This window comes from Dyella agri, from assembly GCF_044904705.1.
Taxonomy (GTDB): Bacteria; Pseudomonadota; Gammaproteobacteria; order Xanthomonadales; family Rhodanobacteraceae; genus Rhodanobacter_A; species Rhodanobacter_A agri.
In genome coordinates this window covers 1-54,758 of the sequence record NZ_JADIKL010000014.1, presented here as the reverse complement: position 1 = coordinate 54,758, position 54,758 = coordinate 1, and the positions used below count along the sequence as shown (strand labels likewise).

Annotated in this window: 54 protein-coding genes, 1 tRNA gene and 1 pseudogene (1 of these 56 running past the window's edge); 33 read left to right on the top strand and 23 right to left on the bottom strand. The window is 68.0% G+C overall.

Annotated elements, in window-relative coordinates:
• Positions 1-2,070: the 5' portion of a S9 family peptidase gene (locus tag ISP14_RS17575; protein WP_404542400.1), read on the bottom strand. It extends 378 nt beyond the left edge of the window; only the first 2,070 of its 2,448 coding nucleotides appear in the window; the start codon lies at positions 2,068-2,070; its stop codon lies off the left edge, out of view.
• 134 nt (positions 2,071-2,204) lie between these two features.
• On the opposite strand from ISP14_RS17575, the pseudogene ISP14_RS17570 reads away from it, so the two are divergent.
• Positions 2,205-4,064: pseudogene (locus ISP14_RS17570) on the top strand (prolyl oligopeptidase family serine peptidase); the annotation flags it as partial.
• Positions 4,065-4,360: 296 nt separating this feature from the next.
• Here the strand turns inward: ISP14_RS17570 and ISP14_RS17560 are convergent.
• Entirely contained in the window at positions 4,361-5,314 is a 954-nt protein-coding gene (locus ISP14_RS17560) for a GlxA family transcriptional regulator (protein WP_404542399.1), read from the bottom strand.
• A 132-nt stretch (positions 5,315-5,446) separates the two neighbouring features.
• Between ISP14_RS17560 and ISP14_RS17555 the strand changes: the two genes are divergently transcribed.
• The 5 genes from ISP14_RS17555 to hemC all read left to right on the top strand — a co-directional run bounded on the left by ISP14_RS17555 (position 5,447) and on the right by hemC (position 9,754).
• Complete coding sequence (locus ISP14_RS17555; protein ID WP_404542398.1) at positions 5,447-6,091, top strand: cysteine hydrolase family protein; 645 nt, start codon at positions 5,447-5,449, stop codon at positions 6,089-6,091.
• A 60-nt stretch (positions 6,092-6,151) separates the two neighbouring features.
• Positions 6,152-6,820 carry an alpha/beta hydrolase gene (locus tag ISP14_RS17550; RefSeq protein ID WP_404542397.1) on the top strand — a complete coding sequence of 223 codons (669 nt, stop codon included), beginning with the start codon at positions 6,152-6,154 and terminating at the stop codon, positions 6,818-6,820.
• A gap of 193 nt (positions 6,821-7,013) precedes the next feature.
• Entirely contained in the window at positions 7,014-8,084 is a 1,071-nt protein-coding gene (locus tag ISP14_RS17545) for a sensor histidine kinase (protein ID WP_404542394.1), read from the top strand.
• The gene (locus tag ISP14_RS17540; RefSeq protein ID WP_404542391.1) at positions 8,062-8,766 is read left to right on the top strand and encodes a LytR/AlgR family response regulator transcription factor; all 705 of its coding nucleotides are present in this window, start codon (positions 8,062-8,064) and stop codon (positions 8,764-8,766) included. The genes ISP14_RS17545 and ISP14_RS17540 overlap by 23 nt, the downstream gene beginning before the upstream one ends.
• Before the next feature lie 70 nt (positions 8,767-8,836).
• Complete coding sequence (gene hemC / locus ISP14_RS17535; protein ID WP_404542388.1) at positions 8,837-9,754, top strand: hydroxymethylbilane synthase; 918 nt, start codon at positions 8,837-8,839, stop codon at positions 9,752-9,754.
• Positions 9,755-9,864: 110 nt separating this feature from the next.
• Here hemC and ISP14_RS17530 read toward each other — a convergent pair whose 3' ends face one another.
• A complete protein-coding gene (locus ISP14_RS17530; RefSeq protein ID WP_404542385.1) occupies positions 9,865-10,677 on the bottom strand; it encodes a DUF481 domain-containing protein in 813 nt (270 codons plus the stop codon).
• An 81-nt stretch (positions 10,678-10,758) separates the two neighbouring features.
• Positions 10,759-11,667 (bottom strand): hypothetical protein, encoded by a 909-nt coding sequence (locus ISP14_RS17525; RefSeq protein WP_404542383.1) that lies wholly within the window; start codon positions 11,665-11,667, stop codon positions 10,759-10,761.
• A 153-nt stretch (positions 11,668-11,820) separates the two neighbouring features.
• Here ISP14_RS17525 and ISP14_RS17520 point away from each other — a divergent pair, with 153 nt between their 5' ends.
• Positions 11,821-12,804, top strand: coding sequence for a helix-turn-helix transcriptional regulator (locus tag ISP14_RS17520; protein WP_404542450.1), 984 nt, complete (start codon positions 11,821-11,823; stop codon positions 12,802-12,804).
• A gap of 4 nt (positions 12,805-12,808) precedes the next feature.
• Here the strand turns inward: ISP14_RS17520 and ISP14_RS17515 are convergent, their stop codons facing one another.
• Both ISP14_RS17515 and ISP14_RS17510 read right to left on the bottom strand, forming a co-directional pair.
• Entirely contained in the window at positions 12,809-13,357 is a 549-nt protein-coding gene (locus tag ISP14_RS17515) for a DUF488 domain-containing protein (RefSeq protein ID WP_404542381.1), read from the bottom strand.
• Complete coding sequence (locus ISP14_RS17510; RefSeq protein ID WP_404542378.1) at positions 13,354-13,566, bottom strand: hypervirulence associated TUDOR domain-containing protein; 213 nt, start codon at positions 13,564-13,566, stop codon at positions 13,354-13,356. The genes ISP14_RS17515 and ISP14_RS17510 overlap by 4 nt, the downstream gene beginning before the upstream one ends.
• A gap of 123 nt (positions 13,567-13,689) precedes the next feature.
• Between ISP14_RS17510 and ISP14_RS17505 the strand changes: the two genes are divergently transcribed.
• Together ISP14_RS17505 and ISP14_RS17500 are read left to right on the top strand one after the other, a co-directional pair.
• Positions 13,690-14,445 (top strand): Bax inhibitor-1/YccA family protein, encoded by a 756-nt coding sequence (locus ISP14_RS17505; protein ID WP_404542376.1) that lies wholly within the window; start codon positions 13,690-13,692, stop codon positions 14,443-14,445.
• 158 nt (positions 14,446-14,603) lie between these two features.
• Positions 14,604-16,472 (top strand): MFS transporter, encoded by a 1,869-nt coding sequence (locus tag ISP14_RS17500; RefSeq protein ID WP_404542374.1) that lies wholly within the window; start codon positions 14,604-14,606, stop codon positions 16,470-16,472.
• A 43-nt stretch (positions 16,473-16,515) separates the two neighbouring features.
• Here the strand turns inward: ISP14_RS17500 and ISP14_RS17495 are convergent, their stop codons facing one another.
• The 6 genes from ISP14_RS17495 to ISP14_RS17470 all read right to left on the bottom strand — a co-directional run bounded on the left by ISP14_RS17495 (position 16,516) and on the right by ISP14_RS17470 (position 20,302).
• Entirely contained in the window at positions 16,516-17,385 is an 870-nt protein-coding gene (locus ISP14_RS17495) for a beta-lactamase induction protein (RefSeq protein WP_404542372.1), read from the bottom strand.
• Positions 17,386-17,460: 75 nt separating this feature from the next.
• Positions 17,461-18,432 carry an NAD(+) diphosphatase gene (nudC, locus tag ISP14_RS17490; RefSeq protein WP_404542370.1) on the bottom strand — a complete coding sequence of 324 codons (972 nt, stop codon included), beginning with the start codon at positions 18,430-18,432 and terminating at the stop codon, positions 17,461-17,463.
• Between the two features lie 2 nt (positions 18,433-18,434).
• Positions 18,435-18,812: an iron-sulfur cluster insertion protein ErpA gene (gene erpA, locus ISP14_RS17485; protein ID WP_404542367.1), complete on the bottom strand. Its 378-nt coding sequence runs from the start codon at positions 18,810-18,812 to the stop codon at positions 18,435-18,437.
• An 88-nt stretch (positions 18,813-18,900) separates the two neighbouring features.
• Positions 18,901-19,371, bottom strand: a complete 471-nt coding sequence (gene bfr / locus ISP14_RS17480) for a bacterioferritin (protein WP_404542365.1) — start codon at positions 19,369-19,371, stop codon at positions 18,901-18,903.
• Positions 19,372-19,474: 103 nt separating this feature from the next.
• A complete protein-coding gene (locus ISP14_RS17475; protein ID WP_404542363.1) occupies positions 19,475-19,693 on the bottom strand; it encodes a (2Fe-2S)-binding protein in 219 nt (72 codons plus the stop codon).
• A 48-nt stretch (positions 19,694-19,741) separates the two neighbouring features.
• Positions 19,742-20,302 (bottom strand): RNA pyrophosphohydrolase, encoded by a 561-nt coding sequence (locus ISP14_RS17470; protein WP_404542360.1) that lies wholly within the window; start codon positions 20,300-20,302, stop codon positions 19,742-19,744.
• A gap of 182 nt (positions 20,303-20,484) precedes the next feature.
• Here ISP14_RS17470 and ISP14_RS17465 point away from each other — a divergent pair.
• The 15 genes from ISP14_RS17465 to ISP14_RS17395 all read left to right on the top strand — a co-directional run bounded on the left by ISP14_RS17465 (position 20,485) and on the right by ISP14_RS17395 (position 31,715).
• Positions 20,485-20,561, top strand: a tRNA-Met gene (locus ISP14_RS17465).
• A gap of 56 nt (positions 20,562-20,617) precedes the next feature.
• Complete coding sequence (gene queD, locus ISP14_RS17460) at positions 20,618-20,980, top strand: 6-carboxytetrahydropterin synthase QueD (RefSeq protein WP_404542357.1); 363 nt, start codon at positions 20,618-20,620, stop codon at positions 20,978-20,980.
• Positions 20,981-21,134: 154 nt separating this feature from the next.
• Positions 21,135-21,515 carry a phasin family protein gene (locus ISP14_RS17455; RefSeq protein WP_404542355.1) on the top strand — a complete coding sequence of 127 codons (381 nt, stop codon included), beginning with the start codon at positions 21,135-21,137 and terminating at the stop codon, positions 21,513-21,515.
• A 272-nt stretch (positions 21,516-21,787) separates the two neighbouring features.
• A complete protein-coding gene (locus ISP14_RS17450) occupies positions 21,788-22,153 on the top strand; it encodes a hypothetical protein (RefSeq protein ID WP_404542352.1) in 366 nt (121 codons plus the stop codon).
• 3 nt (positions 22,154-22,156) lie between these two features.
• Entirely contained in the window at positions 22,157-22,972 is an 816-nt protein-coding gene (gene atpB, locus ISP14_RS17445; RefSeq protein WP_404542348.1) for a F0F1 ATP synthase subunit A, read from the top strand.
• Between the two features lie 48 nt (positions 22,973-23,020).
• Positions 23,021-23,305, top strand: coding sequence for a F0F1 ATP synthase subunit C (gene atpE / locus ISP14_RS17440; RefSeq protein ID WP_449757836.1), 285 nt, complete (start codon positions 23,021-23,023; stop codon positions 23,303-23,305).
• 92 nt (positions 23,306-23,397) lie between these two features.
• A complete protein-coding gene (locus ISP14_RS17435; protein WP_404542345.1) occupies positions 23,398-23,868 on the top strand; it encodes a F0F1 ATP synthase subunit B in 471 nt (156 codons plus the stop codon).
• Between the two features lie 3 nt (positions 23,869-23,871).
• A complete protein-coding gene (locus ISP14_RS17430) occupies positions 23,872-24,405 on the top strand; it encodes a F0F1 ATP synthase subunit delta (protein ID WP_404542343.1) in 534 nt (177 codons plus the stop codon).
• Positions 24,406-24,481: 76 nt separating this feature from the next.
• Positions 24,482-26,032, top strand: a complete 1,551-nt coding sequence (gene atpA / locus ISP14_RS17425) for a F0F1 ATP synthase subunit alpha (RefSeq protein ID WP_404542341.1) — start codon at positions 24,482-24,484, stop codon at positions 26,030-26,032.
• A 62-nt stretch (positions 26,033-26,094) separates the two neighbouring features.
• Positions 26,095-27,012 (top strand): F0F1 ATP synthase subunit gamma, encoded by a 918-nt coding sequence (gene atpG, locus ISP14_RS17420; protein ID WP_404542339.1) that lies wholly within the window; start codon positions 26,095-26,097, stop codon positions 27,010-27,012.
• A gap of 81 nt (positions 27,013-27,093) precedes the next feature.
• Complete coding sequence (atpD, locus tag ISP14_RS17415) at positions 27,094-28,527, top strand: F0F1 ATP synthase subunit beta (protein WP_404542338.1); 1,434 nt, start codon at positions 27,094-27,096, stop codon at positions 28,525-28,527.
• 79 nt (positions 28,528-28,606) lie between these two features.
• Positions 28,607-29,032, top strand: a complete 426-nt coding sequence (locus tag ISP14_RS17410) for a F0F1 ATP synthase subunit epsilon (RefSeq protein WP_404542336.1) — start codon at positions 28,607-28,609, stop codon at positions 29,030-29,032.
• Positions 29,033-29,190: 158 nt separating this feature from the next.
• Positions 29,191-29,715 (top strand): energy transducer TonB, encoded by a 525-nt coding sequence (locus ISP14_RS17405; protein ID WP_404542333.1) that lies wholly within the window; start codon positions 29,191-29,193, stop codon positions 29,713-29,715.
• A gap of 94 nt (positions 29,716-29,809) precedes the next feature.
• Positions 29,810-31,186 (top strand): bifunctional UDP-N-acetylglucosamine diphosphorylase/glucosamine-1-phosphate N-acetyltransferase GlmU, encoded by a 1,377-nt coding sequence (glmU, locus tag ISP14_RS17400; RefSeq protein WP_404542331.1) that lies wholly within the window; start codon positions 29,810-29,812, stop codon positions 31,184-31,186.
• A gap of 67 nt (positions 31,187-31,253) precedes the next feature.
• Complete coding sequence (locus ISP14_RS17395) at positions 31,254-31,715, top strand: GNAT family N-acetyltransferase (protein ID WP_404542329.1); 462 nt, start codon at positions 31,254-31,256, stop codon at positions 31,713-31,715.
• Here ISP14_RS17395 and ISP14_RS17390 read toward each other — a convergent pair.
• Positions 31,706-32,629, bottom strand: a complete 924-nt coding sequence (locus ISP14_RS17390; protein WP_449757835.1) for a chorismate transformation enzyme, FkbO/Hyg5 family — start codon at positions 32,627-32,629, stop codon at positions 31,706-31,708. The genes ISP14_RS17395 and ISP14_RS17390 overlap by 10 nt on opposite strands.
• 157 nt (positions 32,630-32,786) lie before the next feature.
• Here ISP14_RS17390 and ISP14_RS17385 point away from each other — a divergent pair, with 157 nt between their 5' ends.
• Both ISP14_RS17385 and ISP14_RS17380 read left to right on the top strand, forming a co-directional pair.
• On the top strand, positions 32,787-33,059 hold the full coding sequence (locus tag ISP14_RS17385) for a phosphopantetheine-binding protein (RefSeq protein ID WP_404542324.1): 273 nt from the start codon (positions 32,787-32,789) through the stop codon (positions 33,057-33,059).
• A gap of 13 nt (positions 33,060-33,072) precedes the next feature.
• The gene (locus ISP14_RS17380) at positions 33,073-34,002 is read left to right on the top strand and encodes an LpxL/LpxP family acyltransferase (RefSeq protein WP_404542322.1); all 930 of its coding nucleotides are present in this window, start codon (positions 33,073-33,075) and stop codon (positions 34,000-34,002) included.
• Positions 34,003-34,011: 9 nt separating this feature from the next.
• Here the strand turns inward: ISP14_RS17380 and ISP14_RS17375 are convergent, their stop codons facing one another.
• The 3 genes from ISP14_RS17375 to ISP14_RS17365 are packed head-to-tail and all read right to left on the bottom strand — an operon-like array spanning position 34,012 to position 36,757.
• On the bottom strand, positions 34,012-34,782 hold the full coding sequence (locus ISP14_RS17375) for a glycosyltransferase family 2 protein (protein WP_404542319.1): 771 nt from the start codon (positions 34,780-34,782) through the stop codon (positions 34,012-34,014).
• Positions 34,779-35,576 carry a beta-ketoacyl synthase chain length factor gene (locus tag ISP14_RS17370; RefSeq protein ID WP_404542316.1) on the bottom strand — a complete coding sequence of 266 codons (798 nt, stop codon included), beginning with the start codon at positions 35,574-35,576 and terminating at the stop codon, positions 34,779-34,781. The genes ISP14_RS17375 and ISP14_RS17370 overlap by 4 nt, the downstream gene beginning before the upstream one ends.
• Positions 35,573-36,757, bottom strand: coding sequence for a beta-ketoacyl-ACP synthase (locus ISP14_RS17365; RefSeq protein ID WP_404542444.1), 1,185 nt, complete (start codon positions 36,755-36,757; stop codon positions 35,573-35,575). Before ISP14_RS17365 ends, ISP14_RS17370 begins: the two co-directional genes overlap by 4 nt.
• Positions 36,758-36,943: 186 nt before the next feature.
• On the opposite strand from ISP14_RS17365, the gene hemF reads away from it, so the two are divergent.
• On the top strand, positions 36,944-37,846 hold the full coding sequence (hemF, locus tag ISP14_RS17360) for an oxygen-dependent coproporphyrinogen oxidase (RefSeq protein ID WP_404542314.1): 903 nt from the start codon (positions 36,944-36,946) through the stop codon (positions 37,844-37,846).
• Here hemF and ISP14_RS17355 read toward each other — a convergent pair.
• On the bottom strand, positions 37,824-38,066 hold the full coding sequence (locus tag ISP14_RS17355; RefSeq protein WP_404542312.1) for a hypothetical protein: 243 nt from the start codon (positions 38,064-38,066) through the stop codon (positions 37,824-37,826). The two genes, hemF and ISP14_RS17355, sit on opposite strands and share 23 nt — an antisense overlap.
• Positions 38,067-38,151: 85 nt before the next feature.
• Positions 38,152-38,805 carry a DUF4097 family beta strand repeat-containing protein gene (locus ISP14_RS17350; RefSeq protein ID WP_404542310.1) on the bottom strand — a complete coding sequence of 218 codons (654 nt, stop codon included), beginning with the start codon at positions 38,803-38,805 and terminating at the stop codon, positions 38,152-38,154.
• A gap of 126 nt (positions 38,806-38,931) precedes the next feature.
• Between ISP14_RS17350 and gpmA the strand changes: the two genes are divergently transcribed.
• Positions 38,932-39,675: a 2,3-diphosphoglycerate-dependent phosphoglycerate mutase gene (gene gpmA / locus ISP14_RS17345; RefSeq protein WP_404542308.1), complete on the top strand. Its 744-nt coding sequence runs from the start codon at positions 38,932-38,934 to the stop codon at positions 39,673-39,675.
• Between the two features lie 112 nt (positions 39,676-39,787).
• Positions 39,788-40,342, top strand: a complete 555-nt coding sequence (locus tag ISP14_RS17340) for a DUF1453 domain-containing protein (RefSeq protein WP_404542307.1) — start codon at positions 39,788-39,790, stop codon at positions 40,340-40,342.
• A gap of 6 nt (positions 40,343-40,348) precedes the next feature.
• Here ISP14_RS17340 and ISP14_RS17335 read toward each other — a convergent pair whose 3' ends face one another.
• The 4 genes from ISP14_RS17335 to ISP14_RS17320 form a co-directional block, all read right to left on the bottom strand.
• On the bottom strand, positions 40,349-40,732 hold the full coding sequence (locus tag ISP14_RS17335) for a peptidase C13 (RefSeq protein ID WP_404542306.1): 384 nt from the start codon (positions 40,730-40,732) through the stop codon (positions 40,349-40,351).
• Positions 40,733-40,764: 32 nt separating this feature from the next.
• On the bottom strand, positions 40,765-42,573 hold the full coding sequence (locus ISP14_RS17330; protein WP_404542303.1) for a putative bifunctional diguanylate cyclase/phosphodiesterase: 1,809 nt from the start codon (positions 42,571-42,573) through the stop codon (positions 40,765-40,767).
• Positions 42,574-42,645: 72 nt separating this feature from the next.
• Positions 42,646-43,764 (bottom strand): cell division protein ZapE, encoded by a 1,119-nt coding sequence (zapE, locus tag ISP14_RS17325; protein ID WP_404542301.1) that lies wholly within the window; start codon positions 43,762-43,764, stop codon positions 42,646-42,648.
• Between the two features lie 7 nt (positions 43,765-43,771).
• Positions 43,772-44,458, bottom strand: a complete 687-nt coding sequence (locus ISP14_RS17320) for an alpha/beta hydrolase (RefSeq protein ID WP_404542299.1) — start codon at positions 44,456-44,458, stop codon at positions 43,772-43,774.
• A 60-nt stretch (positions 44,459-44,518) separates the two neighbouring features.
• On the opposite strand from ISP14_RS17320, the gene ISP14_RS17315 reads away from it, so the two are divergent.
• A complete protein-coding gene (locus ISP14_RS17315) occupies positions 44,519-45,115 on the top strand; it encodes an acyl carrier protein phosphodiesterase (protein ID WP_404542297.1) in 597 nt (198 codons plus the stop codon).
• Between the two features lie 205 nt (positions 45,116-45,320).
• On the opposite strand, the gene ISP14_RS17310 is transcribed toward ISP14_RS17315, so the two are convergent.
• Positions 45,321-45,842, bottom strand: coding sequence for a c-type cytochrome (locus ISP14_RS17310; protein ID WP_404542294.1), 522 nt, complete (start codon positions 45,840-45,842; stop codon positions 45,321-45,323).
• Between the two features lie 403 nt (positions 45,843-46,245).
• Here ISP14_RS17310 and ISP14_RS17305 point away from each other — a divergent pair, with 403 nt between their 5' ends.
• From ISP14_RS17305 to ISP14_RS17295, 3 genes are all read left to right on the top strand, one after another.
• Positions 46,246-47,460, top strand: a complete 1,215-nt coding sequence (locus ISP14_RS17305; protein WP_404542292.1) for an efflux RND transporter periplasmic adaptor subunit — start codon at positions 46,246-46,248, stop codon at positions 47,458-47,460.
• A 136-nt stretch (positions 47,461-47,596) separates the two neighbouring features.
• Positions 47,597-50,839, top strand: a complete 3,243-nt coding sequence (locus tag ISP14_RS17300; protein ID WP_404542440.1) for an efflux RND transporter permease subunit — start codon at positions 47,597-47,599, stop codon at positions 50,837-50,839.
• 147 nt (positions 50,840-50,986) lie between these two features.
• A complete protein-coding gene (locus ISP14_RS17295; RefSeq protein ID WP_404542290.1) occupies positions 50,987-54,118 on the top strand; it encodes an efflux RND transporter permease subunit in 3,132 nt (1,043 codons plus the stop codon).
• The last annotated feature ends 640 nt before the right edge of the window (positions 54,119-54,758 follow it).

The following is a 54,758-nucleotide window of genomic DNA, read 5'->3' as shown; positions in this document are numbered from 1 at the left end:
GGGCGCGCGCAGCAGCGCCATCTCGGTCATGAAGCCGCCGTAGCTGCCGCCGTAGATGCCCACGCGTTTCGGATCGACGCCGTGGTGCTTCACCAGCCAGGCCTTGCCGTCGAGCAGGTCCTCCAGTTCGGGATGGCCCATCTTGCGGTAGATCGCATCGCGCCAGTCGCGGCCGTAGCCGGCGGAGCCGCGGTAGTCCAGGTCCAGCACCACGTAGCCTTGCTGCACCAGCAGGTTCTGGAACATCTGCTCGCGGAGGTAATACGTCTCCTGCTTCGACACGTCCTGCAGGTAGCCGGCGCCGTGCACGAAGATTACCGCGGGGCGCGAGGCGGGTGCAGCGGCGTCGTTGCCTGGGCCGTAGTACTTGGCGTAGACCACGCCGGCGCCATGCGAGGACGGCACTTCGACAAACTGCGGCTGGGTCCACGGCCGCGCGGTGTACGCACGCTTCATGGTGTCGGTGAGTTCGCGCGGCGTGCCGCCGGCCGCCGGTTGCACGGCAAGCTGGCTGAGCAGGTACGGCGCCGAGTGCAGCACGGCGAGCTGGCTGCCGTCGGGCGACAAGCTGAAACCGTCGACGCCTTCATACCGGGTCACACGGGTGAGTTCGCCGCCATCCGCAGGCACGCGATACACGTCGTAGCTGTATGGCGCGACCTTGTTCGCCAGCACGTAGAACCAGCGGCCGTCGGGGCTGGGCGTGGGCTGGCTCACTTCGAAGCGTGCGTCGCCGGTGAGCGCCTTCGCCTTGCCGTCCAGCGGCTTCACGTAGAGGCGCGACCAGCCGCTGGCCTCGCTGAGATACCACAGCGTGCGGCCGTCCTTCAGCCAGCCGAAATCGTTGAAGCTCCAGTTGATCCAGGCGCCGTCGTGCAGGCGGTCCTGCGATACCAGCGCATGGCCGGCGAAGTCCACGCTGGCGATCCAGCGATCCTTGTTGTCGATCGCGCGCAGCTGCACGGCGGCCTGGCTGCCATCGTCGCTCCAGGCGATGCCGCCGCCGCCTTCGCTGGCGATGGTCACCGGGCGCACGCCCGGCGCCTTGAGCGCCTTGGCTTCGTCATCGTGGCCGGCCTTTTCCAGGGCGGCGATGGTCTGGTCGCGGATCGCTTTCAGCGGGTCATCCTTGATGCCGGGCAGCTTGTCGGTCGCCAGCGGCCAGATCTTGTGCGCAGAAAGATCGAGCAGCAGCAGCGACTGCGGCGCGGGGTCGTTGCGGCCCACGTTGGTGCGCGCTTTCTGCACCTCGGTGTAGCCCGACTCGGTGACGTAGTGGATCACCCCCGGCGCTTCGCCCTCGCCATGGTGTGCGGGCTCGGTGACCACCAGCATCCAGCGACCGCCGGGCGAGAGTTCGGTGTCCACCGCCTTGACCTTGTCGCTCAGCCAGAACGGCTGCGGCGCGCGGCCGGGATCGGCGGCGTCCAGCGCCTGCTGCTGCGCGCGGTGGGCGTCGCGGTCGGCCTTGATCTCGCGCAGCGTGCCGAAGGTTTCGAGCTGCTGGCGTTCCAGCGCGTCGGGCTGCTTTGCCTGCGGGTCGTCGGCAAATTTCAGGATCGCGGCAGGCGCAGTGACGCCGCTGGCGAGGTCGTAGCCGTACCAGTCGTTACCGTCGCGGAACTGCAGCGTGCGGCCGTCGGCGGAGAATTGCGGCGAGGATTCCGCTTGCGGCGAGCGGGTCACCTGCACGCGGCGGCCGCTGGCCAACTCCACCAGGAACACGTCGCCGTGCAGGATGAAGGCGGCATGCGCGTGGTTGCGGTCGTACACCGCCGGGCCTTCGGCCTGCGCCATCGCAGCGGGATCGAGCTTGCTGCTGGCGCCGCCTGCGGCGTCCACGCGATAGAGGTCGCGCACGCTGTCGCCGTCGCGCTTCAACGCGTAGTACAGGTTGCGGCCGTCCACGCCCCAGTACGGGCTCTCCACCGCATGGCCGATCCAGTCGGGGCTGGCCATGATGGTTTCCAGGTCCAGCGGAGCGTCGCCGGCCGGCGTTGCGGTGGCGCTGAATGCTGCGGCAGGCAGCACGGTGAAGGCCACGAGGCCGGCAAGCAGCAGTCGGCGCATGGAAGTTCCCTGGGGCAAAAAAACCAGCATAACCGAGCGTGCCCATGCGCAACGGCCACCGTGCTGAAAGTCAGGTGCGCCCCGGGAGGCTGGGCGCTACGCTTGGGGACCGCTTCAGGTGAGGGAGGCTCTCCATGCGCGTCATGCTCGCTTTTTCCTTGATGGCGTTCGCGGCCGCGGCAACCGCCACGGCCGCCCAGCAGACGCCGCCAGCGCCTCGCGGCGACGTATCGCTGATCGACGACCGCGCGCTTCCCCCGCCCGCCTCGCCGCGGCACGAGGACGCCACCACGCTGCACGGGGTGCGCGTGCCCGATCCTTACCGCTGGCTGGAGAATCCCGCCGATCCCGCGGTCCAGGCCTGGATCAAGGCGCAGAACGCGCACACCGAGCAGGTGCTGGGCGCGATGCCCGACGGCAAGGCGATGAACGCGCGGGTGCGTGAGCTGGCGATCACCTCCACCACCCGCTCCGGTCCGTTGCTGGCCGGCGGCACGCTGTTCTACATGCAGGAGACGCCGCCGCAGCCGCAGCCGCAACTGATGGCGCAGTCGTGGCCGGCCGGCACGCCGCGCGTGCTGGTGGATCTCAACGCGAACGGCGGCAATACCGCGATCACCGCCTACTGGCCCTCCCCCAGCGGCCGTTATCTAGCTTATGGCACCGCCGAGGGCGGCAGCGAGCTGACCACCATCCACGTGCTCGACGTGAAGAGCGGCAAGACGCTGGCCGACGCCCTGCCCTGGGCCGGTGGCGGCACCACCCCGCAAGGCCTGGCCTGGGACGCCGACGAGCGGGGCTTCACCTACGTGCGTTTCCCGCCGCCGTCCGCCGGGCAGGAGGTGGTGCAATTCCACGCCGCGCTGGTGCATCACGCGCTCGGCGAGCCTGCCGCCAGGGATGCCGTGATGTTCGGCAAGGACTATTCCAAGGTGGCCGAATACCGCTTGCTGAGTTCGCCCGGCGCGAAGCAGCTTGCCGTGCTGGCCAACATGGGCGACGGCGGCCCGGCCGAAGTCTGGCTGCGCGAAGGCAGTCAATGGAAGAAGGCGCTGGGCAACGAAGCCGACGTGCGCTTCGCGGACTGGGTGGGCCAGCGCCTGTTCGTCGCCAGCTTCGCCGGCGCCCCGCGCGGCAAGCTGCTTGCGGTCGACGCGAACGGCAAAGCCGGCGAAGTGCTGGACCAGCGCGATGGCGCGCTGCAAGGCGTGGCGCCGATCGCCGACGGCTTCCTGGTGGTACGCAGCTGGGGGTCCGACTGGCAGGTGGAGCAATACGACCATGCCGCGAAGTTCGTGCGCCGCCTGCCGCTGCCTGCGCACGGCGTCGGCATCGGCGGCATCGCCGCCGAGCAGGGCCAGGATCGCGCACTGATCGACTACAGCGGCTGGACCCTGCCTTCGCGCTGGGCCGAATACGACGCCAAGGCCGGCACGCTGAAGACGGTGTTCGAGGTGAAGCCCGCCGCCGACTACTCGAAGGTGGAGCTGTACCGCATCGACGGCACTTCGAAAGACGGCACAAAGATCCCGGTCACCGTGCTGGCGATGAAAGGGGTGACGCCGAACGGCGCACGGCCGGCCATCCTCTACAGCTACGGCGGTTTCGACATCCCCGTGTCACCGCACTTCGTCGGCCCCGAGCTGGCGTGGCTGGAACGCGGCGGCGTGCTGGCCTTCGCCAATATCCGCGGCGGCAACGAGAACGGCGAGCTATGGCACCGGCAGGGCCAGAAGCTGCACAAGCAGAACGTGTTCGACGATTTCCACGCCGCCGCGCTGGCGCTCGTCGATACGCATTGGACCGACCGCCGGCACCTGGGCATCCTCGGCGGCAGCAACGGCGGCCTGCTGATGGGCGCCTCGCTGGTGCAGCATCCCGGCGACTACCGCGCCGTGGTGAGCATGGTGGGCATCTACGACATGCTGCGCCACGAGACGGACTTCGCCAACGGCGCCTACAACGTGCCCGAGTACGGCACCGTGGCCGACCCCGCGCAGTTCAAGGCCACGCTGGCGTATTCGCCGTTGCAGAACGTGCAGCCGGATACCGCCTACCCCAGCCGTGCTGCTTACCACCGGCGCGAACGACCCGCGCGTGGCGCCGTGGCAGTCGCGCAAGTTCGCCGCGGCCCTGCAGAACGCCACCGGCTCGCAGCCGCCGATCCTGCTGCTCACCCGCATGAATGCCGGCCATGGCATCGGCGCACCCTTCAGCCAGCGCGTAGGGAACACCGCGTTGATGCTGACGTTCTTTGCGCAGGAGCTGGGTTTGCCGGCGAAGTGAGCGATCAGCCGCCGCGGAACTCGCGGCGGTACAGCGAGGGCGTGGTGTGCAACGCCGTGCCGAAATGCTGGCGCATGGACAGCGCGGTGCCGAAGCCGGCGCGCTCGGCGATGCGTTCGATCGGCTGCGCGGTGGTTTCCAGCAGCCGTTGCGCCAGCGCCAGTCGCTGCGCCAGCAGCCACTGGCCCACGGTGGTGCCGGTGTGCTGGCGGAAGTGGCGGGTGAAGCTGCGCCGGCTCATCGCGGCGCGTGCGGCCAGCGAGTCGAGGCTGTGCGTCGCGTCGAGGTGGCGCGTGGCCCAGTCCAGCGTCTTCGTCAGCGGCGTATCGCGCGCGGCCGCCAGTACGGGTTGCTCGATGTATTGCGCCTGGCTGCCCTGGCGGTGCGGCGGCACCACCAGGGTGCGCGCTACGCGGTTTGCCGCCTCCGCGCCGAGGCGGTGGCGCAGCACATGCAGGCAGCAGTCGATGCCGGCGGCGGTGCCGGCCGAGGTGAGCACGTCGCCTTCGTCCACGTACAACACGCCGGGATCGACCCGTACCCGCGGATAGCGTTCGGCGAAGCGCGCTGCCCAGCGCCAGTGGGTGGTGGCGCGGCGGCCGTCGAGCAGGCCGGCCTCGGCCAGCACGAAGGCACCCAGACACAGGCCGACCACCAGGGCGCCGCGCGCATGCGCCCGCCGGAGTGCGGCCAGCAGCGGCTCGGGCGGCGGCTCGCGTGGATCGCGCCATGAGGGAACCACCACGATATCGGCCCAGGCCAGTGTGCGCAGGCCGTGCTGCGCGACGATGCCGAAGCCCGCCTGGGTGCGCAGGCCGCCGGGTTCGGCCGCGCAGACGCGCAGCTCGAACGGCGGCGCTTCGTCGCCGGCGGCCTCGCCGAACACTGCGCACGGCACCGACAGATGGAACGGACGGATGCCGTCGAACGCCACCACCGCGACGCGCGTCCTGGGCATGCCGAAATCCTCTGCGCTGGATTGGCCCGATTCTAACCAAAAATGGCAATCAGGCCACTGCTGCGGAAGCATCCAGGCGCGGATCATGGCGCCACCGGGACGAGCCGTCCCATGCCTGTGAGGAATGCCGCCATGACCGAAGTCAGCCATCCACGCCGCGCGCTCGTCGTGATTGACGTGCAGAACGAATACGAGAGCGGCGGCTTGCGCATCCAGTACCCGCCCGTGGCCGATTCGCTGCGCAACATCGGTCGTGCGATCGACGCCGCGCATACCGCCGGCATCCCGGTGATCGTGGTGCAACAGTCCTCGCCCACCGATGCGCCGCTGTTCGCCACCGGTTCGCACGGCTGGGAGCTGCATGCGGTCGTCGCCAGTCGCCCGCGCGAGCACTACCTGCGCAAGGCCCTGCCCAGCGCGTTCGCCGGCACCGGCCTGGGCGAGTGGCTGCAGTCGCATGCCATCGACACCCTGGCCGTGGTGGGCTACATGACCCACAACTGCAACGACACCACGATCAAGCATGCCTTCGACGCCGGCCTGCAGGTGGAATTCCTGATGGACGCCTCCGGCAGCGTGCCCTACGCCAACCGTGCGGGCGCCGCCACCGCGGAGGAGATCCATCGCGTATTCGCGGTGGTGGAACAGTCGCGCTATGCGGCGGTGATGACGACCGATGAATGGGTCGCCCATCTCGCCCACGGCACCACGCCGGAGCGGGACACCATCCACGCTTCGCACCAGCGGGCGTTGGCGCGGCTGGTCGTGGCGGCCTGAGCTGCGGCCCGGGATCGCGGCAGGCGCTAAGCTGTGTGTCTTTCCGCCGCGATCCCTGCCATGCCCGCCCTGCTTCCCGCCGTCGAACACGAAACCGCCGCCAGTCCTCGCTACAGCATCATCTGGTTGCACGGGCTGGGCGCGGACGGCCACGACTTCGCGCCGATCGTGCCGGAGCTGGTGGCGGCGGACTGGCCGGCGCTGCGCTTCGTGTTTCCGCACGCACCGGTGCGACCGGTGACGGTCAACGGCGGCATGCCGATGCGCGCCTGGTACGACATTCACGGTTTCGACCTGGTGGCGCGCCAGGACGAGACGGGCATCCGCGCCTCCATCGCGGCCACCGAGGCGCTGATAGCGCGCGAGCGCGAGCGCGGCGTGCCCGACGAACGCATCTTCCTCGCCGGTTTCTCGCAAGGCGGCGCGATCGCGCTGGCTGCCGGCCTGCGCCACACCGAGCGGTTGGCCGGCATCGTGGCGCTGTCCACCTACCTGCCGATTGCTGACACGCTGGCGGCCGAACGCAGCGCGGCGAACGCGGACGTGCCGATCTTCCAGGCGCATGGCAGCTTCGATCCGGTGGTGATCCCGCCGCGCGGCAGCGACAGCCGCGACCTGCTGCAGCGCCTGGGCTATCGCGTGGACTGGCATAGCTACCCGATGGCACACGCGGTCTGTGCCGAGGAAATCGCCGACCTGCGCAGCTGGCTGGGCGCGCGGCTGGGCTGACCCGGCCTGGCGGCCTGAAGGGTAGAAACACTCGAGGTGAAGTGCTTGTCGCGCGGCGCAGATCTTCGGCGATTCGCGGGCCCACGGTGGTTCCATGGGCCAAGCGGCGGCGGTGATGCGCACTGTGCGGCCAGTGTCGCAACCCGGACGGCTTCTACCGTGCAGGCTCCCGATGCTGCGGCATACTGCGCGCATGCGCGAACCCTTCTTTCGCCACCACGACGAACCTAGCCCGCTGCCGGACTTCTGCAGCCTGCCGGTGCTGTTCACCTTGTTGGTGACCGGCGCCCTCGCGGCCACTGTGGTGTGGCTGGCTGAGGGTGACCATCGCGATCTTTCCGGTTACAGCGTGGGCATCCTGTTCGTGACCTGGCTGACGCTGGTGATCGGGGTGACGCTGTGCCTGCTGCGGGCCTGGCTGCAGCGCCTGCCCGGACACCTGCCCTACCTCGCCGCGTGGCTGTTGATCATGCCGATCGTCGGCGCAGCGAGCTGGGTGGCGCATGGCCTGGACGAAGCCTTGCGGATGGGACTGCTCAGCGACGGCATGGCGACCTTCGTGCTCGACAATGTGCTGATCGCGGCCCTGCTCGGTGCGGCGATCCTGCGCTACTTCTACATCGCCGCGCAGTGGCGGCTGCGCCTCGCCGCGGTGACGCGGGCGCAGGTGGAAGCGTTGCAGGCGCGTATCCGCCCGCATTTCCTGTTCAACAGCATGAACACGGTGGCGGCGCTGATTCCGCTCGATCCGGCGGCGGCCGAGCGCACGGTGGAGGACCTGGCCGAACTGTTCCGCGCCGCGCTGGGTCAGCATGAACAAGGCGACGGCACGCTGGGCGAGGAGCTGGCCTTGCTGGAGCGTTACCTGGCGATCGAGCAGCTGCGTCTTGGCGAGCGCCTGCACGTTGAGCGCCAGTTGGACGACTTGCCGCCCGACTTTCCGTTGCCGCGCCTGCTGTTGCAGCCGCTGCTGGAGAACGCGGTGCGCCACGGCGTCCAGCCGCTGCGCGAAGGCGGGGTGGTGACACTGCGCGGCGTACGCGACGGCAACGCCATCGTGATCGAGATCGCCAATCCGCTGCCGCTCTCGCCTGCGCGTGGCGGCAACGGTCATGGCCTGGACAGCGTGCGCCGACGGGTGGCGTTCCGCTACGGCCCGCGGGCGGCAGTGCAGGCCGGGCCGCAGGGCGAACGTTATGTGGTCAGCCTGCGGCTGCCACTGGAAAACAAAGGAAGTGACGATGCGCGTGCTGATCGTCGATGACGAACCGCTGGCGCGCATGCGTCTGGCCGCGCTGCTGGGCGAGTGCGAGGGCGCGGAACTCGCCGGCAGCGTGGGCGACGGCGAGGCCGCGCTTGCCGCGCTCGGCGAGCTGCAACCCGATTTGCTGTTGCTCGACATCAACATGCCGGGCCTCGACGGCATGACGCTGGCCGCGCGGCTGGCCGGGCGCGTACGGCCGCAGGTGGTGTTCTGCACGGCGTACGAGAATCACGCGCTGCATGCTTTCGAGCTGGAGGCGGTGGACTACCTGCTGAAGCCGGTGCGGCTGGAACGTCTGCGTGAAGCGTTGCAGCGGGCGCGCAAGCGCCTCGCCGAGGCGCCGCGCGCCGCCACGGTCTGGCTGCATGCGCGGGTGCGCGACGAGCAGGTACGTGTAGCGCTGGACGAGGTGGTCTGCCTGCTCGCCGAGGAGAAATACGTGTGCGTGCGGCATGCCGGCGGCGAGCTGCTGATCGACGAGTCGCTGCGCCAGCTGGAAGAGGCCTATCCCGAGCAGCTGATCCGCCTGCACCGCAACTGCCTGGTGCCGCCTGCCCGCCTGATCGGCCTGAAGAACCTGTCCGACGGCCGCGTGCTGGCCCGCCTCGCCGGCACCGACTTCAGCCCCGAAGTGAGCCGGCGCAACCTGCCGGCGTTGCGCAAGCTGCTGCGGATGGGTTGAGGCGCGCCGCTGCCTGCGCTTCGCCGCGGCATCGGCGACAATGGCGCACGAGCCAGACCGTGGAGCCCGCATGACCCCGAACACCTTGCGCATCGCCACCCGCAAGAGCGCGCTCGCGCTGTGGCAGGCCGAGCATGTGGCGGCGCTGCTGCGCGCGGTCCATCCGGAGCTGACGGTGGACCTGGTGCCGCTGTCCACCCGCGGCGACGAGATCCTCGACCAGCCGCTGGCGACGATCGGGGGCAAGGGGCTGTTCCTCAAGGAGTTGGAAGTGGCGATGCTGGAAGGCCGCGCCGACCTCGCCGTGCACTCGCTGAAGGATGTGCCGGCGGAACTGGAGCCGGGCTTCGCCCTGCCGGCGATCCTGCCGCGCGCGGATGCGGCGGACGCCTTCGTCAGCAACGATTATGCGGACCTCGCCTCCTTGCCGCTGGGCGCGAAAGTGGGGACCTCGTCGCTGCGGCGGCAGGCGCAGTTGCGTGCGCTGCGGCCGGATCTCGAACTGCTGGACCTGCGCGGCAACGTGGGTACGCGGCTGGCGAAACTGGATGCCGGCCATTACGACGCGATCGTGCTGGCCTGCGCGGGGCTGGAGCGGCTGGCCCTGGCTGCGCGCATCCGCTGCCGGCTCGCCGCGCCGGACTGGCTGCCGGCGCCGGGACAGGCGGCGATCGCGATCGAGGCGCGCGCCGACCAGCCAGCTACGCTGGCCTTGCTCGCGGTGCTGGACGACGCCGATACGCGGCTGGAGGTGAGCGCCGAGCGTGCGATGAACCGGGCGCTGGGCGGCAGCTGCACGGTGCCGGTGGGGGCGTGGTGCACGGTCACCGAGCGCGGCCTGCACCTGCGCGGCCTGGTCGGCGATGCGGCCAGCGGCCGCCTGCTGCATGCGCAGGCGGACGGCGAGGATGCCGAGGCTCTCGGGCTGTCGGTGGCGCAGGCGCTGTTCGCGCAGGGCGCCGGCGAATTCCTCGGAACCGACGGCTAGTCGCCCGGACGCGGTTTGGAAACGAAAACGGCCACTGCAATGCAGTGGCCGTTTTCGCAGAGGGTCCGGATTGAGCCTCGCGATCACAGACGATCGCAGGAATCAAAACCTCAGAAGTTGTAGACCAAGTTGGTGGTGGTCAGCGTATCGGTCTTCTTGATGCCCGGCAGCACGGTGCTGTTGTGGCGCACCTGGAAGCCCACCTTCAGCGCCAGCTTCTTGGTCATGCTGACGGCGAGACCGGCGTCGTTCTGGATGTAGGTGTTCTTGGAGCCCGCTTCGGTGAGGAACGTGTCCTCGAACGAAGTGTTGTCGGTGAGGCGGAATTTGTAGTTGACCAGGCCGCGGGCCACCATCTCGTGCTCCACCGGCTGCGTCTGGCTGATGGTGCTGCCGTTGACGAGCACCGGAAGCGCCGCCGGCCGGTATTCCTTGTAACCGGGGCCGATTTCGAACGACAGCTCGTTGCGGGCGTCCTTCAGCGCGATGTAGCCGTAGCCCAGCGAGACCACGCCCTGCCACAGGTTGGCGCCGAAGTCGTCGTGGTCGTAGCGCGCTGCGCCCACGATGTAGCTGCGCGGGTCGAGCTTGTAGCCCACCGAGGCGCCGCCGTCGTAGCGGTTGGCAGTGGTCTGGAATTCACTGATGGTAGTGCCACCCGGGGTGACCACTTTCTCCTGCACCTTGGTGCGCAGCACGTCGAGGAAGAAGTTGTTCTTCCACTGCTCGTTTTCCTGATTCAGGCCGAGCTTGGCGTTGACGTTCTGCGATCGGGTGTTGCCGGTGGCCGAGGCATAGCCGAACTCGCCCGAGCCGGTCCAGCCGCCGTTGTTGGCGCTGTTGCTGTTGTCGGCGTCCTGCGCCTGCACGGCGAAGCTGGCGCAGGCCGACAGCAGCAGGGCCGCGATCAGAGTCTTGGTCATCGTGAGGGTTCCGTCTCGTTAAACAATTGTGAGTCGACCACCTTAACGGAACGGCTTGAATTTTCAATGAACATGGCCCGATCAGGCCTGCTTCGTGTCTGCCGCCTCGGCCAGCGCGGCCTCGTACAGATAGCGATCCAGCAACTGGCCCACCACACAGCCGGGCGCGGCGAGCGCGGCGGCCGTCAGGCTGCCGGCGGTGCCGCCCAGCAGCAGCGCCGCGCAAGGCAGCGCATAAGTCAGCAGCGCGGCGACCAGACGGGCGGGAAACCGGCCGCGGTTGCCCGCGCTCCCTCCGGCGGATGCCTCGAGCTCACGCAGGGATTGCCACAGCCCGCTTTCGATCAGGCCCAGTCCCAGCGCCAGTGCCAGCAGCAACAAGACCCACAGATAGGCGTCGTGGCCGCCGTCGAACCCGCCCTGCGCCAGCAAGGTCAGCCACAACCAAAGGCCGCCGGTGTAGGCCGCAGCGGTGATGCGGCACGTCGGCAGCAAGGCGGTTGCGCGTTGCAGCGACGACGGCAGACAGGCGCGGTCGCCGTGGGTGGCCTGCAACAGGCTGACGAGGCTGCACAGCATCAGCAACGCGCCGGCCAGCCGGGTGATCCAGAAACCGTTGTCGCCGTGCGCCAGTCCCGCCACCGCTAGCACCGGCAACCAGGTGGCCAGGGCCATCAATGCGGAGCGTGTGGGGCGATGCCTCGGGCGTGGCTGCCAGCCGTGCCATACGGCGAGCCCCGGTATCCGCAGACAGGCCAGCACCAGACCGGCAGCTACCAGCACGGCGCCCAGTCCCAGCGGGATCAAGGTGCCGCTGCGTCCCAGCCGGCTCAGTCCCAAGAGCAGGGACAGGCCCAGCCACAACCATACGCCGTAGCCGCCGATCGCCAGCACTTGCAGCAGTGCCGCGGCGCGGGTCGGGCGGGCGATCAGCGTCGTTGTGGCCGTGCCGGCGGCGATCGTGCCTGGCCACGCGCGGGTGGATTGCATGGGGATACCGTCTGGGGAAGGCGGGGTTGCCAAGCTTAAGCCAGCCGCCATGCGTGTGGGTTAGGCATACGTTCGGCAGGCTTGCGGGCGCCGGCAGCCGTACCCATGCTAAGCATCCCGTTCTGCGCCACTGCCGCGACCGACGAGCCCACCATGGACCGCTACGAACGCATCCTCACCTTGCATCGCCTGCTGAAGTCGGCGCATTACCCAGTGCCGCTGCCGAAGCTGATGGACGAGCTCGAATGCTCGCGCGCCACGTTGTACCGCGACATCGGCTTCCTGCGCGATGCGCTGGGCGCACCGATCGAAAGCGCCGGCGGCGAGCATGCCGCGTTCCGCTACGAGCTGAGCGAAGGCGAGCGGTTCGAATTGCCGGGCCTGTGGCTCACCTCCGACGAACTGGCCGCGTTGCTGGCTTTGAACGAACTGATCGGCCGCAGCGGTCCCGGCGTGCTGGCCGGTGCGCTGGCGCCGTTCAAGTCGCGCATCGAGCACCTGCTGTCCGACCGCGGCAGCGGCAAGGCGCTGCCGGTCGAGCGCATCCGGGTGATCCCGTGGGGCGCGCGCAAGCTCGACCAGCAGGCATTCCGCATCGTGGCCGGTGCGGTGCTGGAGCGGAAGCAGCTGCGCTTCCGCTACCGCGCGCGCACCACTGGCGCCGACAGCCGCCGCACCGTGTCGCCGCAACGCCTCACCCATTACCGCGACAACTGGTATCTCGACGTGTGGGACCACGACCGCGAGGCGCTGCGCAGCTTTGCGGTGGACCGCATCGCCGAGGCGCAGGCGATGGATGCCCCCGCGCGCGACGTGCCCGAGGTGGAGCTCGATCAGGCGCTGGCTTCCAGCTACGGCATCTTCGCCGGCCAGCCCAAGGCCTGGGCCACGATCCGCTTCTCCTCGCATGCCGCACGCTGGGTGGCCGACGAGCACTGGCATTCGCAGCAGAAGGGCGAGTGGCTGTCAGACGGCCGCTACGAATTGCAGCTGCCGTATTCCAACTCGAAGGAATTGCTGATGGACGTACTCAAGTACGGCCCGGACGCGGAGGTGATCGCGCCGCTGCCGCTGCGCGAGGAAATGAAGATCCTGTTGCAACTGGCCCAGGGCGCGTACCAGGGTTCGCCGCGCTGAGGCGCTACAGCAAGGTCGATTGCGGCGCCGTGTAACTCAGCGCGCCGTTTTCGACATGCGCCGCCGAGGTCCATGGATGTACCACGCTGTGGTGCAGGTCGAGGATATGGATCACCTCGATGCCGCGCTGCTTCAGCACGTCGGCGATGATCGAGCGATGGCAGCGCCACCACACGGCCTCGGCGCACATCACCGCGGTGCGCTGGCATGCCGCGAACGCCAGCAGCGCCGCCAGGCCTTCGGCGAATTCCGTGCTGGCGAGGTGGTCGGCGTAGCCGCGGAACGCGGCATTGCGCCAGGCGGTGTTCGGCGAATCCGTGCGTGGCCGCCGTCGCCCGCCCAGCTGTGGAAACCACTGGTAGCCGATGCCATGGGCGGGCAGGCTTTGCGCCAGCGCGTCGCGCGTGAACTGCGGCTGGCGTCGCGAGCCGGGGAAGCGGCGCACATCGGCGATGGCCTCGATGCGGAAAGCCGCAAGCAGGGCCAGGAAATCCTCCAGCGTGCGGGTGGAGTGGCCGATCGTCCAGATCGTGGCGGGAGAGGCGGCGCTCACGCGATCTTCTGCAGTGCCGCGCCTTTGTGCATGGCGACGTGGTCGGTCTTGTCGCTCTTGATCTCGTACTGCGGATCGTCGGGGCTGCAGTGGCGCGGGTAGCCCTTGTACAAGGTGTCAGCGGTATGCACCTTCAGGATGTGGCCGGTGACGTAGCCGGCCTCGGAATTCCAGCGCACGTGATCGCCGACGTGGAACTGCTGGCTCATGGCGGCGGTCTCAGCCTGTTGACGATGCCGGTCATTTTCGCACTGGCGGCGTGCACGCAAGGTCGCCGCCTGCAAGGTGCGCGACGGCAGGCTAGGATGGCGGCAACCCGATAGGAGTACGACATGCAAAGCGGCAATCCCGCACTCAACAAGAACACCTTCCTCGACGCAGCCAGCGGCGCGGTGTTCAGCCGCGACGACGGCGCCATGACGCTCAACGGCACGGTGAACAAGACCGGCCTGATGCTGCTGCTGGTGGTGGTGGGCGCGATGTTCAGCTGGAGCCGTTTCGCCGGCCCGGCCAGCCTGCCGGCCCTGGGGCCGCTGGTGCTGGCGGGTGCACTGGTGGGCTTCGTGCTGGCCATGGTCACCACGTTCAAGAAGACCTGGGCGCCGGTCACCGCGCCGTTGTACGCGCTGGCCGAGGGCGTGTTCGTGGGTGCGCTGTCGGCGATCTTCGAAATGCGCTATCCCGGCATCGTGATGCAGGCGGTGGCGCTGACCTTTGGCACCATGGCGGTATTGCTGATGGGCTATCGCAGCGGGCTGATCCGCGTCACCGACAAGTTCCGCGCGGGCGTGGTGGCCGCCACCGGCGGCGTGCTGCTGGTGTACCTCGCCAGCTTCGTGATGGGCTTCTTCGGTCATTCCTTCGGCTTCATCGCCGGCAGCAGCGGCATCGGTATCCTGTTCAGCCTGGTCGTGGTGGTGATCGCCGCGCTGAACCTGGTGCTGGATTTCGACATGATCGAACAAGGCGTCAACGCCGGTGCGCCGAAATACATGGAGTGGTACGGCGCCTTCGCGCTGGTGGTTACCCTAGTGTGGCTGTACCTTGAGATGCTGCGCCTGCTGTCGAAGTTGCAGTCGCGGAATTAAGCGATAGCGGGACAGGGCAGCCCTGCCCTTTCCCCACACGTCGAATCGGTCACCTCGTGCCTGATCGCGGGCCATCCGTCCTTGGGTGGCCGCGGCGGACCGAGGCGGCGGGGCGGCATCAGCTAAGCTGATCGCCGACTCCGCTGCCATGGACTTGCATGAGCCAGTTCGCCCTGTTCGGCCAGCGCCGCTTCGCGCCATTCTTCTGGACGCAGGCGCTGGCGGCGTTCAACGACAACGCCTTCCGCAACGCGCTGCTGGTGCTGGTGGCCTTCCAGCTGGGGCTGGATGACCGTGCGGCCTCGATCTACACGAACTTCGCGCCGGCGCTGTTCATCCTGCCGTTCTTCCTGTTCTCGGCCAGCGCGGGCCAGCTGGCGGAGCGGTTCGAGAAGACCCGCATCATCCGCTGGGTGAAGCTGTTCGAGATCCTGGCGATGGTGGTGGCCGCTGCGGGCTTCATCACCCACCACGTGTCGTTGCTGCTGGTGGTGTTGTTCATGATGGGGCTGCACTCCACCGTGTTCGGGCCGATCAAGTACGCGATCCTGCCGCAGGCGCTCAAGCCCGGCGAGCTGGTGGGTGGCAACGGCCTGGTGGAAATGGGCACGCAGTTGGCGATCCTGCTAGGCATGGTCGCGGGCACCACCGCGATGGGCGAGGCCGGCCCGTGGCTGGCGGCGGCTATCACCATCGGCGTGGCGGTGGTCGGTTATTTCGTCAGCCGGGCGATTCCACCGGCGCCGGCCACGGCGCCGGAGCTGAAGATCAACTGGAACCCGTTCGGCGAGACTGCGCGAGTATTGCGCATCACTCATGCCGATCGCGCGGTGTGGAATGCGGTGCTGGGCATCTCCTGGTTCTGGTTCTTCGGCACCGTACTCGTCGCGCAGCTGCCGATCTACACGCGCGAGACGCTGGGCGGCGACAACTCGGTCTATACCCTGGTGCTCACGCTGTTCTCGATCGGCAGCGGCCTCGGCGCGCTGGCCTGCGAAAAGCTCTCCGGCCGGCGCGTGGAGATCGGCCTGGTGCCGCTGGGCGCGTTCGGGCTCACGGCATTTGGCGTGGATCTGTACTTTGCGCGACACGGCCTCGCGCCCGTACGCGGGCTGAGCTGGCTGGGCTTCCTGCACACGCCGGGCAGCTGGCGCGTGGTGCTCGATCTCACCCTGATCGGCGCCTTCGCGGGCCTGTACGTGGTGCCGTTGTTCGCCTTCGTGCAGGCGCGTGCGCCGCGCGAAAAGCTCTCGCGCATCATCGCCGGCAACAACATCATGAATGCCGTGCTGATCGTGGCTGCGGCCGGCTTCGGCCTGGGCTTGGGTGCGCTGGGGCTGGATGCGGTGCAGATCTTCCTAGCCGCGGCGCTTCTCAACGTGTTGGTGGCGGCCTACATCTTCACCTTGGTGCCGGAGTTCATCCTGCGCTTCGTCACCTGGCTGCTCACCAGCACGCTGTACCGCGTGCGGGCGGACGGGCTCCAGCACATTCCCGAGGAAGGGCCGGCCCTGCTGGTATGCAACCACGTCAGCTTCGTGGACCCCTTGCTGTTGATGGCGAACCTGCGCCGGCCCACGCGCTTCGTGATGTATTACAAGATCTTCAACATCCCGCTGCTGAAGTTTCTGTTCACGACGGCGAAAGCCATCCCGATCGCCGGGCAGAAGGAAGACCCCGTAGTGCTGCAACAAGCCTATGACGCGGTGGATGCGGCGCTGGCCGACGGCGAGCTGGTGTGCATCTTCCCCGAGGGCGCGTTGACCCGCGACGGTGCGATCGCGCCGTTCCGCCCCGGCGTGGAGAAAATCCTCGCGCGCCGCCCGGTGCCGGTGCTGCCGATGGCGTTGCGCGGGCTGTGGGGCAGCATGTGGAGCCGGCGCGATTCCGCGCTGCACCGCGCACGCCTGCCGCGGCGCTTCCGCGCACGGGTGGAGCTGGTGGTGGATGCCCCGCTGCCGCCGGAGCGCGCCAGCGCGGCGGCGCTGGCGGCGCGTGTGCGCGAGCTGCGCGGCGAGATGGCCTGACCGCGGTCCCCTTTTCCTGCCGGTATCCGGCCGGAATTGGAGTTCAGCGTACCCAGCCGCCGATTACGATCAGCGCCACCATGCTCAGCCAGGCCAGCAGGGCACGCAGCAGGGCGCCGCGCAGTCGGCGCAGCTCCAGCAGCGGATCGCTGCGTTCCTCGGCGTAGCCTTCGCCGCCTTCGATGTCGACCTGGATGTCCGCACGCGCCGCGGCGCCGAGGAAGCCCGGCCCTTCGCGATACCAGCCGTTCGGCAACGCCTGCTGGTGCCAGCGTCGCCACGCGCCGATCACCGCGTCCCAGTGGCCGACCAGGGCGAGGGTGAGCACCATCAGCTGCGCCGGCAGCCAGTCCAGCGCGTTGGCAACATGGCGCGCGGTAGTGCGCGCCTCAGTGTCGAGGCGCAGCGTGTCGTCATGGCCCAGCGCCCGCGCCAGCCGGTACAGCAGCGCACCCAGCGGCCCGAACAGGAAGAACCAGAACAGCACGCCGAAGCGCCGCCGCAGCGCGGCATAGACGGTGGCCTCGCCCAGTTCGGCCGCGCGCCACGGCACCTGTTCGCCGTCTTCGCCCAGCGCCTGCGCGGCGGCTTCGCGGCTGGCGCCGTCCGGTGCGGCGAGGATCGCTTCGAGATCGGCTTCGAACGCATGCGGGCCGAAGCAGAACAGCAGCACCGCCAGCGCGAACAGCAGGTGCAGCAAATCGGCCAGCGGCGGCAGGCGCAGCAGCCAGATCGCCAGCGCGCACAGCACCAGCGGCAGCAGCAGGGCCAGCACCACGCGACCGGTGCCGGTGGTGTCGTTCAGCTGTGCGACCCAGCGACGGAAGCCGGCATCGTTGCGCCAGTGCGCGAGGCGCGGCTGCCAGTGCAGCAGGCCGAGGGCGATCAGGGCGACGAGCAGACGGATAGCCATGCGCGGGGACTCCGTGAAACGGTCTCGCATTGTATGCGAGGCGCCTTGCCGTCACATGGCACGCAGCGGTGCGGCTCAGGCGTGCTCGGTGCGTGCCGCGAACAGCGTGTCGAGCTCCATCCCGGCGCGTTCGCGCAGCCAGTGCTGCAGCAGCCGGTAGGACACCGACAGCGGCGTGGACGGCAGGAAGCTGCCGTCGGCGATGCCGTCGGCGATCTGCCGCGGCGTGAACCAGCGCGCGTCTTCCAGTTCGCGGTCGCGCAGGCGGATGGTGGGGTCGCGCGCGATGGCGGTGAAGCCCACCATCAGCGAGGCCGGCATCGGCCAGGGTTGCGAGGAGTGGTAGTCCACCTCGCCGACGATCACGCCGGATTCCTCGGCCACCTCGCGGCGTACCGCGTCCTCCAGCGCCTCGCCCGGCTCGATGAAGCCAGCCAGCGTGGAGTAGCGCCCGGCCGGCCAGCCGGCCTGGCGGCCGAGCAGGCAGGCGCCGTCGTGTTCCACGATCACGATGATCGCGGCGTCGGTGCGCGGGAAATGCATGCGCCCACAGGCCGCGTTCGTGCAGTGCATGCGGTGGCCGGCGGAAACGATGGCGAGCGGTGCGCCGCAGTGCGCGCAATACCGCGTCTCGCGGTGCCAATGCGCCAGGCCCTTGGCGTAGGCGAACAGGCCGGCTTCATCGGCAGGCAGCAGCAGGCCGGCCTCGCGCAGACCGGCGCGACGCGCGTGCAGCGATGTTTCCAGCGCCTCGGCGCGCGCCTCGTCCGCCAGCGTCAGCAGGAAGTGCGGACGACCATCGGCGATGCCGAGCAGCCAGGCCGGCGCCTCGGCGCAGAGCTGTTGGCGCTCGCTGGCATCGAGCCAGCGCAGTGCGTCGCGGTCTGCTTGCACGAAGGCGCGACCCTCCGCGTCGAGCAGCAGGAAACGCGTGCCGGGCGCGACGGATTGTGCGTCGACCCATGCCGCGTCGTCGCGGCGCTCGGCCATGCGGTCGAGGGTCAGGCTGAGTCCGGCGAAGGTGTTGTCCTGCGTCGACGCGCCCATGTTCAGGCGGAGAACGAGGAGCCGCAGCCGCAGGTGGTCTTCGCGTTCGGATTGCGTATCACGAACTGCGAGCCGCTGAGGTTCTCGCTGTAGTCGATCTCGGCGCCGGTGAGGTATTGCAGCGACAGCGGATCGCACAACAGGGTCACGCCTTCGCGCTCCAGCGCGAAGTCGTCCTCGGCCTGGGCCTCGTCGAAGGTGAAGCCGTACTGGAAGCCCGAACAGCCGCCGCCGGAGATGTACACGCGCAGCTTCAGCGCGGGATTGCCCTCTTCCGCGATCAACTCGTGCACCTTGCGTGCGGCGGCTTCGGTGAACAGCAACGGCGCACCACTGCTGCGGTAATCGGGGGCGGTGGGAAGCGGGACGACGGTATCCATGGCACTCAGATGGGGGCGCGGGCGGGCGGTACAAGCATACTTCGCCCGCCCTGCCATAACATGACCGTCGTCCGGTTGCGGCGGGCGCTCAGCTCTGCATCTTGCTCTGCAGGTAGCGTTCCGCGCCGATGTCCTTGACCAGGCTCTGCTGGGTTTCCAGCCAGTCGATGTGCTCTTCCTCGTCGTGCAGGATGCCCTTGAACAGGTCGCGGCTGACGTAGTCGGCGATGCCTTCGCTGTGCGCGATCGCGGCGCGCAGGTCTTTGGCGGCGGCCAGTTCCAGGTCGAGATCGCCCTGGATGCACTCCAGCACGTTCTCGCCGATGCGCAGCTTGCCCAGGTGCTGCAGGTTGGGCAGGCCGTCGAGGAACAGGATGCGCTCGATCAGGCGATCGGCGTGCTTCATCTCCTCGATCGATTCCTTGTACTCGTGCTCGGCCAGTTCCGCGTAGCCCCAGTCCTTGAACATGCGGTAATGCAGGAAGTACTGGTTGATCGCGGTCAGCTCGTTGTAGAGCACCTTGTTGAGGAATTCGATGACCTTGGCGTCGCCCTTCATGGCCGTCTCCGCTGGCGGGGAAATGCGACGACTATACGAAGTTCGCCGCCTCGGAGGCGGAACACGAATGGCAATGGTTTGCGCGTGGGAACGCGCAGGCGGCTCAGGCGACTGCGACGAAGGCGGGCAGCCCGGCCGTGGCCCCGCTCTGTTCGACCGCCTGCTGCAGACAATCGCGCGCTTCGGCTTCACAGCAGCCGCAGCAGTCCGAACAGCCAGTGCGCGCCTGCAGTTCGGCGAAGCTGCGCACGCCGTCGGCGACTTCGCGGCGGATGTCGTGGTCGGTGACGGCGTTGCACAGGCAGATGTACATGCCGCGCATAAGAACGCAAATGCGAATGATTGTCAACTATCGGCGTGCTGCCGCCGCTCAGGCGGCGCGCCAGCCGTGCCGTGGCTCGTCGGGCGGGACGTCGCCGTCCTCGCGTGGCGGCGCGTTGCCCAGCTCGATCCGGCACATGCCTTCCACCAGTGGCGCGAAGTGGCGCAGGGCGCGTTCGTATACCTGCCGCTTGAAGTTCACCACATGGGCGGCCGGGTACCAGAAATCCACCCAGCGCCAGATGTCGAACTCCGGCTTGTCGCAGGCATCCAGCCGCAGCGAGGCTTCGTCGCTGACCAGTTTGAGCAGGAACCACACCTGCTTCTGGCCGATGCAGGTTGGCCGCTGGTGCTGGCGTACATAGCGCTGCGGCAGCTTGTAGCGCAGCCAGCCGCGGGTGGAGGCCACCACCTCGACGTGTTCGGGCGCCAGGCCGGTTTCCTCTTCCAGCTCGCGGTACATCGCTTCCAGTGGCGTTTCGTCGCTACGCATGCCGCCTTGCGGAAACTGCCAGCCGTCGCGGTTGATGCGGCGCGCCCAGAACAGACGGCCGTCCGCGTTCAGCAGCACGATGCCCACATTCGGGCGATAGCCATCGATGTCGATCATCTCGTCATCCTCGGGCCATGTCGCGCGCCGGCAGCAGCTGGCGCGCGCAAGGCGATGGCTGGATTCAACCATGCAGGCCGAACCGCGGCAAGCCGAAAAACTTGAACCGGAGCGTGCTCGCCATTAAACTGCCGCGCCCCGCCTCCAGGATCGCAGCGATCCGTAGCGGCGGCTTCCCCCATGGCTATGTAGCTCAGCCGGTTAGAGCACAGCACTCATAATGCTGGGGTCGGTGGTTCGAGTCCACCCATAGCCACCATGCGCTCCCTCCCGCGCCCGTGCGATCCGCGGTCGACGGAACGCCGGAGCAACAGCATGCGTATCTTCAAGGTATTCCAGATCGAGGCGGCACACCGTTTGCCCAACGTGCCGCCGGGACACAAGTGCGCGCGTCTGCACGGGCACTCGTTCCGCGTGGAAGTACACGTGGCCGGCGAGCCGGGCGCACAAAGCGGCTGGGTGATGGATTTCGCCGACGTGAAAGCGGCTTTCGCGCCGCTGTTCGAGCAGCTCGATCATCACTACCTCAACGATATCGAAGGCCTGGAGAATCCCACCAGCGAGATGCTGGCGCGCTGGGTCTTTCAGCGGCTGGAGCCGCGCCTGCCGGGCCTGGACGAAGTGGTGGTGCACGAGACCTGCACCTCCGGCGCCAGCTGCAGCCGGGGCCATCCTTGACGCGGTGCGATGACAGATTCGTGACACGCAAAATGCTGTGTTACATAAATATTTTCACACTGGTCTGGTCAATCGACAAAAAATATATTGCATTGCACAAAAGAGCCTGCTAGAGTCGCTTCCACTAACCGCATACCCCAGCGAGGGCAAGCTCATGACTCAGCAGTTCAGCAACCAGTTTTTCGCTTACACCAAGCAGGTCACCGAGGGCGCGTTCAAGGCGCAGTCGCTGGCCCTGAAGAGCCTGGAGACGGTCGCCGGCCTGCAGCTCAAGGCCTTCGAGCAGCAGACGCGTGATTCGGCCGCGTTCGTGGCCGAGGCGCTGGAGACCCGCGACGCCGATGCGCTGCGCAGCCTGTGGGAAAAGGGCGCCAGCCTGAGCCGTGAGCAGGCCGAGCGTGCGGTGGCGGTTTCGCAGGAAATCATCGCCGTGACGCAGAAGGCGGCGGAGTCGCTGCAGGCGCTCGTGCAGGAACAGCGTCAGGCCGCCAACGAGGCGGTGGCTGCGCCGGCCGCGAAGAAGGCTGCGAAGTAAGGTTCGCGATACAACCCCGAGTGGCATCCTGCCGGCGGCTCTCCCCTCCCGCATGGCAGCAAGGGCCGGACTTCCCCAGTCCGGCCCTTTTCTTTAGCTGAATCAGGCGACAGCGGACACGCGCCGGCAGCCATGCGGCGGTCGCGGGACAAGTTGCCGCAGCGTTCGCGGCTTGTCGCTGCAAGCAGGGCACTGATATACTTTTACGGATTGGATCGTAGTTCGTGGCCGGTATCGGTGCCACTTGGTGGAAGCCGGTGCGGAGAGGTTACGTGCTCAACAGTCTCGACGCCGGTCGGCGCCTCGCACTGCGCACGATGCTGCTGCAGCTTGCGGTGGCGGCGATGGTCGGCGCGATGTTCCTGCTGAAGGGGCATCGGGAGGCGGTTTCGGCTGCGGCCGGGGGTTTCACGGTGGCGCTGGGTACCGCGCTGATGTCCGTGCAGGCCTTCGGGCGGTTGGTCGGTGGCGCGGCGGCTTTCGTTCGCCTGCTGCTCGGCATGCTGCTGAAGTGGGCAGTAGTCGTCGGCGGGCTGGGGTTGATCCTGTTTCATTACAAGTTGCCGCCGCTGGCTGCCGTGACGGGGCTGGTGGCTGCTTACGCGGTTTATCTGCTGGCGTTCAGATTCAAGGGTTGAGGCATGGCAAGCGAGCCGGGCGGTCTTACCGAATACATCCAGCACCACCTTACGCATCTCGTTCCGCAGGCGAGCAAGGAAGGTTTCTGGGCAGTACACATCGACTCGATCACGGTGTCGCTGGTGCTGGGCGTAGTGTTCTGCCTGTGGTTCTGGTCCAAGGCGCGCAAGGCTACCGCCGGTGTGCCAAGCAAGGGCCAAGCCTTCGTCGAAATCATCCTCGAGTTCGTCGACGGCCAGGTCAAAGACGTGTTCCATGGCGATCGCCGCTTCCTCGGCCCGCTGGCGCTGACCGTGTTCGTCTGGGTGTTCCTGATGAACGCGATGGACTTGCTGCCGGTCGACTTGCTCCCCTGGATCACTGAGAAGTTCGGCATCGGCCATTTCCGCTCGGTGCCGACCGCGGACACCAGCATGACGTTCGCGATGTCGATCACGGTGTTCCTGCTGATCATTTTCTACAGCTTCAAGGCCAAGGGTGCCAGCGGCTTCATGCACGAGCTGTTCACCGCGCCGTTCGGCAAGCATCCGTTGCTGTGGCTCCCCAATTTCGCGCTGAACCTGGTTGAGCTGCTGTCCAAGCCGGTGAGCCTGGCGATGCGACTGTTCGGCAACATGTACGCGGGCGAGCTGGTGTTCATGCTGATCGCCGGCCTGTTCAGCGCAGGCGCGGGCGTGGCCGGCTGGGCGCTGTATGGCGCCGGCATCATCGGCTACACGGTGTGGGGCCTCTTCCACATCCTGATCATCTCGATCCAGGCCTTCATCTTCATGGTGCTGACCATCGTGTACATCTCGATGGCGCACGACCATCACTGATTCCGTTTCAACCCTTCAACGCAAAACCGTTTTTTCGAGGAGATCACCGTGGACCAAGTCGCCGCTCACATCGTTCAAATCGCCCAGGTGCAGGGCTTCACCGCCATCGCGCTCGGCCTGATCATCGGCCTCGGCGCCCTGGGTGCCTGTATCGGCATCGGCGTGATGGGTTCGAAGTTCCTGGAAGCCGCTGCCCGCCAGCCGGAGCTGGTGCCGCTGCTGCAGGGCCGCATGTTCCTGCTGGCCGGCCTGATCGACGCGGCGTTCCTGATCGGCGTGGCGCTGGCCATGTACTTCGCCGTGGCGAACCCGCTGCTGTCGAAGCTGGGCTGATGTCCTAGGCGGCGCCTGGCGCCGCCGTTCTCTCGGCGCGGATCACTCGATGTCCGCGCCGGTTCCATTCCGTATTTGCAGGTAACGCAGCGATGCTTCCCAACGGCACTCTGATCGGCGAAATGATTGCTTTCGCCATCTTGATCTGGTTCTGCGTCCAGTTCATCTGGCCGCACATCAACAAGGCCATCGAGGAACGGCAGATCAAGATCGCCGACGGCCTGAGTGCCGCCGAGCGCGCGCATGCCGAGCTGAAGGACGCCGACACCAAGGTGGCGGACGAGATCCGCAAGGCGCGCCAGCAGGCGTCCGAGATCATCGACAAGGCGCAGCAGCAGGCCAACGGCATCCTCGACAAGGCCCGTGCCGACGCCATCGTCGAGATCAACCGGCTGAAGGCCGTGGCGCAGGACGACATCGCCGCGATGGCCCAGCAGGCGCGCGAGCAGCTGCGTGAGCGCGTGGGTGCGCTGGCCGTGCAGGGCGCGTCCAAGATCGTGCAGCGCGAGGTGGATGCCTCGACGCACAAGGCGCTGCTCGACCAGCTCGCCGCCGAGGTCTGATCCATGGCCCAGGCAATCACCCTCGCCCGTCCCTACGCCCGCGCCGCGTTCGAGCTGGCTCACGCCAGCGGTGCGCTGGCCGCGTGGTCGCAGGCGCTGGCGTTCGCCGCCCAGGTGGCGGCGGATCCGCGCGTGGCCTCGCTCGGCAACGATCCGCGCGTGCAGCCGGCGCAGCTGGTGGCGCTGCACCTGCCCGAGGGCATGGCCGCCGACGCGCAGTTCGCGCAGTTCCTGGGTGAACTGGCCGAGCACCGCCGCATGGCGTTGCTGCCGGAAGTGGCCGCGCTGTACGAGCAGTACCGGCGCGAGTCCGAGTCGCAGCTGCTGGTGAAGGTGACCAGCGCGATGGCGCTGGACGCGGCCCAGGCCGAGCAGCTCAAGGCTTCGCTGAAGCGCCGCTTCAAGCGCGAGATCGAACTGGACGCCCGGGTCGATGCCTCGCTGCTGGCCGGCGTGGTGATCGACACCGGCAGCGAAGTGATCGATGGTTCCGCGCGCGGGCGCCTCGAGCGCCTCGGCAGTGCACTGAGTCAGTAGTTTCGTGCGCAGCCCGGCTCGCGCCGGGCCGGTCGCAACAAGACAACATCGCGTTTCCAAATTTCAGGATATCGACATGTCCAGCACCACTCTCAACCCGTCCGAGATCAGCGAACTGATCAAGAACCGCATCGAGCAGTTCAAGCTTGGCGCGGAGGCCCGCAACGAGGGCACGATCATCAGCGTGTCCGACGGCATCGTGCGCATCCACGGCCTGGCCGACGTGATGCAGGGCGAAATGATCGAGCTGCCGGGCAACGCCTACGCGCTGGCGCTGAACCTGGAGCGCGACTCGGTCGGCGCGGTGGTGCTGGGCGAATACCAGCATCTGCGCGAAGGCGACGTCGCCAAGACCACTGGCCGCATCCTCGAAGTGCCGGTCGGCCCCGAGCTGCTCGGCCGCGTGGTCGATTCGCTGGGCAATCCGATCGACGGCAAGGGGCCGATCAACGCCAAGCTCAGCTCGGCGATCGAGAAGGTCGCGCCGGGCGTGGTGTGGCGCAAGAGCGTCGACCAGCCGGTGCAGACCGGCTACAAGTCGGTCGACTCGATGATCCCGGTCGGCCGTGGCCAGCGCGAGCTGATCATCGGCGACCGTCAGACCGGCAAGACCGCGCTGGCGATCGACGCGATCATCAACCAGAAGGATTCGGGCATCTTCTCGATCTACGTAGCGATCGGGCAGAAGCGCTCGTCCATCGCGAACGTGGTGCGCAAGCTGGAAGAGAACGGTGCGCTGGCCAACACCATCGTGGTGGTCGCCTCCGCTTCCGAATCGGCCGCGCTGCAGTACATCGCGCCGTACGCCGGTTGCGCGATGGGCGAGTACTTCCGCGACCGCGGCCAGGACGCGCTGATCGTGTACGACGACCTGTCCAAGCAGGCCGTCGCCTACCGCCAGATCTCGCTGCTGCTGAAGCGCCCGCCGGGCCGCGAAGCCTACCCGGGCGACGTGTTCTATCTCCACTCGCGTCTGCTCGAGCGCGCTTCCCGCGTCTCCGAGGAGTACGTCGAGAAGTTCACCAACGGTGAAGTGAAGGGCAAGACCGGTTCGCTGACCGCGCTGCCGATCATCGAAACGCAGGCCGGCGACGTGTCCGCGTTCGTGCCGACCAACGTGATCTCGATCACCGACGGCCAGATCTTCCTCGAAACCGACCTGTTCAACGCCGGCATCCGCCCGGCCGTGAACGCCGGTATTTCGGTGTCGCGCGTGGGCGGTTCGGCGCAGACCAAGATCGTGAAGAAGCTGTCCGGCGGCGTGAAGCTGGCGCTGGCGCAGTACCGCGAGCTGGCTGCGTTCGCGCAGTTCGCCTCTGACCTTGACCCGGCCACCCGCGCCCAGCTCGACCGCGGTCAGCGCGTGACCGAGCTGATGAAGCAGTCGCAGTACGCGCCGCTGTCGATCGCCGAGCTGGCGCTGTCGGTGTACGCGGCCGAGAAGGGCTACCTCGACGACCTGCCGGTGAACAAGGTGCTGGCGTTCGAGAAGGGCCTGCACGCCTTCATGCACCAGAACCATGCCGAGCTGATGAAGAAGATCGTCGCCACCGGCGACTGGAACGCCGAGATCGAAGGCGTCTTCAAGAGCTCGCTGGACGAATACAAGAAGACGGGTAGCTGGTAATCCCGGAACGGCACGCCGGCTCCTGAGCCGGCATTGCACAGACCCGACAGATCGAGGCAGACGTGGCAAGCGGACGCGAAATCAAAACCAAGATCAAGAGCACGCAGAACATGCGCAAGGTGACGCGCGCGCTCGAGATGGTCTCGGCCTCGAAGATCCGCAAGGCGCAGGATCTGATGAAGGCCTCGCGTCCCTATGCGCGTTCCATGCGCAAGGTGATCGCGCATGTGGCGCAGGCCAGCACGGACTTCAAGCATCCGTTCCTGATCGAACGCGAAAACGTCGCACGGGTGGCCTACATCGTGGTGTCCACCGACCGCGGCCTGTGCGGCGGCCTGAACTCCAACATGTTCCGCCGCCTGCTGCCCGCGATCCTGGAGTGGCAGGGCAAGGGCGTGCAGGTCGACGTGGTCGCGATCGGCCAGAAGGCGCTGCAGTTCTTCCGCCGTATCAAGGGTGTGAACCTGATCGGCAGCACCACCCATCTCGGCGAGCGCCCGAAGCTGGAGCAGCTGATCGGCGTGATCAAGGTGGTGCTGGATGCCTACAGCGCGAACGCGGTGGACCGCGTATTCCTTGCCTACAACGACTTCGTCAACACCATGACGCAGAAGCCCAGCATCGACGCGCTGCTGCCGCTGCCGCTGGTGGCGGCGGAGATGGAAGCGCACCAGGCGGCGGGCGAGTCGGCGTATGCCGGCATCAAGCTGGAGCAGACCCACGACTGGGACTACATCTACGAGCCCGATGCGCAGACTGTGCTGGAGCACGTGCTGGGCCGCTACATCGAGTCGGTGGTGTACCAGGGCGTGCTGGAGAACCTCGCCAGCGAACACGCCGCGCGCATGGTCGCGATGAAGAGCGCGTCGGATAACGCGAACAAGGTGATCGACACGCTGACGCTGGTCTACAACAAGACCCGTCAGGCAGCGATCACGCAGGAAATCAGCGAAATCGTTGGAGGAGCGGCCGCGGTGTAACCGCGGTTGCTCTCAAAAAGAATTCATGGCGACGCGCAGCGGCGCCGCAACAGACACTAAAGATCCATCCGGAGCACATCCATGAGCCAGGGCAAAGTTGTTCAGATCATCGGCGCGGTCATCGACGTCGAGTTCGCGCGCGATCAGGTGCCGCAGGTGTACGACGCGCTGAAGATCGACGGCACCGAGATCACGCTGGAAGTGCAGCAGGTGCTGGGCGACGGCGTGGTGCGCACCATCGCGCTGGGTTCCACCGATGGCCTGAAGCGCGGTCTGCTCGCCCGCAACACCGGCGAAGGCATCAAGGTGCCGGTGGGCAACGCCACCCTGGGCCGCATCATGGACGTGCTCGGCAATCCGATCGACGAAGTCGGCCCGATCAAGGCCGAGGACCACTGGGTGATCCATCGCGAGGCGCCGTCGTATGACGAGCAGGCGCTGGCCAACGAGCTGCTGGAAACCGGCATCAAGGTGATCGACCTGGTCTGCCCGTTCGCCAAGGGCGGCAAGGTCGGCCTGTTCGGCGGCGCCGGCGTGGGCAAGACCGTGAACATGCTCGAGCTGATCAACAACATCGCGACCCAGCACTCGGGCCTGTCGGTGTTCGCCGGCGTGGGCGAGCGTACCCGCGAAGGCAACGACTTCTACCACGAGATGCAGGACGCCGGCGTCGTGAAGCTGGACAACCTGCCCGAGTCGAAGGTGGCGATGGTCTACGGCCAGATGAACGAGCCGCCGGGCAACCGTCTGCGCGTCGCGCTGACCGGCCTGACCATGGCCGAGTACTTCCGCGACCAGAAGGACGCGTCCGGCAAGGGCAAGGACGTGCTGTTCTTCGTGGACAACATCTACCGCTACACCCTGGCTGGCACCGAAGTGTCCGCGCTGCTCGGCCGTATGCCGTCGGCGGTGGGCTACCAGCCGACCCTAGCCGACGAAATGGGCGTGCTGCAGGAGCGCATCACCTCCACCAAGACCGGCTCGATCACCTCGATCCAGGCCGTGTACGTGCCCGCGGACGACCTGACCGACCCGTCGCCGGCCACCACCTTCGCGCACCTTGACTCCACCGTGACCCTGTCGCGCCAGATCGCCTCGCTGGGCATCTACCCGGCCGTGGATCCGCTGGACTCCACTAGCCGTCAGCTCGACCCGCAGGTCGTCGGCCAGGAGCACTACGAGGTGGCCCGCCGCGTGCAGGGCATGCTGCAGCGCTACAAGGAGCTGAAGGACATCATCGCCATTCTCGGCATGGACGAGCTGTCCGAAGAGGACAAGCAGGTGGTGGCGCGCGCCCGCAAGTGCGAGCGCTTCTTCAGCCAGCCGTTCCACGTGGCCGAAGTGTTCACCGGCGCCCCCGGCAAGTACGTGTCGCTGAAGGAAACCATCCGCGGCTTCAAGATGATCGTGGAAGGCGACGTCGACCACCTGCCGGAGCAGGCGTTCTACATGGTCGGCGGCATCGACGAGGCGATCAAGAAGGGCGAGGAGATGGGCGCCAAGAAGGCTGCCTGATCCCGTGATGGCACCTGGAGCAGTTGACTGAGAGTCAACTGCTCCACCACCACTGCTGCAAACGTATCGGAACACCGCCATGAGCCACACCTTGCGAGTCGACATCGTCAGCGCCGAAGCCGAGATCTTCTCCGGCGAGGCCACGATGCTCGTCGCCACCGGCGAACTGGGCGAACTGGGCATCACGCCCCGTCACGCTCCGCTGATCACCCGCCTCAAGCCGGGCCACGTCGACGTGGTGCTGGCCGCAGGCGAGCGCCAGCAGTTCTACGTCTCCGGCGGCATTCTCGAAGTGCAGCCGCAGGTGGTCACCGTGCTGGCCGATACCGCGATCCGCGCCGCCGAGCTTGACGAGGCCGCCGCGCAGCGCGCGAAGAAGGAAGCCGAGGACGCGCTGGCCAATCGCACCGACGCACTGGAAGTGGCCGAGGCGCAAGCCAAGCTGGCCGAAGCGATAGCCCAGCTGCAGGCGCTGGAGCGGCTGCGCAAGAACCTCAAGCACTGAGGAAGTATTGCTTCAATGAATATCGCGGAAAAGAACGCCGGCCTTGTGCCGGCGTTTTTGCATCCGGGGGCGATGCCGTGTGACGGTGCTTTAAATTACAAATGTAATTTGATAGCGTTGCCGACACTCGCCGGATGGAGACGCTAGTAATGGCATGCATGAGGTTGCTGGTTCCAGGCCTGCTTGCGCTGGGCGCGGCGGGGTGCGCCACTGTCGCCGCGCCGCCCGCCAGGGCGCCGAACGAGGGCTCCGCCAGCTACCGGATGCTCGACGACGGCCACATGGCGCATTACCAGCTGGCGATCGGCGATACCGCCACAGGCGCCACGCCATTCCAGTGCGTGACGCCGGTCTATCCGCCGGACCAGCTGGCGACCTGTGCGCCGTTGCAGGAAGTACAGGTGCAGGTGATCGTGGACGAGGCGGGGAAGGTGGGCGACGTGCGCGATATGGCAACGGATGCTGCGGCGACGCCGCGCCCACAGCCGTTCTTCGCCGCCGTGCGCGCCGCGGTACTGCAGTGGGAGTTCAATCCGCTGCGGATAGACCATTGGGCCGCGGATGCTGACGGCAACACGCACGAAGTGGACAGCACGACCAAGCCATTCAGTTTGATGTACGCGTTCCGCTTCGAGTGCCACGCCGGCAAGACGACCGTGTCATCGGCGTCGGCACAGCGCTGAGTCGACGCTGGCAAAACAAGGTCACCGGGCTACCGGTGCCGGACAGGAATGGGCTGATAGACTTTTCGGACAGCTCAGGTCAAGGCCGACACGCATGAACAATGCTCCACTGCACGTCATCGTCCTCGCCGCCGGCGCCGGCACGCGCATGAAATCCACGCGCCCCAAGGTGCTGATGCCGCTGGCCGGGAGGCCGCTGCTGGCCCATGTGCTGGCCACCGCCCGGGAGCTGCAGCCGGCCGCGATCCACGTGGTATACGGCCACGGCGGCGACCAGGTGCAGGCCGCGTTCGCGCAGGATAAGGATCTGCACTGGGTGCTGCAGGCCGAACGCCTCGGCACCGGCCACGCGGTGGAGCAGGCGCTGCCTGGCGTGCCCGACGACGCGCAGGCGCTGGTGCTGTATGGCGACGTGCCGCTGACCCGCGCCGAGACCCTGCGCACGCTCACGCAAGTGGAAGGTGGGTTTGGCCTGCTGGCGATCCGCGTGTCCGAGCCGCGTGGCTACGGCCGCGTGCTGCGCGACGGCAACGGCCACGTGCGCTGCGTGATCGAGGAAAAGGACGCCACCGACGAGCAGCGCGCGATCGACCTGGTCAATACCGGCATCCTCGTCGCCCCGGCCGCCGCCTTGCGTGTCTGGCTCGCCGGGCTCGACTGCGACAACGCCCAGGGTGAGTACTACCTCACCGACATCTTCGCGATGGCGAACGAGGAGAAGCGCCCCGCGCTCAGCGTGGAGTGCGGCGACCCGGTGGAAGCGTCCGGCGCGAACGACGCGCTGCAGCTCTCTACGCTGGAAACCGAATACCGCCAGCGCGCAACGCGCGCATTGCAGCTTGCCGGCGTGCGGCTGGCCGACCCCGCACGCATCGACGTGCGTGGCGTGGTGAGCGCCGGTCACGATGTGGAACTCGACATCGACGTGATTCTGGAAGGCGAGGTTGACCTCGGCGATGACGTGCGCGTGGGTCCGTTCACCCGCCTCAAGGACGTGCGTCTGGCCGCCGGCACGGTGGTGCAGGCGCACTGCGATCTGGAAGGCGTGGTCACCCACGGCCCTTGCACCATCGGCCCGTTCGCGCGGCTGCGTCCCGGCACCGAACTCGACGCCGGCGTGCACGTGGGCAACTTCGTCGAAACCAAGAAGACCCGCATCGGCGAAGGCAGCAAGGCCAATCACCTGACTTACCTCGGCGACACCGTGATCGGCCGCGGCGTCAACGTGGGCGCCGGCACCATCACCTGCAACTACGACGGCGTAAACAAGTTCGTCACCCGCATCGAGGACGGCGCCTTCATCGGCTCGAACAGCGCACTGGTGGCGCCGGTGACGATCGGCGCGCAGGCCACCATCGGCGCGGGCTCGGTGATCACCCGCGATGCACCGGCTGGCGAGCTCACCATCGCACGCGGCCGCCAGCTCACGCTGGCAGGCTGGCAGCGGCCGGAAAAGCAGTCAGAATCGTAGTCAGCCGTCGAAGAAAGGTAGTCGTCCGTCGAAGAAAGCATGCCGCTGCAAGACATGAGAGTTGCGAATGGACATCCGGGACACGGAAATTCTGGTGACGGACCGGATCGACGAAAGCATGTCGCGGGTCATCCGCAACGGGCTCGATGCCTTCAATGACGAGGTCGCGGGATATGCGGATCGATTGCCGCTGGCGGTCGTCGCGAGGGACCCTGCTACCGGCGATGTCCTCGGTGGGGCGCTGGGCCGCTCGTCGCTGGGCCTGTTGTTTCTCGACCTGTTCTACCTGCCGCCACCTTTGCGCAGCGGAGGCCTGGGATCGCGCATTCTGAAGCGGTTCGAGGAGGAAGGGCAACGACGTGGCTGCCGTTCCGCCGTGCTCTACACGATCAGCTTCCAGGCACCGAAATTTTACGAGCGGCATGGCTGGCGCGCGTTTGGCGAGATCCCCTGCGATCCAGCCGGTACCAGCCGGATTTTCATGACGAAGGACCTGTCCGCCTCAATGGCGCGGACGGATCACAGGTAGCGCCACCCATCCAGCTCCACCAGCAGCTCACTGCGGCAGACGTCGCCATGCAACAGCAGCACGGGCACGCCGGGCAGGTGCTGCCTGAGCTTTTCGCGCACCCGCGGCACGTCGGCGCCATGGCGCACGTAGGCTTTCAGTGGCGCGTGGGTATCGAAACCGGCGGGCATGCCGGCGCTGGCCAGCAGAGATTCGAGATTGACCAGGATCTCGTCGAGCTGCGCGGCGGTGTCGCCTTCGTGCGCGGAGGCATGGCCTACCACGGCAGCGGTGCCGGAAATCGCCAGCACGTCCTGCGCAGGCAGGCGCATCGCGCGGGCGAAGCCGGGAGAGGTGCGGCCGTACTGGCGCGGGTAGCGCCAGGCGCTGACCTGGCGCGGGTTCTCCACCGCGGTGCCGGCGTGCACGCCGGCGAGCAGGTAGACCTGCAGCAGGTTCGCATCGCCGTGGTGGCCGATCGCAGTGGCGGCGGGATAGCCGTGGGCGAACCAGTCGCCACAGCCTTCGGCACGGCCGTCGCAGAACAGCTTGTAGCGCTCGCTGTCGCCATCGCCCCGGTTGATCGCGCCCTGGTAGTTCCAGATGCGCAACACGTTTTGCTCGTCGCGGCTGCGGATGAAGTCGCGCAACTGCGCGTAGGCGAAGCGGGCGGCGCCGGCGGGGCCGCCGTATTCGCGTTCGTCCAGTTCCAGCGCGGCGAACAGCCAGCCGCCGCCGGCCGACCAGCGCAAGGCGCCATGGCGGCCATGCTGTACCTGGCCGTCGACCTGCCAGGCTTCCAGTGGCGCCGGCGCGTCGAAGGTTTCCAGCGGCACGCGCAGCCAGCGCGGATCGTCGCTGTCCGCGACGCCGCTGCCGAAGCCGAATACCGCCAGCGTGCCGGGCTCGGCCAGCAAGGTGGCGGCATCGTTCATGCGATAAGAGATGCGGGGCGCGCGCGCCGGGCCGGTATCGGCCCATCTGCTTTCACAACCTTCAAGCATACTTGCGACCGGGAGAGACAAGGGCTCCATGTTACACTTCGCAGCCGCTTTTGCCTGTTTCGACGACGTTTCCCGAGCTTCCACGCATATGGCCGAATTGACTGCTGCCCAGCACGAGCTGGCCTCCCTGATCGTGGAAAGCCTGAATCTCGAAGCGATCGATCCCGCGAAGATCGATCCCGACGCGCCATTGTTCGGCGGCGAGCTGGGGCTGGATTCGATCGATGCGCTGGAGATCGCGCTGGCGGTGTCCAAGCGCTACGGCTTCCAGCTGCGCTCGGACCATCCCGACAACCAGCGCATCTTCGCCAGCCTGCGCGGCCTGAGCGCGTTCGTCGAAGCGCATCGCGCGCACGGCTGAACCCGCCCTCGGCATGAGCGAGGCCACACACTGGCGCCAGCACCGCGAAGGCGGCGGTCGGCTCGCACTGTGGTTGATGCGCACGCTGGCCTTGCATGGCGGCCGCCGTGCCGGCCGGCTGCTGCTGTACCCGGTCACGCTGTACTTTTTCCTGCGCCGCGGCGCCGAGCGGCGCGCTTCGCGGCAATACCTCGAACGAGTGCTCGGGCATCGGCCCGGCCCGTGGCCGATGCTGCGCCAGTTCCACGCCTACGCCGCCACCACGCTGGACCGGATCTATCTGCTGGCCCACGGCGAGCGCGGTTTCCGCATCGAGATCGAAGGCCTGGCGGAACTGGAGCGGTGCATCGCCGAAGGCCGCGGCGTGTTGCTGGTCGGTTCGCACCAGGGCAGCTTCGAGGCCTTGCGCGTGCTCAGCGCGCGACGTCCCGACATACCGCTGCGCGTGGTGCTGGACAAGGGCAAGACGCCGGCGATGACCGAGCTGCTGGAGGCGCTGGCGCCGGCCGTGGGCGCGGCGGTGATCGATGCTGCGCAAGGTGGTGCCGGTGTGGTGTTGGCCGCCGCGGAGGCCTGCCGACAGGGTGCGATGGTGGCGCTGCTGGCCGACCGCGCTGGCGAACACGAGGCGCAGCGCGCGGTGGATTTCCTTGGCGCACCGGCACCGCTGCCGGTGGGGCCATGGCTGCTGGCGAACGCGCTGCAGGTGCCGGTGCTGCTGTGCTTCGGCCTTTACCTGGGCGGCAATCGTTACCGGCTGGTGTTCGAGCCGTTCGCCGAGCGCGTGGCGATTCCGCGCGGGCAGCGCGGCCCTGCGCTGGATGCGTTGCTCGCGCGCTACGCCGCGCGGTTGGAGCATTACGTGCGGGTGGCGCCGTACAACTGGTTCAACTTCCACGATTTCTGGCAGTCGCCACCGGCCGACGCCGACACGCCGCGGTAGCAGCCGCACCTACGCGCGAAGCATCTGCTCGTGCGCGTCGTCGATCACCCGCGGCGCGGTGTGCGAGCGCCGGTAGCTTTCCGCCACCCGGCCGTAATGCAGCACGCGGGCGACCGTGTACGCGGTGATGCGCAAGGTGTCGCGCACCGGACGCAGATGGCTGGGGCGCGCGCCGGGCGGGTAGCGCGAGGCGATCGGCACGGCGACCACGCCCATGCCCAGTTCGCGCGATGCCGCGATCAGGATCGCCGCCTCGAACACGAAGTTCTGCGCCGGCAGATCGACGAGATCCAGCGCGGCGCGCGGGTACCAGCGCTGGCCGCTCTGCGTGTCCGCCACCGGCTGGCCGCAACCCCATGAGATGCCCCAGTCGGCGAAGGCGTTGGCGCGCCGGCGCGCGTTCGGCTGCTGCGCCTTGTCGAGCAGGCGTGCGCCGATCACCAGCTGGCCGGGATACGCGGCGGCGGCGGCCACGATGCGCGGGATGTCCGCCGCCAGGTGCTGGCCGTCGCCATCCATGGTCAGCACGGCTTCGTAACCCAGGCGCAGCGCCTCGCGGAAACCGTCGCGCAGGGCCTGGCCCTTGCCGTGGCGCGCCTCATGGCGCAAGACCGTCACCGGCAGCGTGGCGAGGATCTCCGGCGTGCGGTCGTCCGAGCCATCGTCGACCACGATCACCGCTGCGCCCATGGCGATCACCGATTCGACCACGCCACGGATCGCGCCCTCCTCGTTGAGGCAGGGAATCAACACGCACCAGCGGGGCAGAGCGGTGTTCAAGCGACGGACTCCACGTTGACCGGCAGATCCAGCGTGGCGGCAAGCGCGAGCCGGCAGTGGCCGCCATGCCCGGCCAGCAGGGCGAGCAGGGGCAGCGCAGCGGCGGCGGGGTTGCCGTCCGCCACGCCAGCCAGCGTAGCGGGCAGCGGCGTCGATGCAGCGTGATCCGCCGGCATCTGCAGCCGTAGCCGCGCGAGCGCGGTCGCACCGGCCTCCGGCGCCAGCAGCAGGGCGCAGCCGAAGGCGAGGCTGCATCCGGTCATCTCCAGCAGGGGGCCGCGTCCGGCGATGTCGCTGCACACCAGCAGTACCGGGCGCTGCTCGGCCAGCGCCTGCGTCGATGCTTCGAGCAGCGCGGCGCCGAAACTGTGGATGCCGGCGCAGACCGCGCTGGAGGGTGCGCGGCAGCCGGTAGCAATGGTCCAGTAACCGGCCGGCGCGTTGTGCACGGAGTGATGGAAGCGGGTGGGCGACAACTCGGCCGGTGCGCGCGCCAGCGTGGTGCAGATTTCGTCGGTGATCGCCTGGTCGCCGTGGGCCGAGGCGAACACGCAGGCCAGCGTGCCCGGGTCGCGCCCACTCATCGCCAGGGCCTGGCCGGCCACTTCCACCGCCAGCCGCACGCTCTCCGGCGCGCGGCGGCGCTCGTTCGCCGGCAGCAGCGCGGCGGCCGGTGCCGGTGCGGCGGGCGCAGCGGGCATACCGCCGGCGAGCAGAGTGCGCAGCGCGGTGAAGTCGCCCAGGCGGGACGACCACAGGCCGATGCCTTCGACGTGCAAGTGCATGCCGGTCATGGTGCGCGCCCGAACACGAGGCAGGCATTGTTGCCGCCGAAACCGAAGGAATTGCTGAGCGCGACGTCGACCCGCCGCGACTCGCTGTGCCACGCGAACTGCGGACCGCAGGCCGGGTCTGGCGCGGTGGCGCCGAGATTGCCGGGCACGAAGCCGTGTTCGATCGCCTGCAGCGCGATCGTGGCCTCGACGATGCCTGCCGCGCCCAGGGTATGGCCGGTGAATCCCTTGGTGGAACTCGCGCCCGTTGTCGCGGGAAAGCGGCGCGCCAGCAGCGCGGCTTCCATCGCGTCGTTCTGCTTGCTCGCGGTGCCGTGCAGGTTCACGTAATCGATCCGCGCTGCACCGAATCCGGCGCGGGCCAGCGCCGCATCCAGCGCCAACTCCGCGCCGTGGCCGTCGGGGTGTGGCGAGGACATATGCCAGGCGTCGCTGGCCTCGCCGTAGCCAAGCAGGCGTGGTGCCTGCGGCGCGGCCTCCACGCGCTCCAGCAGCGCGAAGCCGGCCGCCTCGCCGATCGAGATGCCATCGCGTGCCGCATCGAACGGGCGGCAGGCGGCCGGCGAGATCAGCTCCAGCGCGTTGAAGCCGAACAGCACGTTGTCGCAGAGGCTGTCGACGCCACCCACCACGGCCGCGTCGGCGAGATCCAGTGCGAGCAGGCGCGCGGCGCTGGCGAATACCTTGGCGCTGGACGAACAGGCGGTGGAGACGGTGAGGCAAGGTCCTTCCAGCCCGAGTGCCGTCGCGGCGAACGCGCTCAGCGAGTCGGGCGCGTGCAGCGCGGGACGGCGCAGTTCGGCGGGGAAGCGGCCATCGGCATCGAGCCGGCGGTAGGCTTCCTCGGTGGCGCCGATGCTGGCGGTGGAAGTGCCCAGCAGCAGCGCCACCCGGCGCGCGCCATAGCGCTCGCGCGCGGCATGCACCTTGTCGAGGAAACCGTCCTGCTGCAGGCCCAGCCAGGCAAGGCGGTTGTTGCGGCAATCCCAGGCGGCGTGCGCGGGCGGCAGGACGGTGTTTTCCACGCCGGCCACGCGGCCGACCCAGCCGAGCCGCGGTACGCTGCCGAAATCGTTGGGACGCAACCCGCTGCGGCCGTGCCGCAGCGCATCGTGCTGCGCCGCCAGCCCGCGGCCGAGCGCGGAGGTGACGGTGCAGGCGCTGACCGCGAACGGGGTCATCGGTGTCGTCATCGCGACAGCCTAACGAGCCCCTTCGGCGCTGCCTAGCGTACGCCTGGCGGGCGGCGCGGGCGTGTTCAGCTGCGGTGTGTTCTTGATCTGGCGCAAGTCCGCGCGACGCCGCGTCGCAGCGGTGGCGGAAGCGGCTCTTGCTAAGCTCACGGCAATGACAATGGAGTGGAGCCGATGAGCGAACAAGCCGACCGGGCCGAAACCTTCCTGCGCGGGCTGCAGGATCGCATCTGCGCCGAGCTGGAGCGGCTGGACGGCTCGGCGCGTTTCGTCGAGGACGCCTGGACGCGCGCGGCAGGCGGCGGCGGACGCACCCGGGTGCTGCGCGACGGCGCGCTGTTCGAGCAGGCCGGAGTGAATTTCTCGCGCGTCAGCGGCAACCAGCTGCCATCCAGCGCCACCGCGCACCGCCCCGATCTGGCCGGCGGCAGCTTCATCGCCACCGGCGTGTCGCTGGTGCTGCATCCGAAGAACCCCTACGTGCCGACCACCCACGCCAACGTGCGCTACTTCGAGGCGAGCAAGGAGGGCGTGGCGCCGGTGTGGTGGTTCGGCGGCGGCTTCGATCTCACCCCGTTCTATCCGTTCGACGAAGACGTGGCGCACTGGCACACGGTGGCGCGCGAGTTGTGCGCGCCGTTCGGCGCGGATGTCTACCCGCACTACAAGCAGTGGTGCGACGAATACTTCTACCTGAAGCACCGCGGCGAGACGCGCGGCGTGGGCGGCCTGTTCTACGACGACCTGAGCGAAGGCGGTTTCGAGCGCTGCCTCGATTTCACGAAGGCCGTGGGTCAGGGCTTCCTCGACGCCTACCTGCCGATTGCCGCGCGCCGGCGCGACACGCCGTATGGCGAGCGCGAGCGCGAGTTCCAGCTGTACCGCCGTGGCCGCTACGTGGAATTCAACCTGGTCTACGACCGCGGCACGCTCTTCGGCCTGCAGTCGGGCGGGCGCACCGAGTCGATCCTGATGAGCCTGCCGCCGCGGGTGCGCTTCGAGTACGCCTACCAGCCCGAGCCGGGTTCGGCGGAGGCGCGGCTGGCCGATTACCTCAAGCCGCGCGATTGGGTGTAGCGCGTTGCTGGGGCCATGGGCTTGCGGCCCGCAGGCACTGCACATAAGCAACATTGCGCATGCCGATGCCGGTGCTGTCGATGGCATAAACCGACGAAACGGCAGACTGGACGCGGCAGTTGCGCTCGGTGTGCTGCCGCAACAGGTCGCGATTCATGGGGGCGCTGGTGCAGCCGGCCAGCGCCGCGGCAACGACCGCGACGGCAATGCGGGTGTTCATGGCAGCCTCCTGGCGAGCCATCCGGACAATGGCCCGCGGCGATGGGTCGGGTGTTACGTCGTGGCGTCGAATGCCGGATCGCGGTTTACGGCGCACTCCCGTGGAACGGCTCCACGGTCGCGCCCTTCACCGGGCCGATCTGCGCGCTGTCGCTGACCTTGAGCACCACGGGCCGGCGGAATTCCAGGGTGCCTTGCACGGTGGCGTGCGGGCCGATCACGATCACCGGCTTGCGGTCGCTGCCCCAGTGGAACCAGCCATTGTTGTTCGGCTGATTGACCAGGATGCCGCCCTGGACTTGCGAGTTCGCGCCCACGGTGATGTCGCCAGCCACGGTTTCGAGGCCGCCGCCCACGTGGGCGGCATTCAGCCGGATGGCGCCGTTGACGTTGGAGAGGCGGCCGTCCACCTGGGCGCCCTGCGCCAGGCTGATGTCGCCGTTGACCGCGTGGACCTGGCCGTCGACCTTGCCGCCGGTCGCGACCTCGATCGAACCGTTGACGGTGTGCAACTCGCCCGCCTCGGCCTGGTTGCCCAGGGACACCGAGCCGTTCACGGTGCTGGCCTGCTGCACCACGGCGTGATCGCCCACGTCCACGTCGCCGTTGACGCTCTTCGCGGTACCGACGTGCTGGCCGGCCTCGACGCGGACATCGCCGTTGACCTTGTGGATGTCGTCGTCCGAGGCGGCCGCGGCCAGCGGCAGGAGCAAGACCAGGGAAAGCAGAATGCGGCGCATGGCGGGGCTCCGTTCAGTGAATGACATGATCTGGGATGCATGCCGACGGCGTTTGGTTGGCGTGACCTTTGGCAGGGGAGGCGGCTGCCGCTACCATTTCGCTCCTCCCCGCCGAGAATTCCCGCCATGCACAAGCTCGTTCTGATCCGCCACGGCCAGTCGCAGTGGAACCTCGACAACCGTTTCAGCGGTTGGGCCGATGTGGATCTCACGGCCCAGGGCGCCGAGGAGGCGCGCGAGGCGGGCGAGCTGCTGAAGCGCGAGGGTTACGCATTCGACGTGGCGCATACCTCGGTGCTGAAGCGCGCGGTGCACACGCTGTGGGGCGTGCTCGATGCGATGGAGATGAGCTGGCTGCCGGTGCACACCGATTGGCGCCTCAACGAGCGCCATTACGGCGCGCTCACCGGCCTCAACAAGGCCGAGACCGCAGCGAAGTACGGCGACGCCCAGGTGAAGGTCTGGCGCCGCAGCTACGACATCCCGCCGCCGCCGCTGGCCCGCGACGAGAACGAGGCGGTGCACGACCCGCGCTATGCCGGGCTGGCCCCGGCGCAGATCCCCGACACCGAGTGCCTGAAGGACACCGTGGCCCGCGTGCTGCCGTACTGGCACGAAGTGCTGGCGCCGGCGATCAAGGCCGGCCAGCGCGTGGTGGTGGCCGCCCATGGCAATTCGCTGCGCGCACTGGTGAAGTACCTGGACGGTATCTCCGACGACGAGATCGTGGAGATGAACATCCCTAATGGCGTGCCGCTGGTGTACGAGTTCGACGCGGAGCTGAAGCCGCTCAAGCGCTACTACCTGGGCGATGCCGCGGCGATCGAGGCGAAGATGGCCGCGGTGGCGAACCAGGGCAAGGCGAAGTAACCCATTGGGCCGCGCATGACGGCTGTCATGCGCGATGGCTGCGTGCCGTACATCGCGCGGCACCCGCGTCTCGGTTAGGCTGCGCGCATCCCTCCAGCCGGATGCGCCAAGCATGTCTCCTCACCTGATGAGCTACGTCATCATCGTGCCGTTGATGGCCTTGATGGTCTGGCGCCGGATCAGCCGCCAGTTCGGCCGCCAGCCGATCCGGCGCGGCCGGATGATCGCCCGTATCGCGATCTTCGCGGTGATCGGTTGCCTGCTGATGCTTGGCGGCCTGCACGACATCCGCCTGGCCGAGGGCGTGCTCGGCGGCGCATTGATCGGTGCGGCGCTGGGTTTCGTCGGCCTGCGCCTGACGCGTTTCGAGACCGACCCGGTGAAGGGCGACTGCTACCTGCCGAACCCATGGATCGGCGCCGTGCTCACCGCGCTGCTGCTGGGTCGGCTGGTGTGGCGCTTCATGGTGCTGGCGCCGCAAATGCAGCAGGCCGACGCGCTGGCTGCCGGTGCGCCGCCCGCCACGAGCATGCAGATGGGTTACCAGGCCAGTCCGCTGACGATGCTGGTGATCGGCTTGCTGGTGGGCTACTACATCGTCTATTTCGCCGGCCTGCTGGTGCATCACCGGCGCTACCAGCAGTCGCGTCTCACGCCCGCCGCGTGAGGCGATTCAAGGCGTCACGCTGAAATCGATTTCCAGCGGATACGGCACCGGTGAGGCTGGTGGCGCGGGCAGCATCCAGCTCGCGAACTGGCTGGCCAGGCAGGCGGCGACCGGCGTAGCCGGCTGCACCGCGATGCGCTGCGGCTTGCCGTGCGCGTCCACGTCCAGCACCAGGGTGAACGGCGACTTGTCGTCGTGGTTGCTGGCGAGGCAGCTCTTGTAGGCGTCGGTGGTGGGATTGCCGATCTTGCCCCACAGCGCTTTCTGATAGGCCGGTCCGGTGGCGGCGGCCTCGGCCATCTTCGCCTGGTGCACGCGCGCTTCGAAGTCGTTGCCGGCGGCGACCGGTGCGGCGCCGAGCAGCAGGGCAAGGGCGACGGGGATGGACATGGGAGCTCCGGCGGAATGAGTTGCCGGCGACCTTAGCAGCTCGTTCCGGCAAGCGTCGGATCGCGTGCCGCGTATTCGCGCAGCCACGGAGCGATCGCCCCGGCCGGCATCGGCCGGGCGATGTGGTAGCCCTGCACTTCGTCGCAGCCCATGTCGCGCACCGCGGCCATCACGTCCGCGTTCTCCACCCCTTCCATCACCACCCGAAAACCCAGGTCGTGCCCCAGCGCCACCATCGAGCGCACGATGGCGGCGTCGTGCGGGCGGGTGTCGATGCCGCGCACCAGCGACTGGTCGATCTTCAGGCTGGTGGCCGGCATCCGGCGCAAGGCGTCGAGATTGCTGTAGCCGATGCCGAAGTCGTCGATGGCGATGCCCACACCGGCCTTGCGCAGCGTGCCGAGCACGTCGTGGGTGAGCTGGCTGTGCTGGATCGCGCTGCTTTCGGTGAACTCCAGCTCCAGCCGGGCCATCGGCACGCCGTGGCGTTGCGCGACCGTGGCCAGGCGTTTCTCCAGCATGATGTCCAGGTCGATGCTGGACACGTTCAGCGACAACCGCAGGTCGAGCCCGGCGCGCAGCCACTCGGCCAGCTGGGCGAGGCCGTGGTCGAGCACCCAGTCGGTGAGCGAGCGCATCAGGCCGGCCTGCTCGGCCAGCGGCACGAACACGTCGGGCGACACCGTACCCAGGGTGGGGTGGCGCCAGCGTGCGAGCGCTTCCAGTGTCAGGCAATGACCGCTGGCCAGGTCCACGCGCGGCTGGTAGTGCAGCTCCAGCTCGGCGCGCTCGGAGAGCGCGGCAGCCAGCTCGGTGACCAGGAAGAACTCCTGGCGGTGGCGCTCATCCTGACTGTGGTCGTATACCGCCCAGCCGCTGGCGGTGCCTTGCGCGGCGGACGAAGCGTTCATCACCCGGCGCAGCGGGTCGCCGCCACGCAGCTCGCGCGCCTCGACCTTGAGCAGGCCCACGCCTGGCTGCAGGGTCAGCGGTACGCCGAGGCAGTCGACGGGTTCGCGCAGCGCCGCCACCAGGGCATCCAGCTGCGCGGGCGTGGGTGCCTCGTGCGAGCCCGGCAGCAGCACCGCCAGCCGGGTGGTGGCCACCTGGTACAACTGCATGCCGGGCATGCAGGCCTGCACCCGTTCGGCCACCGCGCGCATCAGCGCGTCGGCATAGGCGTGGCCCATGGCGCGCACGAAGGCGTGGAAGCGTGTTACCGGCGCAGCCTCGATCGCCAGCAGCCACGCGGTATCGGTCCCGTTCGACAATTGCGCGTGCAGGTCGGCGAAGAACGCATTGCGGTGCGGCAGTCGCGTGGAAGGGTCGATGCGGTTGAGATAGCAGCGCAGCGCGGCCCCGGTGCCAGCCAGCGCCGCCGCGTCGCGCAGGGCGGCGAGGTCGCTGGCGCTCAGAGCGAGGCGCGGTCGCCTGTCGACGACGAACAATGCGCCCAGCTGCTGGCCGTCCAGGCCGAATACCGGTTCGCAAGCGAAGAAGGCCACGGCGGCGTGCGCGGGGTCGGCTCCCGAGGGCAGGAAGCGGGCATCTTCGCGGGCGTCGAGCAGCACCTCGGCGCTTCCACGGCGCATGGCGGCGCGGCAGGCGGCCAGCAGTGCCGCGTCGACCGGCACGGCGTCCGGCTGGCCGGGCGGGGTGTGCCAGAACGCGCTGCCGTCGGTGAGCAGCAGCGCCACCAGCGGTACGTGCAGTGCGCCGGCAGCGAGCCGCGCCACGGCCTCGAAGCCGGGCATGGCGTGCTGCTCGGTGGCTTCGCCGGTTGCCGACGCCTGGTCGATACCGGGGCGCCCGTCCTGGGGCGCACCCTGCGAGATCTCCATCGTCCCATCCCCCTGCGTGACCGCATGGTGTCCCCCGACGCAGGCTACTGCGGCGCCGGGGGAGTGGCAACGTCAGTCGGCGCGGTGCGGCAGCGCCAGGTATTCCTCGCTCTGCATTTCGATCAGCCGCGATTCGGTGCGGCCGAATTCGGCGCGCAGGCGCTCGCCGTCGTACAGCTCGGTGATCGGTGCGGCCGCGGAGAGGACCAGCTTCACGTGGCGGTCGTAGAATTCGTCCACCAGTTGCACGAAACGCTTGGCGGCGTCCTCGCTGTAGATGGTGAACTGCGGCACGTCCGAGACGATGATCGCGGGGCCGGCCTTGGCCAGCGCGATGTAGTCGGCCACCGCGCGCGGCCCTTCGCACAGCGCGGCGAAATCGAACCACAGGATGTTGTCGGCGCGCTTGCGGCAAGGGATAGCGCGGCTGTTGATTTCCAGCGCGCCGCCTTCGACCACTTCACCCTCGGCGTGGTCGCGGAAGATGCGCTCCAGCGCGCGGTGCGCCTCGGCCCCGGGCGGCGTGTAATACACCGCGGCCTGGCTCAGCGCGCGCAGCCGCCAGTCGCGGGCGGAGGCCATCTTCACCACACGGCAGTGCTGCTCCAGCAGCGCGATCGCGGGCAGGAAACGCGCCCGCTGCAGGCCGTCCTTGTAGAGCTCGGCCGGCGCGGTGTTCGAGGTGGTGACCACCGCCACGCCGCGCGCGAACAGGCATTCCAGCAGGCGGGCGAGGATCATCGCGTCGCCGATGTCGTTGACCAGGAACTCGTCCAGGCACAGCACGCGGCAACGCGCGGCGAGGCCGGCGGCCACCTCGGTCAGCGGGTCCTGCCGCTCGCCCAGTTCGCGCAGGCGCTCGTGCACCTCGCCCATGAAGCGGTGAAAGTGCCGGCGCAGCGCCACGCCGTGCGGCAGGCTGGCTACGAACAGGTCCATCAGGAAGGTCTTGCCACGGCCCACCGTGCCCCACAGGTACAGGCCCGGCGGTGGCGGCGCGGCCTCGCTGGCGAGCAGCGATTTCAGTCGTCCGAACAGGCCGCCGTTGCCGTTCGTCGCGGCGCACAGCGCGGCGTGCAGGCGATCGAACTCGGGCAGCACCGCGAGCTGGGCAGGATCGGATTCCCAGCGGTGCGCAGCCACGCCTTCCTGGTAGCGCACGCTGGGTGCGGGCGAGAGGGTTTCAGTCATGGAGGAATTACGTGCGCGCGGGCGGCAGCCAGTCGGCGATGGCGTGCTTCACCGCGCCACGCAAGTCCATCAGGCGGCGATGGAAGAAGTGGCCGGTCTCGGGCATGCGGATCAGCTCGGGCGGCTTGTCCATGGCCTCGATCCAGTCGAACACCGCCTGCGGTTCCACTACCTCGTCGGCCTCGCCCATCACCATCAGCCACGGGCAGCCGGGCAGCACGTCGTCCCCCATCGACCAGCGCCCCACCGGCGGCGCGATGCTGACCAGCGCGTCGGCCTCGAGTCGCACGGCGTTGCGGATGGTGACGTAGCTGCCGAACGAGAAGCCGGCCAGCCACAGCGCGTCGCCGGGGCGCACGCGGCGCAGCCAGGCCACCACGGCGGCGAGATCCTCGCTTTCGCCGTTGCCGTCGTCGTAGCTGCCCGCCGAGGCGCCGGTGCCGCGGAAGTTGAAGCGCAGCGTGTCCAGCCCCGACTCGCGCAACGCGCGCTCCAGCATCGTCACCACCTTGTTGTGCATGGTGCCGCCCTGCACGGGATTGGGGTGGCAGATCACCGCCACGCCGCGGCGCGCATCGGCGCGCTCGGCGACATCGCTGATGGCTTCGAGCTTGCCGGCGGGGCCGTCGAGCATGAAACTGGCGGCGATATCGGGAAAGCTGACAGGTTCGGCGGGGAGCTCGGTGGGATTCATGTGCACGATGATAACCGCCGCCCGTGTCTGCCGCCCGTGGCCGTGCCGCGGGCGTCGCCGATGAACCACCTGGCGCATGTGCTGTTGGCCGGCAATGACGAAAGCTTGCAACTCGGCGGCATGCTCGGCGATTTCGTGCGCGGCCAACCCGACGGGCGACAGTTCCCCGCACGGGTGATTGCCGGAATCCAGCTGCATCGCGCGATCGACGTGCATACCGATGCCCATCCCGAGGTGCTTGCTGCCAAGGCGCTGCTGCCGTCGCCGTACCGGCGATATGCCGGCATCTTGCTGGACATGTGGTTCGACCATTGCCTGGCGCGGGATTTTTCGCGCTGGAGCGGGCAATCGCTGCAGACCTGCTCCGATGCACTGCGTACCTTGCTGCATCGGCACGACGCGTTGCTGCCGCCGGCGTTGCGGCGCTTTCGCGGTTACATGGATACGCATGATTTGCCGGCCGGCTACGCCGATCGCGTGGTGCTGGGTCGTGCGCTGGCGGACATCGGGCTGCGTCTCAGCCGGGCCAATCCGCTGGACTCGGCGCTGCCGGTGCTGGTGGCGCATGAGGCGCTGCTGCAGCGGCATTTCGAGGCGTTTTTTCCGCAGCTGCGGGCGTTTGCGCAGGAGTGGATCGAGGTGAATGTGGTGGGGTGATGGGGGGGCTCGCTGCTGCAGGAGGCGGGAGGGGAGAGGTAACGCAGTCCGCGGCGAGATTGACCCCTCATCCCAACCTTTCTCGCTCCGCAAAGCCGGCGCCATCCATGGCGCCTCCCCCCGTACTCCCCGCAGGAGAGAAGGGGTGAACGAAAACGCCGCCCCGGGGGGGCGGCGTTTGCTTTTATCTGATTGGAGCGGGGGCTTACTTGGCCTGGTCGACGATCCAGGTCACCGCGGCTTTCACCTGTGCATCGGTGAGCGCGGGGTTGCCGCCCTTGGGCGGCATGAAGTTGCCGTCCGGACCGTGGTAGCCGTCGGTAGCGTGCTTGATCAAGGTCTCCAGGCCCTCGGCGACGCGCGGTGCCCACATGGCCTTGTTGCCCAGTTTCGGCGCGCCGGCGATGCCGGCGGTGTGGCAGCTGGTGCAGAGGTTGTCGTAGATGGTCTTGCCATCGGTGGTGCCGCCATAGGCGACCTGCGAGGCGGCGGCCTTGGCGGCGGCATCGGCGGCGGCCTGCATCGCGGCACGGCCGGTGTTGCCGGCATAGGCGGCGCCGGCGGGCGCAAGCCGTGCGGCGACCTGCGCCTGCACGTTCGGGTCGGTTTCCTTCGGCTCGTGGCCGTAGATCACCAGGGCAAGCAGGATCAGCACCACGGTCAGCGCGGCCAGTCCGCCGATCAGCTTGGCGAACTGGTGCACGAAAACCCGGTCGGAATTGTTCATGGAACCGCTCACGTATGTACTCCAGGTCGGTGGATCGTCCGGAAGGCCCCTGCGGCATCCGGTGCGTCGACGGGCTACCGGAGGCCCGCACCCGCCGTTGCCGCGATGCGATGCGGCAGGTCTGGCGGGCGCAAGGCCCGGAGTATAGACGAAGCCACCGGCAAGTTTTCAGCCGCTGGCAGCGGCGATCTGTCGCGCCAAGGAACCGGGGCCATCGGTCCCTGTCCAAGAACGGTGGTGCGGCGGGAGCGCATCCATGCCATCGGTCATGCCCCACCCCTGTCGACTGGCATTGTTTCTTTGCGTTGTACAGCACCTATGCTTGGCCCCAATCAGCTGACCGCTGGGTGCGTCGGCACGGGTTCCAACGTTGGCACAGTTTTCATATCGGGAGTTTTCTGCAATGTCGCGTTTTTGGAAGATCGCGCTGATCGTCGTCGCGGTGATCGTGCTGGCCGCCGTCGGCCTGCGCCTGCTGCACAAGCCAGGTGGCGCGGGGCAGCCCGGGGCCATGGGCGGCAAAGACAACCCTCCGGTGCCGGTGACCGTGGTGCCGGTGGTGAAGGAGAACGTGCCGGTCTACCTGACCGCGCTGGGCACAGTGCAGGCGCTCAACACCATCACGGTGAATCCGCAGGTGGGGGGCCAGCTGATCAACCTTGCCTTCAGCGAGGGCCAGGAAGTGAAGAAGGGCCAGCTGCTGGCGCAGATCGACCCGCGCACCTTCCAGGCGTCCTATGACCAGGCGCTGGCCAAGCAGAAGCAGGACACGGCTTCGCTGGCCACCGCGCAGAGCACGCTCAAGCGCAACCAGGCGTTGGTCGCCAGCGGCTACGTGGCGGCGCTGGACATGGATACCTACCGCAACAACGTGAACCAGCTCGAGGCCGCGGTGGTGCAGGACAAGGCCGCCGCCGAAAACGCCAAGGTGCAACTCGACTACACCCAGATCCGTTCGCCGATCGACGGCATCGCCGGCATCCGCGCCGTGGATCCGGGCAACGTGGTGACCACCACCAGCACCATCGTCACGCTGACCCAGCTGCATCCGATCAATGTGATGTTCACCCTGCCCGAGCAGAACCTCGCCATGGTCCGCAAGGCGCAGATGGCCGCGCCGCTCGGGGTCGCCGCGCTCGACCGCGTGGACAAGCACCCGGTGGCCACCGGCGGCGTGCTCAAGGTGATCGACAACGAGATCGACGCCACCACCGGTACCTTCCGCCTGAAGTCGGAATTCCAGAACGCCGACAATGCGCTGTGGCCGGGCCAGTTCGTCAATGTGCGGCTGCAGGTGCGCGTGGACGACGGCGCGCTGGTGATCCCGGCCGAGGCGGTGCAGCGCGGCCCCGACGGCGACTACGTCTACCAGGTGCAGGGCGACAACACGGTGAAGATGCAGCCGGTGGTCGTCGCTGGCGAAGTGGGCGACAGCCACGTGATGATCGGCAGCGGCCTCAACGTGGGCGAGCAGGTCGTCACCGAAGGCCAGTTCCGCTTGAAGCCCGGCAGCAAGGTCAATCCGCTCAAGCCCGGCGAAGTGCCGCCGGCGCCGAGCGACGCGGAACTGCAGAAGGCCAAGCAGCAAGGCAAGAGTGGCGGTCGCCGCGGCCACTGACGCAACCCCGGCGGCCGTCGCTCCGGTGACGGCTGCCTGACACTCGCCGCCGCGGTGGCGGCGAGTCATGCATCATCTCCCGGCGGCCGCGGCCACCGGCGAGCAGGACGCCATCCAGACAGCAGCACGGACACCCATGGGATTCTCGACGCTTTTCATCCGCCGCCCGATCGCCACCTCGCTGCTGATGGTGGCGATCCTGCTGCTCGGCATCCTGGGTTACCGTCAGCTGCCGGTGTCGGCGCTGCCCGAGATCGAGGCACCCAGCCTGGTGGTGACCACCCAGTATCCGGGCGCCAGCGCCGGCACCATGGCGGTGCTGGTCACCACGCCGCTGGAGCGCCAGCTGGGTCAGATCTCCGGCCTCACCATGATGAGCTCGGACTCCTCCGCCGGCCTGTCCACCATCGTCATGCAGTTCGCGATGAACCGCGACATCGACGTGGCCGCGCAGGACGTGCAGGCGGCGATCAACCAGGCGCGCGGCGTGCTGCCCAACAACCTGCCGTACCCGCCGGTGTACAACCGAGTGAACCCGGCCGACGCGCCCATCCTCACGCTGTCGCTGCAGTCGGACAGCCGGCCGCTGCGCACGGTCAACGATTACGCCGACTCGATCCTCGCGCAGAAGCTGTCGCAGGTGCCGGGCGTGGGCCTGGTCTCGATCGCCGGCAACGTGCGCCCCGCGGTGCGCGTGCAGCTGAATCCGGCGCAGCTCTCCAACCTCGGCATGACGCTTGAGGACGTGCGCAGCGCGCTCAGCCAGGCCAACGTCAACGCGCCCAAGGGTACGTTGAACGGCAAGACCCAGAGCTACTCGATCGGCACCAACGACCAGCTCGCCGACGCGGCCGACTACAAGAGCACCATCGTCGCGTACAAGAACAATGCGCCGGTGAAGCTCTCCGACGTGGCCCAGGTGGCCGACGGCGTGGAGAACGACCAGCTCGCCGCATGGGCGAACGGCAAGCCCGCGGTACTGCTCGACATCCGCCGCCAGCCCGGCGCGAACATCGTGCAGACCGTGCAGCAGATCCGCCAGATCCTGCCCGAGCTGCGCGCCGCGTTGCCGGCCGACGTGCACCTGGACGTGTTCGCCGATCGCACCATCACCATCCGCGCCTCGGTGGAGGACGTGCAGTTCACCCTGCTGCTGACCATTTTCCTGGTGGTCGCGGTGATCTTCGTGTTCCTGCGCCGGTTGTGGGCGACGGTGATCCCCTCGGTGGCGGTGCCGCTGTCCTTGCTCGGCACCTTCGGCGTGATGAGCTTCACCAGCATGTCGCTGGACAACCTGTCGCTGATGGCACTCACCGTCGCCACCGGCTTCGTGGTGGACGACGCGATCGTGATGATCGAGAACATCGTCCGCTACATCGAGCAGGGCAAGAGCGGCAAGGAAGCGGCCGAGCTGGGCGCGAAGGAGATCGGCTTCACCGTGCTGTCGTTGACGGTGTCGCTGATCGCGGTATTCCTGCCGCTGCTGCTGATGCCCGGCGTCACCGGTCGCCTGTTCCACGAATTCGCCTGGGTGCTGACCATCGCGGTGGCGATCTCGATGCTGGTGTCGTTGACGCTCACGCCGATGATGTGCGCCTACCTGCTGCGCCCGGACCAGCTGCCCGAGGGCGAGGATGCGCATGAGCGCCACCTCGCCGCCGGCAAGCGCACCGTGTGGGCGCGCACCGTGGGCGTGTACGAGCGCTCGCTGGACTGGGTGCTGGATCACCAGAAGCTGACGATCCTGGTGGCCGCCGCCACGGTGGCGGTGACCGTATTCCTGTACATCGCGATTCCCAAGGGCCTGCTGCCCGAGCAGGACACCGGCATGATCACCGGCGTGGTGCAGGCCGACCAGAACGTGGCGTTCCCCGCGATGGAGCAGCGCACGAGCGCAGTGGCCGCCGCGTTGCGCAAGGATCCTGCGGTGGCCGGCGTGGCCGCGTTCATCGGCGCGGGCACGGTCAATCCCACGCTCAACCAGGGCCAGCTCTCCATCGTGCTCAAGGATCGCGGCGACCGCGACGGCCTGGACAAGATCCTGCCGCGGCTGCAGCAGGCGGTGGCCGGCATCCCCGGCGTGGCGCTTTACCTCAAGCCCGTGCAGGACGTGACCCTGGACAGCACCGTCGCCGCGACCGAGTACCAGTACGCGCTGTCGGACACCAACACCGACGAGCTGGCGACCTATGCCAGCCAGATGACCCAGGCGCTGCGCCAGCGGCCCGAGCTGGCCGACGTGGACAACAACCTCGCCGACCAGGGCAACGCGCTCAAGCTCACCATCGACCGCGAGAAGGCAAGCCGCCTCGGCGTGCCGGTGCAGACTATCGACGATACGCTGTACGACGCCTTCGGCCAGCGCCAGATCTCCACCATCTTCACCCAGCTCAACCAGTACCGTGTGGTGATGGAGGTGGCGCCGCAGTTCCGCACCACCACCGCGCTGCTCGACCAGATCACCGTGCGCGGCAACGGCAACGGCGCACTCACCGGCAGCACCGCGACCAGCTTCGGTCAGCTCACCTCGAGCAACTCGGCCACGCCGTCGGGCATCGGCAACACTGGCAACGTGGGCTTCGTCATCGGCGGCGGCGGCACCATCCCGCTGTCCTCGCTGGTCAGCGCCAAGGTCACCAGCGCACCGCTGGTGATCAGCCACCAGCAGCAGCTGCCCGCGGTGACGGTGTCGTTCAACGTGGCGCCGGGCTACTCGCTGTCCGACGCGGTGACGGCAATCCACCAGGTCGAGGCGCAGCTGCAGTTCCCGCCGCAGGTGCGCGGCGAGTTCATCGGCAAGGCGGCGGAGTTCTCCAACAGCCTGGGCGACGAAGTGCTGCTGCTGCTTGCCGCGATCGTGGTGATCTACATCGTGCTGGGCGTGCTGTACGAGAGCTACATCCACCCGCTGACGATCATCTCCACCCTGCCGCCGGCCGGCGTGGGCGCGCTGCTGGCGCTGATCCTGTTCGGCATGGATCTGTCGGTGGACGGCATCGTGGGCATCGTGCTGCTGATCGGCATCGTGAAGAAGAACGCGATCATGATGATCGACTTCGCGATCGAGGCGCAGCGCAAGGGCATGTCCGCCCGCGACGCGATCCACCGCGCCTGCCTGCTGCGTTTCCGCCCGATCATGATGACCACCGCCGCGGCGATGCTGGGTGCGTTGCCGCTGGCGCTGGGCAGCGGCATCGGCGCCGAGCTGCGCCGGCCGCTGGGCGTATCCATCGTCGGCGGCCTGTTGCTGTCGCAGCTGGTGACGCTGTACACCACACCGGTGATCTACCTGTACATGGAGCGCTTCCAGGACTGGTTGCGCGAGCGCCATGAACGTCGCGCGCTGGCCCGCGCGCAGGCCGACGGCGCGGCACATTGAGGGGTCGGGTTACATCCGACGCCGCACGGCGGCGTCGCATCCGGCGCGGCGAAACGATCAACCGTTTCGCCGCGCGCACGTTGAGCAGAACATGAATCGCAGCACTTCCATCCGCCTTTCTTCGCCGTCGCGCCGCGGGCGCCCGGCATGAACATCTCCGGCATCTTCATCCGTCGTCCGATCGGTACCTCGCTGCTGGCGATCGGCGTGTTCGTCACCGGCATGATCTGCTACCTGCTGCTGGGCGTGTCGGCACTGCCGGACATGCAGTTTCCGGCGATCTTCGTGCAGGCCAGCGAAGCCGGCGCGGACGCCTCGACCATGGCCTCCACCGTGGCCGCGCCGCTGGAGCGCCACCTCGGCCAGGTGCCGGGCATCCAGATGATGAACTCGCACAGCTCCGAGAGCAGCACGTTCGTCTTCATGATGTTCGAGAACGGCGTGAACCTGGATTCCTCCGCGCGCGACGTGCAGGCCGCGATCAATGCCGCGATACCCGACTTGCCCGCGGGGGTGACGCCGAGCTACCAGAAGGCCAACCCCAACGACGATCCGATCATCGCGATCGCGCTGACGTCGACCACGCAGTCGGCGGCGGACATGTACAACCTGGCCGACACCTTGCTGGCGCAACGCCTGCGTCAGCTGAAAGGTGTCTCCTCGGTGGACATCGCCGGCGCCGCCACGCCGGCGATCCGCGTCGACGTGAACCTACGCGCGCTGAATGCGATGGCGCTGTCACCGGATCAGCTGCGCAACGCGCTCACCGCCGCCAACGTCACCTCGCCGGAGGGCTTCCTGTCCAACGGCAAGACCACCATGGCGGTCAGTTCCACCGCCCAGCTGCACACGGCGGATGACTTCGCGAACCTGGTGATCGCGATGAAGAACGGCACGCCGGTGCGCCTGTCCGACGTCGCGCATGTCTATGCCGGCACCCAGGACGCGTACCAGGCGGCCTGGTTCGAGGGCAAGCCGGCGATCCTGATGTACGTCTTCAAGAAGTCCGACGCCAACGTGATCGCCACGGTGGACGAGGTGCGCGCCCAGCTGCCGCTGCTGCGCGACTACCTGCAGCCGGGCACCACGATGACGCCGTTCTTCGACGACACGCCGACGATCCGTGCCTCGCTGCACGAGGTGCAGGCCACACTGCTGATCTCGCTGATGATGGTGGTGCTGACGATGGCGCTGTTCCTGCGCCGGCTCGCGCCCACCCTGATTGCGGCGGTGGCGGTGCCGCTGTCGCTGGCCGGCGGCTTCGTGGCGATGTACATCCTCGGCTACACGCTGAACAACCTCACCCTGCTGGCGCTGGTGATCGCGATCGGCTTCGTGGTGGACGATGCGATCGTGGTGATCGAGAACATCATCCGCCACATCGACGCCGGCATGACGCGGATGGAGGCGACGCTCGCCGGCGCGCGGGAGATCGGCTTCACCATCGTCTCGATCACCGCTTCGCTCATCGCCGTGTTCATTCCGCTGCTGTTCGCCGGTGGTGTCACCGGTATGTTCATGCACGACTTCGCGGTGACCCTGGTGTCGGCGATCCTGATGTCGGCGCTGGTCTCGCTAACCCTCACGCCGGCGTTGTGCGGGCGTTTCCTCGGCGGTCACGACCATCGCACCGGGCCGTCGCGGCTGGGGCGTGCGCTGGATCGCTTCCATGCCGGCATGCTGGCGATCTACAGCCGCGCACTGGAGTTCTCGCTGCGCCACGCACTGGCGTTCGCGCTGACGCCGCTGGTGCTGATCGCCGTCACCTTCTTCCTGTTCGGTGTGGTGAAGAGCGGCTTGTTCCCGGCGCAGGACACCGGTCTGATCTGGGGTCGCGCCACGTCCAGCGCCACCGTCTCGTTCGCGCAGAGCGAGCAGCGCATGCAGCGCCTCACCCAGATGCTGATGTCCGACCCGGACGTGGCCACGATCGGCACCCGGCTCGGTACCAGCCGGCAAGGCGCCAGCGGTTCGTTCAACATCGACCTGAAGACCCGTGCGCAAGGCCGCAAGGACGACACCTTCGCGGTGCTGGCTCGACTTACCGCCAAGGCAGCGAAATACCCCGACCTCAACCTGCGCCTGCGCCCGCTGCAGGATCTGCCCAGCGCGGGCGGCGGCGGCACCAGCCAGGGTGCGCAATATCAGATCGGCTTGCAGAGCAACGACCTCGCGGAGCTGCAGGAGTGGCTGCCGAAGCTGGTGACCGAACTGAAGAAGAACCCCAAGCTGCAGGACGTGGGCAGCGACGTGGATGAGGGCGGCCTGCGCCAGAACATCGTGATCGACCGCAGCACCGCGTCGCGGCTGGGCATATCCATCGGCACCATCGACGGTGCGCTGTACGACGCCTTCGGCCAGCGCCAGGTGTCCACCATCTACTCGGACATCAACCAGTACACGGTGGTGGTGAACGCGCTGCCGAACCAGACCGCCACGCCGGAATCGATCAACCAGATCTACGTGCCGTCCAGCAGCGGCAAGATGGTCCCGCTCACTGCGTTCGCGCACCAGGAGCCGGGCCTGGCGCCCGCGTCGATCTCCCACGAGAACCAGTACACCACGATGGACCTGAGCTTCAACCTCGCTCCCGGCGTGAGCATGGGCGAGGCGATGGCGATCGTGCAGGCCACGGTCACCAACATGCGCATGCCGGGCGACATCAAGCTCAATGTCGGCGGCGACTTCCGCCGCTTCGAGCAGATGCAGGGCGGCATGCTGTGGCTGGTGCTGGCGGCGATACTCACCGTCTACATCGTGCTGGGCATGCTGTACGAGAACCTGATCCACCCGGTGACCATCCTGTCCACCTTGCCGGCGGCCGGCGTGGGTGCGCTGATGGCGTTGTGGATCACCGACACCGAACTCTCGGTGGTGGCGCAGATCGCGCTGGTGCTGTTGATCGGCATCGTGAAGAAAAACGCGATCATGATGATCGACTTCGCCCTGGTCGCCGAGCGCGAGCACGGCAAGAGCCCGCTGGACGCCGCGCACGAGGCCTGCCTAGTGCGTTTCCGCCCGATCATGATGACCACCATGGTGGCGATCCTCGCCGCGCTGCCGATCGCGATCGGCCTGGGCGAGGGCAGCGAGCTGCGCCGCCCGCTCGGCATCGCGCTGATCGGCGGCCTGCTGATCTCGCAGAGCCTTACCCTGCTCAGCACGCCGGCGCTGTACGTGGTTTTCTCCTGTCTCGGCGCGCGCTGGAAGGCCTGGCGTGCCCGTCGCGCCGAGCAGCGGCGGTCGCGCCGCGCCGCGCCGGTGCGCTTGCCGGGCTGAATATTTTTTTGCTTTTCACTCTCCCACTTGTTGAAGAGGGAGAGGGGGCGGGGCTTTTGCTTCTACGTCTTTGGAAGATTCAAAGCGGTTTCGTCCACCTGTCGTCGGCCGAGTTACTTTTCTCTTGCGTGGCCAAGAGAAAAGTAACCAAAGAGAAGGCCACCCCGGTTGGCGCTTGCCGGGCGTCCTGCCCGGCAAGTCCGTGAGGTGGGGCCGGGCTTTTCGAGCGGGCTCCTGCCCGCGCGAAAAGGCGAGTCCATCCATGGCCTCGCCCGCTGCGCGGCCTTCTCGTCCCCGCCTCACCGCCGCTCAGGGGCCCCGGAAAAGCAGCGCGCTCCTGCGCGCAGGAGCAACGGCAACAGCCAGATCAAAGCCGAAGCGGCGCGAAGCGACACAAGGCTTTGCGCGTTGTGCCTCGGCATCCTGATACGGCGCGGTGTGGCCGCACCGTGTATCGCGTAGGCAGATGTGGCTCCAAAAAACCTCGAAACGTCCTGCTTGTAATCCCGGCGTATTGAACCAGGCCATTTCTCTTGGTTACTTCTCTTGACTCCGGGCATCCTGCCCTCCGCCCTTCGGGCCAGCTTCGCTGTTCGCCGCCGCTCCTGCGGCGGCGTGGGCCAGCAAAGAGAAGTGACTC

Bases quoted from the DNA above. Each gene is read 5' to 3' on its own strand.
- ISP14_RS17560 (WP_404542399.1), bottom strand. From the start codon at position 5,314: ATGCCCAGGACGCGCGTCGCGGTGGTGGCGTTCGACGGCATCCGTCCG.
- ISP14_RS17555 (WP_404542398.1), top strand. From the start codon at position 5,447: ATGACCGAAGTCAGCCATCCACGCCGCGCGCTCGTCGTGATTGACGTG.
- ISP14_RS17550 (WP_404542397.1), top strand. From the start codon at position 6,152: ATGCCCGCCCTGCTTCCCGCCGTCGAACACGAAACCGCCGCCAGTCCT.
- ISP14_RS17545 (WP_404542394.1), top strand. From the start codon at position 7,014: ATGCGCGAACCCTTCTTTCGCCACCACGACGAACCTAGCCCGCTGCCG.
- ISP14_RS17540 (WP_404542391.1), top strand. From the start codon at position 8,062: ATGCGCGTGCTGATCGTCGATGACGAACCGCTGGCGCGCATGCGTCTG.
- hemC (WP_404542388.1), top strand. From the start codon at position 8,837: ATGACCCCGAACACCTTGCGCATCGCCACCCGCAAGAGCGCGCTCGCG.
- ISP14_RS17530 (WP_404542385.1), bottom strand. From the start codon at position 10,677: ATGACCAAGACTCTGATCGCGGCCCTGCTGCTGTCGGCCTGCGCCAGC.
- ISP14_RS17525 (WP_404542383.1), bottom strand. From the start codon at position 11,667: ATGCAATCCACCCGCGCGTGGCCAGGCACGATCGCCGCCGGCACGGCC.
- ISP14_RS17520 (WP_404542450.1), top strand. From the start codon at position 11,821: ATGGACCGCTACGAACGCATCCTCACCTTGCATCGCCTGCTGAAGTCG.
- ISP14_RS17510 (WP_404542378.1), bottom strand. From the start codon at position 13,566: ATGAGCCAGCAGTTCCACGTCGGCGATCACGTGCGCTGGAATTCCGAG.
- ISP14_RS17505 (WP_404542376.1), top strand. From the start codon at position 13,690: ATGCAAAGCGGCAATCCCGCACTCAACAAGAACACCTTCCTCGACGCA.
- ISP14_RS17500 (WP_404542374.1), top strand. From the start codon at position 14,604: ATGAGCCAGTTCGCCCTGTTCGGCCAGCGCCGCTTCGCGCCATTCTTC.
- ISP14_RS17495 (WP_404542372.1), bottom strand. From the start codon at position 17,385: ATGGCTATCCGTCTGCTCGTCGCCCTGATCGCCCTCGGCCTGCTGCAC.
- nudC (WP_404542370.1), bottom strand. From the start codon at position 18,432: ATGGGCGCGTCGACGCAGGACAACACCTTCGCCGGACTCAGCCTGACC.
- erpA (WP_404542367.1), bottom strand. From the start codon at position 18,812: ATGGATACCGTCGTCCCGCTTCCCACCGCCCCCGATTACCGCAGCAGT.
- bfr (WP_404542365.1), bottom strand. From the start codon at position 19,371: ATGAAGGGCGACGCCAAGGTCATCGAATTCCTCAACAAGGTGCTCTAC.
- ISP14_RS17475 (WP_404542363.1), bottom strand. From the start codon at position 19,693: ATGCGCGGCATGTACATCTGCCTGTGCAACGCCGTCACCGACCACGAC.
- ISP14_RS17470 (WP_404542360.1), bottom strand. From the start codon at position 20,302: ATGATCGACATCGATGGCTATCGCCCGAATGTGGGCATCGTGCTGCTG.
- queD (WP_404542357.1), top strand. From the start codon at position 20,618: ATGCGTATCTTCAAGGTATTCCAGATCGAGGCGGCACACCGTTTGCCC.
- ISP14_RS17455 (WP_404542355.1), top strand. From the start codon at position 21,135: ATGACTCAGCAGTTCAGCAACCAGTTTTTCGCTTACACCAAGCAGGTC.
- atpB (WP_404542348.1), top strand. From the start codon at position 22,157: ATGGCAAGCGAGCCGGGCGGTCTTACCGAATACATCCAGCACCACCTT.
- ISP14_RS17435 (WP_404542345.1), top strand. From the start codon at position 23,398: ATGCTTCCCAACGGCACTCTGATCGGCGAAATGATTGCTTTCGCCATC.
- ISP14_RS17430 (WP_404542343.1), top strand. From the start codon at position 23,872: ATGGCCCAGGCAATCACCCTCGCCCGTCCCTACGCCCGCGCCGCGTTC.
- atpA (WP_404542341.1), top strand. From the start codon at position 24,482: ATGTCCAGCACCACTCTCAACCCGTCCGAGATCAGCGAACTGATCAAG.
- atpD (WP_404542338.1), top strand. From the start codon at position 27,094: ATGAGCCAGGGCAAAGTTGTTCAGATCATCGGCGCGGTCATCGACGTC.
- ISP14_RS17410 (WP_404542336.1), top strand. From the start codon at position 28,607: ATGAGCCACACCTTGCGAGTCGACATCGTCAGCGCCGAAGCCGAGATC.
- ISP14_RS17405 (WP_404542333.1), top strand. From the start codon at position 29,191: ATGAGGTTGCTGGTTCCAGGCCTGCTTGCGCTGGGCGCGGCGGGGTGC.
- glmU (WP_404542331.1), top strand. From the start codon at position 29,810: ATGAACAATGCTCCACTGCACGTCATCGTCCTCGCCGCCGGCGCCGGC.
- ISP14_RS17395 (WP_404542329.1), top strand. From the start codon at position 31,254: ATGGACATCCGGGACACGGAAATTCTGGTGACGGACCGGATCGACGAA.
- ISP14_RS17390 (WP_449757835.1), bottom strand. From the start codon at position 32,629: ATGAACGATGCCGCCACCTTGCTGGCCGAGCCCGGCACGCTGGCGGTA.
- ISP14_RS17385 (WP_404542324.1), top strand. From the start codon at position 32,787: ATGGCCGAATTGACTGCTGCCCAGCACGAGCTGGCCTCCCTGATCGTG.
- ISP14_RS17380 (WP_404542322.1), top strand. From the start codon at position 33,073: ATGAGCGAGGCCACACACTGGCGCCAGCACCGCGAAGGCGGCGGTCGG.
- ISP14_RS17370 (WP_404542316.1), bottom strand. From the start codon at position 35,576: ATGACCGGCATGCACTTGCACGTCGAAGGCATCGGCCTGTGGTCGTCC.
- ISP14_RS17365 (WP_404542444.1), bottom strand. From the start codon at position 36,757: ATGACCCCGTTCGCGGTCAGCGCCTGCACCGTCACCTCCGCGCTCGGC.
- hemF (WP_404542314.1), top strand. From the start codon at position 36,944: ATGAGCGAACAAGCCGACCGGGCCGAAACCTTCCTGCGCGGGCTGCAG.
- ISP14_RS17355 (WP_404542312.1), bottom strand. From the start codon at position 38,066: ATGAACACCCGCATTGCCGTCGCGGTCGTTGCCGCGGCGCTGGCCGGC.
- ISP14_RS17350 (WP_404542310.1), bottom strand. From the start codon at position 38,805: ATGCGCCGCATTCTGCTTTCCCTGGTCTTGCTCCTGCCGCTGGCCGCG.
- gpmA (WP_404542308.1), top strand. From the start codon at position 38,932: ATGCACAAGCTCGTTCTGATCCGCCACGGCCAGTCGCAGTGGAACCTC.
- ISP14_RS17340 (WP_404542307.1), top strand. From the start codon at position 39,788: ATGTCTCCTCACCTGATGAGCTACGTCATCATCGTGCCGTTGATGGCC.
- ISP14_RS17335 (WP_404542306.1), bottom strand. From the start codon at position 40,732: ATGTCCATCCCCGTCGCCCTTGCCCTGCTGCTCGGCGCCGCACCGGTC.
- ISP14_RS17330 (WP_404542303.1), bottom strand. From the start codon at position 42,573: ATGGAGATCTCGCAGGGTGCGCCCCAGGACGGGCGCCCCGGTATCGAC.
- zapE (WP_404542301.1), bottom strand. From the start codon at position 43,764: ATGACTGAAACCCTCTCGCCCGCACCCAGCGTGCGCTACCAGGAAGGC.
- ISP14_RS17320 (WP_404542299.1), bottom strand. From the start codon at position 44,458: ATGAATCCCACCGAGCTCCCCGCCGAACCTGTCAGCTTTCCCGATATC.
- ISP14_RS17315 (WP_404542297.1), top strand. From the start codon at position 44,519: ATGAACCACCTGGCGCATGTGCTGTTGGCCGGCAATGACGAAAGCTTG.
- ISP14_RS17310 (WP_404542294.1), bottom strand. From the start codon at position 45,842: ATGAACAATTCCGACCGGGTTTTCGTGCACCAGTTCGCCAAGCTGATC.
- ISP14_RS17305 (WP_404542292.1), top strand. From the start codon at position 46,246: ATGTCGCGTTTTTGGAAGATCGCGCTGATCGTCGTCGCGGTGATCGTG.
- ISP14_RS17300 (WP_404542440.1), top strand. From the start codon at position 47,597: ATGGGATTCTCGACGCTTTTCATCCGCCGCCCGATCGCCACCTCGCTG.
- ISP14_RS17295 (WP_404542290.1), top strand. From the start codon at position 50,987: ATGAACATCTCCGGCATCTTCATCCGTCGTCCGATCGGTACCTCGCTG.